The sequence below is a fragment of the Gordonia caeni genome (genome assembly GCF_039537105.1).
In the GTDB taxonomy this organism is placed as follows: domain Bacteria; phylum Actinomycetota; class Actinomycetes; order Mycobacteriales; family Mycobacteriaceae; genus Gordonia; species Gordonia caeni.
On the sequence record NZ_BAAAZW010000006.1, the window covers coordinates 1 to 56,454 of the forward strand.

The 56,454-nt window shown below is 71.0% G+C and carries 50 protein-coding genes and 2 riboswitches (1 of these 52 only partly in view); of the genes, 25 read left to right on the forward strand and 25 right to left on the reverse strand.

Going from position 1 to position 56,454, the window contains the following annotated elements; genetic code table 11:
• Window positions 1-11: 11 nt before the first annotated feature.
• Window positions 12-317, reverse strand: a complete 306-nt coding sequence (locus ABD732_RS10865) for a hemerythrin domain-containing protein (protein WP_344783532.1) — start codon at window positions 315-317, stop codon at window positions 12-14.
• A 103-nt stretch (window positions 318-420) separates the two neighbouring features.
• Here ABD732_RS10865 and ABD732_RS10870 point away from each other — a divergent pair, with 103 nt between their 5' ends.
• The 3 genes from ABD732_RS10870 to ABD732_RS10880 all read left to right on the forward strand — a co-directional run bounded on the left by ABD732_RS10870 (window position 421) and on the right by ABD732_RS10880 (window position 2,127).
• Window positions 421-882, forward strand: a complete 462-nt coding sequence (locus ABD732_RS10870; RefSeq protein ID WP_344783535.1) for a hypothetical protein — start codon at window positions 421-423, stop codon at window positions 880-882.
• 61 nt (window positions 883-943) lie between these two features.
• Window positions 944-1,807 (forward strand): bifunctional methylenetetrahydrofolate dehydrogenase/methenyltetrahydrofolate cyclohydrolase, encoded by an 864-nt coding sequence (locus tag ABD732_RS10875; RefSeq protein ID WP_344783537.1) that lies wholly within the window; start codon window positions 944-946, stop codon window positions 1,805-1,807.
• A complete protein-coding gene (locus tag ABD732_RS10880; protein WP_344783538.1) occupies window positions 1,804-2,127 on the forward strand; it encodes a DUF3017 domain-containing protein in 324 nt (107 codons plus the stop codon). Before ABD732_RS10875 ends, ABD732_RS10880 begins: the two co-directional genes overlap by 4 nt.
• Before the next feature lie 4 nt (window positions 2,128-2,131).
• On the opposite strand, the gene metX is transcribed toward ABD732_RS10880, so the two are convergent.
• Window positions 2,132-3,292 (reverse strand): homoserine O-acetyltransferase MetX, encoded by a 1,161-nt coding sequence (gene metX, locus ABD732_RS10885; RefSeq protein WP_344783539.1) that lies wholly within the window; start codon window positions 3,290-3,292, stop codon window positions 2,132-2,134.
• 36 nt (window positions 3,293-3,328) lie between these two features.
• Entirely contained in the window at window positions 3,329-4,630 is a 1,302-nt protein-coding gene (locus ABD732_RS10890) for a bifunctional o-acetylhomoserine/o-acetylserine sulfhydrylase (RefSeq protein WP_344783540.1), read from the reverse strand.
• A gap of 62 nt (window positions 4,631-4,692) precedes the next feature.
• Window positions 4,693-4,803: riboswitch (SAM riboswitch) on the reverse strand.
• Window positions 4,804-5,014: 211 nt separating this feature from the next.
• Between ABD732_RS10890 and ABD732_RS10895 the strand changes: the two genes are divergently transcribed.
• The 5 genes from ABD732_RS10895 to ABD732_RS10915 all read left to right on the forward strand — a co-directional run bounded on the left by ABD732_RS10895 (window position 5,015) and on the right by ABD732_RS10915 (window position 11,056).
• Window positions 5,015-6,646 (forward strand): cutinase family protein, encoded by a 1,632-nt coding sequence (locus tag ABD732_RS10895; RefSeq protein ID WP_344783541.1) that lies wholly within the window; start codon window positions 5,015-5,017, stop codon window positions 6,644-6,646.
• 118 nt (window positions 6,647-6,764) lie between these two features.
• Window positions 6,765-8,024, forward strand: coding sequence for an MFS transporter (locus ABD732_RS10900; protein WP_344783542.1), 1,260 nt, complete (start codon window positions 6,765-6,767; stop codon window positions 8,022-8,024).
• A 68-nt stretch (window positions 8,025-8,092) separates the two neighbouring features.
• Window positions 8,093-8,941, forward strand: coding sequence for an exodeoxyribonuclease III (locus ABD732_RS10905; protein WP_344783544.1), 849 nt, complete (start codon window positions 8,093-8,095; stop codon window positions 8,939-8,941).
• A 22-nt stretch (window positions 8,942-8,963) separates the two neighbouring features.
• Window positions 8,964-9,989, forward strand: a complete 1,026-nt coding sequence (gene trpS / locus ABD732_RS10910) for a tryptophan--tRNA ligase (protein ID WP_344783546.1) — start codon at window positions 8,964-8,966, stop codon at window positions 9,987-9,989.
• Between the two features lie 11 nt (window positions 9,990-10,000).
• Window positions 10,001-11,056: a YihY/virulence factor BrkB family protein gene (locus tag ABD732_RS10915; RefSeq protein ID WP_344783548.1), complete on the forward strand. Its 1,056-nt coding sequence runs from the start codon at window positions 10,001-10,003 to the stop codon at window positions 11,054-11,056.
• Between the two features lie 10 nt (window positions 11,057-11,066).
• Here the strand turns inward: ABD732_RS10915 and ABD732_RS10920 are convergent, their stop codons facing one another.
• The 5 genes from ABD732_RS10920 to sdhC form a co-directional block, all read right to left on the reverse strand.
• Entirely contained in the window at window positions 11,067-12,347 is a 1,281-nt protein-coding gene (locus tag ABD732_RS10920; protein ID WP_344783550.1) for a D-alanyl-D-alanine carboxypeptidase family protein, read from the reverse strand.
• 77 nt (window positions 12,348-12,424) lie between these two features.
• On the reverse strand, window positions 12,425-13,210 hold the full coding sequence (locus ABD732_RS10925) for a succinate dehydrogenase iron-sulfur subunit (RefSeq protein ID WP_344783552.1): 786 nt from the start codon (window positions 13,208-13,210) through the stop codon (window positions 12,425-12,427).
• On the reverse strand, window positions 13,210-14,964 hold the full coding sequence (sdhA, locus tag ABD732_RS10930) for a succinate dehydrogenase flavoprotein subunit (protein WP_344783554.1): 1,755 nt from the start codon (window positions 14,962-14,964) through the stop codon (window positions 13,210-13,212). The genes ABD732_RS10925 and sdhA overlap by 1 nt, the downstream gene beginning before the upstream one ends.
• 16 nt (window positions 14,965-14,980) lie before the next feature.
• Window positions 14,981-15,415: a succinate dehydrogenase hydrophobic membrane anchor subunit gene (locus ABD732_RS10935; protein ID WP_344783556.1), complete on the reverse strand. Its 435-nt coding sequence runs from the start codon at window positions 15,413-15,415 to the stop codon at window positions 14,981-14,983.
• A 15-nt stretch (window positions 15,416-15,430) separates the two neighbouring features.
• Window positions 15,431-15,838, reverse strand: coding sequence for a succinate dehydrogenase, cytochrome b556 subunit (sdhC, locus tag ABD732_RS10940; RefSeq protein ID WP_344783558.1), 408 nt, complete (start codon window positions 15,836-15,838; stop codon window positions 15,431-15,433).
• 196 nt (window positions 15,839-16,034) lie between these two features.
• Between sdhC and ABD732_RS10945 the strand changes: the two genes are divergently transcribed.
• Together ABD732_RS10945 and ABD732_RS10950 are read left to right on the forward strand one after the other, a co-directional pair.
• The gene (locus ABD732_RS10945) at window positions 16,035-16,445 is read left to right on the forward strand and encodes a cytidine deaminase (RefSeq protein WP_344783560.1); all 411 of its coding nucleotides are present in this window, start codon (window positions 16,035-16,037) and stop codon (window positions 16,443-16,445) included.
• Window positions 16,424-17,743, forward strand: a complete 1,320-nt coding sequence (locus tag ABD732_RS10950) for a thymidine phosphorylase (protein WP_344783562.1) — start codon at window positions 16,424-16,426, stop codon at window positions 17,741-17,743. The genes ABD732_RS10945 and ABD732_RS10950 overlap by 22 nt, the downstream gene beginning before the upstream one ends.
• Before the next feature lie 4 nt (window positions 17,744-17,747).
• Here the strand turns inward: ABD732_RS10950 and ABD732_RS10955 are convergent, their stop codons facing one another.
• Window positions 17,748-18,671: a hypothetical protein gene (locus tag ABD732_RS10955; protein ID WP_344783565.1), complete on the reverse strand. Its 924-nt coding sequence runs from the start codon at window positions 18,669-18,671 to the stop codon at window positions 17,748-17,750.
• 69 nt (window positions 18,672-18,740) lie between these two features.
• Here ABD732_RS10955 and ABD732_RS10960 point away from each other — a divergent pair, with 69 nt between their 5' ends.
• Entirely contained in the window at window positions 18,741-19,859 is a 1,119-nt protein-coding gene (locus ABD732_RS10960; RefSeq protein WP_344783567.1) for an adenosine deaminase, read from the forward strand.
• A 37-nt stretch (window positions 19,860-19,896) separates the two neighbouring features.
• Here ABD732_RS10960 and upp read toward each other — a convergent pair whose 3' ends face one another.
• Window positions 19,897-20,541 (reverse strand): uracil phosphoribosyltransferase, encoded by a 645-nt coding sequence (upp, locus tag ABD732_RS10965; protein WP_344783569.1) that lies wholly within the window; start codon window positions 20,539-20,541, stop codon window positions 19,897-19,899.
• Between the two features lie 76 nt (window positions 20,542-20,617).
• Between upp and ABD732_RS10970 the strand changes: the two genes are divergently transcribed.
• The 3 genes from ABD732_RS10970 to ABD732_RS10980 are packed head-to-tail and all read left to right on the forward strand — an operon-like array spanning window position 20,618 to window position 23,107.
• Complete coding sequence (locus ABD732_RS10970; RefSeq protein WP_344783571.1) at window positions 20,618-20,917, forward strand: type VII secretion target; 300 nt, start codon at window positions 20,618-20,620, stop codon at window positions 20,915-20,917.
• Window positions 20,914-21,819 carry a C40 family peptidase gene (locus ABD732_RS10975; RefSeq protein WP_344783573.1) on the forward strand — a complete coding sequence of 302 codons (906 nt, stop codon included), beginning with the start codon at window positions 20,914-20,916 and terminating at the stop codon, window positions 21,817-21,819. The genes ABD732_RS10970 and ABD732_RS10975 overlap by 4 nt, the downstream gene beginning before the upstream one ends.
• Window positions 21,820-21,829: 10 nt before the next feature.
• On the forward strand, window positions 21,830-23,107 hold the full coding sequence (locus tag ABD732_RS10980) for a primosomal protein (protein ID WP_344783575.1): 1,278 nt from the start codon (window positions 21,830-21,832) through the stop codon (window positions 23,105-23,107).
• A 33-nt stretch (window positions 23,108-23,140) separates the two neighbouring features.
• On the opposite strand, the gene ABD732_RS10985 is transcribed toward ABD732_RS10980, so the two are convergent.
• The 3 genes from ABD732_RS10985 to ABD732_RS10995 are packed head-to-tail and all read right to left on the reverse strand — an operon-like array spanning window position 23,141 to window position 26,176.
• On the reverse strand, window positions 23,141-23,833 hold the full coding sequence (locus tag ABD732_RS10985) for a hypothetical protein (protein WP_344783578.1): 693 nt from the start codon (window positions 23,831-23,833) through the stop codon (window positions 23,141-23,143).
• Window positions 23,833-25,353: a phospho-sugar mutase gene (locus tag ABD732_RS10990; RefSeq protein ID WP_344783580.1), complete on the reverse strand. Its 1,521-nt coding sequence runs from the start codon at window positions 25,351-25,353 to the stop codon at window positions 23,833-23,835. Before ABD732_RS10990 ends, ABD732_RS10985 begins: the two co-directional genes overlap by 1 nt.
• A gap of 10 nt (window positions 25,354-25,363) precedes the next feature.
• On the reverse strand, window positions 25,364-26,176 hold the full coding sequence (locus ABD732_RS10995; protein WP_344783582.1) for a purine-nucleoside phosphorylase: 813 nt from the start codon (window positions 26,174-26,176) through the stop codon (window positions 25,364-25,366).
• Between the two features lie 80 nt (window positions 26,177-26,256).
• Between ABD732_RS10995 and ABD732_RS11000 the strand changes: the two genes are divergently transcribed.
• Together ABD732_RS11000 and ABD732_RS11005 are read left to right on the forward strand one after the other, a co-directional pair.
• Window positions 26,257-26,952 carry an enoyl-CoA hydratase/isomerase family protein gene (locus ABD732_RS11000; protein ID WP_344783584.1) on the forward strand — a complete coding sequence of 232 codons (696 nt, stop codon included), beginning with the start codon at window positions 26,257-26,259 and terminating at the stop codon, window positions 26,950-26,952.
• Window positions 26,952-28,157 carry an amidohydrolase gene (locus tag ABD732_RS11005; protein ID WP_344783586.1) on the forward strand — a complete coding sequence of 402 codons (1,206 nt, stop codon included), beginning with the start codon at window positions 26,952-26,954 and terminating at the stop codon, window positions 28,155-28,157. The genes ABD732_RS11000 and ABD732_RS11005 overlap by 1 nt, the downstream gene beginning before the upstream one ends.
• 18 nt (window positions 28,158-28,175) lie before the next feature.
• On the opposite strand, the gene ABD732_RS11010 is transcribed toward ABD732_RS11005, so the two are convergent.
• On the reverse strand, window positions 28,176-28,667 hold the full coding sequence (locus ABD732_RS11010) for a gamma-glutamylcyclotransferase family protein (RefSeq protein WP_344783589.1): 492 nt from the start codon (window positions 28,665-28,667) through the stop codon (window positions 28,176-28,178).
• Between the two features lie 105 nt (window positions 28,668-28,772).
• On the opposite strand from ABD732_RS11010, the gene ABD732_RS11015 reads away from it, so the two are divergent.
• Both ABD732_RS11015 and ABD732_RS11020 read left to right on the forward strand, forming a co-directional pair.
• Window positions 28,773-30,176 (forward strand): NAD(P)H-quinone dehydrogenase, encoded by a 1,404-nt coding sequence (locus ABD732_RS11015; RefSeq protein WP_344783591.1) that lies wholly within the window; start codon window positions 28,773-28,775, stop codon window positions 30,174-30,176.
• 6 nt (window positions 30,177-30,182) lie between these two features.
• Window positions 30,183-31,607, forward strand: coding sequence for an MFS transporter (locus ABD732_RS11020; RefSeq protein WP_344783593.1), 1,425 nt, complete (start codon window positions 30,183-30,185; stop codon window positions 31,605-31,607).
• A gap of 17 nt (window positions 31,608-31,624) precedes the next feature.
• On the opposite strand, the gene ABD732_RS11025 is transcribed toward ABD732_RS11020, so the two are convergent.
• Genes ABD732_RS11025 through glpK form a run of 3 tightly spaced genes read right to left on the reverse strand, consistent with a single transcriptional unit; the run spans window position 31,625 to window position 34,036 of the window.
• A complete protein-coding gene (locus tag ABD732_RS11025; RefSeq protein ID WP_344783595.1) occupies window positions 31,625-32,113 on the reverse strand; it encodes an SRPBCC family protein in 489 nt (162 codons plus the stop codon).
• A 41-nt stretch (window positions 32,114-32,154) separates the two neighbouring features.
• Window positions 32,155-32,499: an ArsR/SmtB family transcription factor gene (locus ABD732_RS11030; RefSeq protein ID WP_344783597.1), complete on the reverse strand. Its 345-nt coding sequence runs from the start codon at window positions 32,497-32,499 to the stop codon at window positions 32,155-32,157.
• Window positions 32,500-32,548: 49 nt separating this feature from the next.
• On the reverse strand, window positions 32,549-34,036 hold the full coding sequence (gene glpK / locus ABD732_RS11035; protein ID WP_344784095.1) for a glycerol kinase GlpK: 1,488 nt from the start codon (window positions 34,034-34,036) through the stop codon (window positions 32,549-32,551).
• Window positions 34,037-34,122: 86 nt separating this feature from the next.
• On the opposite strand from glpK, the gene glpD reads away from it, so the two are divergent.
• The gene (gene glpD, locus ABD732_RS11040) at window positions 34,123-35,865 is read left to right on the forward strand and encodes a glycerol-3-phosphate dehydrogenase (protein ID WP_344783599.1); all 1,743 of its coding nucleotides are present in this window, start codon (window positions 34,123-34,125) and stop codon (window positions 35,863-35,865) included.
• Window positions 35,866-35,988: 123 nt separating this feature from the next.
• On the forward strand, window positions 35,989-36,405 hold the full coding sequence (locus ABD732_RS11045) for a pyridoxamine 5'-phosphate oxidase family protein (protein WP_344783601.1): 417 nt from the start codon (window positions 35,989-35,991) through the stop codon (window positions 36,403-36,405).
• On the opposite strand, the gene ABD732_RS11050 is transcribed toward ABD732_RS11045, so the two are convergent.
• A complete protein-coding gene (locus ABD732_RS11050; protein ID WP_344783603.1) occupies window positions 36,353-37,198 on the reverse strand; it encodes a DNA-formamidopyrimidine glycosylase family protein in 846 nt (281 codons plus the stop codon). The genes ABD732_RS11045 and ABD732_RS11050 overlap by 53 nt on opposite strands.
• Window positions 37,191-41,858 (reverse strand): ATP-dependent helicase, encoded by a 4,668-nt coding sequence (locus tag ABD732_RS11055; RefSeq protein WP_425553029.1) that lies wholly within the window; start codon window positions 41,856-41,858, stop codon window positions 37,191-37,193. The genes ABD732_RS11050 and ABD732_RS11055 overlap by 8 nt, the downstream gene beginning before the upstream one ends.
• 54 nt (window positions 41,859-41,912) lie before the next feature.
• Window positions 41,913-42,040, forward strand: a riboswitch (cobalamin riboswitch).
• 39 nt (window positions 42,041-42,079) lie between these two features.
• Between ABD732_RS11055 and ABD732_RS11060 the strand changes: the two genes are divergently transcribed.
• Genes ABD732_RS11060 through ABD732_RS11070 form a run of 3 tightly spaced genes read left to right on the forward strand, consistent with a single transcriptional unit; the run spans window position 42,080 to window position 43,688 of the window.
• Window positions 42,080-42,316 carry a CbtB domain-containing protein gene (locus ABD732_RS11060; protein WP_344783605.1) on the forward strand — a complete coding sequence of 79 codons (237 nt, stop codon included), beginning with the start codon at window positions 42,080-42,082 and terminating at the stop codon, window positions 42,314-42,316.
• A gap of 42 nt (window positions 42,317-42,358) precedes the next feature.
• Window positions 42,359-43,186, forward strand: a complete 828-nt coding sequence (locus ABD732_RS11065; protein ID WP_344783607.1) for a CbtA family protein — start codon at window positions 42,359-42,361, stop codon at window positions 43,184-43,186.
• Between the two features lie 7 nt (window positions 43,187-43,193).
• Window positions 43,194-43,688 carry a histidine phosphatase family protein gene (locus ABD732_RS11070; RefSeq protein ID WP_344783609.1) on the forward strand — a complete coding sequence of 165 codons (495 nt, stop codon included), beginning with the start codon at window positions 43,194-43,196 and terminating at the stop codon, window positions 43,686-43,688.
• Between the two features lie 40 nt (window positions 43,689-43,728).
• On the opposite strand, the gene ABD732_RS11075 is transcribed toward ABD732_RS11070, so the two are convergent.
• On the reverse strand, window positions 43,729-45,012 hold the full coding sequence (locus tag ABD732_RS11075) for a serine hydrolase domain-containing protein (RefSeq protein WP_425553030.1): 1,284 nt from the start codon (window positions 45,010-45,012) through the stop codon (window positions 43,729-43,731).
• A gap of 58 nt (window positions 45,013-45,070) precedes the next feature.
• Between ABD732_RS11075 and ABD732_RS11080 the strand changes: the two genes are divergently transcribed.
• Window positions 45,071-46,297, forward strand: coding sequence for an acyl-CoA dehydrogenase family protein (locus tag ABD732_RS11080; RefSeq protein WP_344783611.1), 1,227 nt, complete (start codon window positions 45,071-45,073; stop codon window positions 46,295-46,297).
• A gap of 35 nt (window positions 46,298-46,332) precedes the next feature.
• Here ABD732_RS11080 and putP read toward each other — a convergent pair whose 3' ends face one another.
• The 4 genes from putP to ABD732_RS11100 all read right to left on the reverse strand — a co-directional run bounded on the left by putP (window position 46,333) and on the right by ABD732_RS11100 (window position 54,844).
• The gene (gene putP, locus ABD732_RS11085; protein ID WP_344783613.1) at window positions 46,333-47,925 is read right to left on the reverse strand and encodes a sodium/proline symporter PutP; all 1,593 of its coding nucleotides are present in this window, start codon (window positions 47,923-47,925) and stop codon (window positions 46,333-46,335) included.
• Between the two features lie 134 nt (window positions 47,926-48,059).
• The gene (locus ABD732_RS11090; RefSeq protein WP_344783615.1) at window positions 48,060-51,614 is read right to left on the reverse strand and encodes a proline dehydrogenase family protein; all 3,555 of its coding nucleotides are present in this window, start codon (window positions 51,612-51,614) and stop codon (window positions 48,060-48,062) included.
• A gap of 58 nt (window positions 51,615-51,672) precedes the next feature.
• Window positions 51,673-53,187: an acyl-CoA synthetase gene (locus ABD732_RS11095; RefSeq protein WP_344783617.1), complete on the reverse strand. Its 1,515-nt coding sequence runs from the start codon at window positions 53,185-53,187 to the stop codon at window positions 51,673-51,675.
• Between the two features lie 127 nt (window positions 53,188-53,314).
• Window positions 53,315-54,844 (reverse strand): flavin-containing monooxygenase, encoded by a 1,530-nt coding sequence (locus tag ABD732_RS11100; protein WP_344783619.1) that lies wholly within the window; start codon window positions 54,842-54,844, stop codon window positions 53,315-53,317.
• Window positions 54,845-54,958: 114 nt separating this feature from the next.
• Here ABD732_RS11100 and ABD732_RS11105 point away from each other — a divergent pair, with 114 nt between their 5' ends.
• Entirely contained in the window at window positions 54,959-56,203 is a 1,245-nt protein-coding gene (locus tag ABD732_RS11105) for a PucR family transcriptional regulator (RefSeq protein WP_344783621.1), read from the forward strand.
• Window positions 56,204-56,398: 195 nt separating this feature from the next.
• On the opposite strand, the gene ABD732_RS11110 is transcribed toward ABD732_RS11105, so the two are convergent.
• Window positions 56,399-56,454, reverse strand: partial view of a short-chain fatty acyl-CoA regulator family protein gene (locus ABD732_RS11110; RefSeq protein ID WP_344783623.1) — the end only. It continues 1,402 nt past the right edge of the window; only the last 56 of its 1,458 coding nucleotides appear in the window; its start codon lies off the right edge, out of view; its stop codon occupies window positions 56,399-56,401.

The window sequence follows — 56,454 nt, forward strand, 5'->3', positions numbered from 1 at the left end:
CTGCACTCGGGTCAGCTCACCGAACGAGTCAACGCACTCTGAAATACGAAGAGCCGGTCTTCCATGCGGCGCCACATCTCGCCGTGCTCGGTCAGCATCACCATGATCGGCATCTGCAGCGCCCCCTGACGCAGGGGAGGGAAGACGATCTCCTCCTCGATGTAGATGTGCCGGCGCAGGGCGCGCAGACCGGCCGTCAGCGTCGGCACCCAGTCGGTGGCCGGAACGCCGGGCGGCGGCACCGAGAACTCGTCGAAGACGGCGTCGATCTCGTAGTGCTCCCTGGCCATCGTCGCAGCGAGAACCCCCCTCGTCATGTGGTGCCTCCCCGGTGACTCAACTGTGTCGCTCGCGCCGATGTTACAACCGGCGATGGCACCCTGGTAGAACAGGAACGACGAAACGCCAGGAAGGACCGATATGCGCCGCGTGCTGCTCGCCGCCGGGATGGCCGGAATGCTCGCCGTGACCGCGTGCGGCTCGTCCGGCGAGCCCGCCCCCACGGTCACCGTGACCGCCACCCCGAGCAGTTCCTCCGCGCCGCCGCAGGACACGGCCAAGGACTCCGGCGACGGCGCGAGCAGCACCCCGACGTCCTCGGCGCCGCCCGCCGACGACGCCGCCGCCGACACCGACGGCAAGAAGGGCGTCATGCCCGAGGTGATCTGCCTGGACCTGCAGGCGGCCCAGAACAAGATCCAGGACAACGGGGTCTTCTTCTCCCGCAGTGAGGACGCCACCGGCAAGGCGCGCCAGCAGGTGTGGGACCGGAACTGGATAGTCGTGGCGCAGCGGCCCGCCGCCGGCGAGCCGATCGGGGAGGGCGACGCGGTGCTCTCGGTGGTCAAGAAGGGCGAACCGAACGACTGTCCCGGACAGTGACGAGGCCGCCTCGGCAGGCCGTGATGGGGAACGCGGCGCGATAGTGGAACAATAGGGAGCCGTGACGGCGATTCGACTGGACGGCAAGACCACCCGCGACGAGATCTTCACCGACCTCGCTGAGCGCGTCGAGGCGCTGCGCGAGGCGGGCATCACCCCGGGCCTCGGCACGATCCTGGTGGGCGACGACCCCGGATCGCACTCGTATGTGAAGGGCAAGCACGCCGACTGCGCCCGCATCGGGGTGGCTTCGATCCGCCGGGACCTGCCGGCCGACGCCACCACCGAGCAGCTGAACGCGGCGATCGACGAGCTGAACGCCGACCCCGCATGCACCGGCTACATCGTGCAGCTGCCGCTGCCGGCGCACCTGGACGAGAACGCCGCCCTGGAGCGGATCGCCCCGGAGAAGGACGCCGACGGACTGCACCCGATCAACCTCGGACGCCTGGTCCTGGGCAAGGAGTCGACGCTGCCGTGCACCCCGCGCGGCGTGATTCACCTGCTGCGCCGCTACGACATCCCGATCAACGGTGCGCACGTGGTGGTCGTGGGACGCGGCGTCACCATCGGCCGCCCGATCGGCCTGCTGCTGACCCGCCGCAGCGAGAACGCCACGGTGACCCTGTGTCACACCGGAACCCGAGACCTGGCCGAGGAGGTGCGCCGCGCCGACATCGTGGTCGCGGCCGCCGGCGTGCCGCACCTGATCATGCCCGACATGGTGAAGTCCGGTGCGACCGTGATCGACGTCGGCGTGAGCCGCGGCGACGACGGCCTGCTCGGTGACGTGCACCCCGACGTCTGGGAGGTGGCCGGGGCCGTCTCGCCCAATCCCGGCGGGGTGGGACCGCTGACGCGGGCCTTCCTGCTGGTGAACGTCGTCGAGCGAGCAGAAGCGGATCTGGCGGCCCGCTCGACATGACCGTCCACGAGACCGAGTCGGAGCGCCGGGCTCGGCAGCGCCAGCGCTTCCTGCGGCAGATTCCGTTCTTCGCGGTGATGCTCGTGGTGCTGCTGGCCGCCGTCCTGGTGCTGTTCGATCGCTGGCGCCGCGGCAGCGTGGCCTTCGGTGGCGCGCTGCTGCTCGGCGCGGTGTTGCGCGCGGTGATCCCCACCGACCGGATCGGTCTGCTTCAGGTGCGCAGCCGCGCCTTCGACATCGGTGCGATGGCCTCGATGGGCGTGCTGGTGATCTGGCTGGCGACGTCGATCGACTCGCTGGGCACCGGCGACCAGTTGTAGCGGGTCAGCGGGCGGCGCGCTGCGCGCGGGCCAGTTCCACCATCCGCGTGAGCAGTTCCCCGATCGGCTCGCGCTCGGTGAGGAAGCCGTCGTGTCCGGCGCCCGAGTGCACCACCTGCAGACCGTCCGGAACGTTGCCGAGCTCGGCGGCGAGTTCGGTCTGTTGATACAGCGGATACAGGCGGTCGGAGTCGATGCCGCCGACCACCACCGGAACGTCACAGGCGTTGAGCGCGGCGGTCACCCCGCCGCGGCCGCGGCCGACGTCGTGGCTGTTGAGGACCTCGCTGAGCGCCACGTAGCTGCCCGGGTCGAAGCGGTGCGTCAACTTCTCCGCCTGGTATTCGAGGTAGCTCTGGATGGCGTAGCGGCCGTCGTCGAGCGGGTCCTCGTCGCCCTGCGGGAGATTCTCGAAACGCTCGTCGAGCTCGCCGTCGTAGCGGTACGACAGGTGCGCGATCCGGCGGGCGATGCCCATGCCGGCCATCGGCGCGCGGCCGGTGCCGTAGTAGTCGCCGCCCTGCCAGTCGGGGTCGGCGGTGATGGCGGCGATCTGTGTGGTCTGGGTGCCGATCTGGTCGGCCGATGCGCGCGCCCCCACGGCCAGCACCAGGCCGGTGTCGACCAGATCGGGGTGGGTCACCAGCCATTCCAGCGCCCGGGCGCCGCCCATCGAGCCGCCGGTGACCGCGGCGAAGCGCTCGATGCCGATCTTGTTGAAGGCGCGCAGTTCCGAGGCGACCAGGTCGCGCACGGTCAGGCGCGGGAACCGCGACCCCCACGGCTTCCCGTCGGGCGCCGGGTCACCGGGACCGGTGGAGCCGAAGCAGCCGCCGATCGCGTTCGGGGCGATCACGCACCATTCGTCGGTGTCGACGACGCCCCCGGGGCCGACCAGCCCGTCCCACCAGCCGACCATGGTGAACCGGCCCTCCGGCGGTCCGGTGACGTGGGAGTTTCCGGTCAGGGCGTGCAGCGCGAGGATGATGTTGTCGCGGGCGGCGTTGGGGGTGCCCCACCGCTGGAACGTGACCGTCACGTCGTCGAGCCGGCGCCCCGACTCCAGCGCCAGGTCGCCGATCGGGACGGCGACCAGCGCCCCGTCCGGACCTGAGGTCCAGTCGGGGTCGCTGGTCGTGGTGACCGCGTCGACGCTCAGCGACACGGTTCGGCTCCGTCCGACAGGTGATTCACGCCGCTGTTAGCCCTTCGCCGCCGCGAAGCCCTTGTCCAGGTCGGCGAGGATGTCGTCGATGTTCTCGATACCGACGGCCAGGCGGATCAGACCCGGCGTGACACCGGCGGCCGCCAGCTCCTCGTCGGACAGCTGGCTGTGCGTGGTGGTGGCCGGCTGGATCACCAGCGAGCGGACGTCGCCGATGTTGGCGACGTGGCTGTGCAGCTCCAGCGCATCCACGAACTTCCGGCCGGACTCCTTGCCGCCGGCGATCTCGAAGGCGAGCACCGCGCCCTGGCCCTTGGGCAACAGGCGCTGGCCGATCTCGTAGTACGGGGAGCTCTCCAGGCCGGCGTACGTGACGCCCTCGACCTGCGGATGCGCCTCGAGGTAGACGGCCACCTTCCGGGCGTTCTCCACGTGCCGCTCCACCCGCAGGCTGAGGGTCTCGATGCCCTGAACCAGCAGGAAGGCGTTGAACGGGGAGATGGCCGAGCCGGTGTCGCGGAGCAGCTGCACGCGCGCCTTGAGGGCGTACGCCGGGGCACCGAGGTCGGCGAAGACCGCACCGCCGTAGCTGGGGTCCGGAGTGGTGAACCCGGGGAACAGGGATTCGCCGTCCCGCTCGGAACGCCAGTCGAAGGTGCCGCCGTCGATGATCACGCCGCCGATGGAGGTGCCGTGGCCGCCGATGTACTTGGTAGCCGAATGCACGACGACGTCGGCGCCGTGCGCCAGCGGGTTGAGCAGGTACGGGGTGGCGACGGTGTTGTCGACGATGAACGGCAGCCCGGCGTCGTGGGCGACCTTCGCGATCGCCTCGATGTCGAGGATCTGGTTGTGCGGGTTGGCGATGGTCTCGCCGAAGACCGCGCGGGTGTTCGGCTTGATGGCCTTGCGCCACGACTCGGGGTCGTCGGGGTCCTCCACGAACGACACCTCGATGCCGAACTTGGGCAGGGTGTGCGCGAACAGGTTGTAGGTGCCGCCGTAGATCCGCGGGCTGGAGACCACGTGGCCGCCGGCCTCGACGATGTTCTGGATCGCGTAGGTGGTCGCAGCCTGACCCGAGGCCAGCAGCAGGGCGGCGACGCCACCCTCGAGCGCGGCCAGCCGCTGCTCGGCGGTGTCCTGCGTCGGGTTCATGATGCGGGTGTAGATGTTGCCCGGTTCGGCCAGCGCGAACAGGTTCGCGGCGTGCTCGGTGTCGTCGAAGACGTAGGACGTGGTCTGGTAGATCGGGAGAGCCCGGGCCTTGGTGTCACCGACGGTCTGGCCGGCGTGCACCTGCAGGGTCTCGAAACTCCAGTCGTTGGCGTCAGACATAGACGTCGAATCTCTTTCTCATCGGTCGGCCGGGCAGTTGCCCGGAAGGGGTCCGACCTTCGGACCCGCGCTTGTCGTCACAGGTGTCACGACCAGGTCATCACCCGGAGCACCCCACCGCGGTGGAGGGTTGCCGGCCAGCGAGCCGGGGCTTGGCGCTGACGCTCATGACCTGTGACTCAGGATATAGCACCACGGTGGGGCCCGAAAAACACCTCTGACCGCTGTGGGCTTAACTCTCCGCCGCCGGCGGCGCTGTGGTAGCCGTGCCGTTCTGCCAGTTCATGTCCCTATTTCGGGGACTAGACCAGCATCTCGCCGCACCCGAAAATCGACGTCAACGGTGATTGTCGGGGTCGCCGCTCGGGCGGGAGTGTGGTTTTCATGAAGCGGTCGGTTCTCGGTCGACGATTCCGGGGGGCCGGAATCCTTCTCGCTGCGGCCGCCGTCATCGGCGCACTGGTGCTGCCCGCCGGCGCGGGAATCGCCGCCGCAGACGACTACGACTGCAAGGCCGGCGCGGTGGTTGTGGTGCCCGGCACCTTCGACACCGGCGGCGGGGTCATGGTGGGCGTCGGGCAGCGGTATCGGGGCGAGAAGCCGATCCTGGTGGACGGCAAGGTGGTGATCGTCGACGACACGGCGAGCCCCTACTACGGTCCGGACAAGCAGTACAAGATCCTCTACGCCCACTACCCGACGATGCTGTGGCCGGCCGGAAGCCCCGGCTACGACGCCGATGTGGCGCTGGGGGTGGAGGCCACCGAGTACCAGGTGGCCGAGTACCAGAAGAACTGTCCCGGCAAAGAAGTCGTGATCGCCGGCTACTCGCAGGGCGCCCGGATCGCCGGCGACGTGCTGTCGGACATCGGCAACGGCCGGACCGAACCGGTGCTGGTCGACGGTGAGGAAGTGACCATCTCGGCGGCGAACGTGCGCGGCGAGCTGTACTCCGATCCGCGCCGGGACGGCCCGGAGAGCGGCCGCGGGATCGAACTGTCGCTGCTGGGACTGCTCCCGGGACTGACCATGAGCGGGCCCCGCCAGGGCGGCTTCGGCACGGTCCCGGTGACGCAGTACTGCCTGGAAGGCGACCTGGTCTGCGACCTGCCCGACCCGCTGCACGACCCGTTCGGGGTGATCGACGGCATCGTCGCGTACTTCAACAAGCACAACTACTATCCGACGCGGATGTTCGCCGACGTGTCCAACTCCAATGTGTGGAAGTGCGACACCACCGCGGTGAACGGCTATGTCGACTGCGTGGTGTCGGCGCCGTCGGCGATCAGCATGCTCGGCCAGGACGTGGCCGACCGGGTGCTCGGGGCGCTGGGCCTCGGCCCGGTCGAAGTGTTCGACTTCTGGAGCCTGCTGCCCGACGTCAACGGGATCTTCCCGCACGCGAATCTGTCGGATCTGCAGAAGTACCTCAACCCGATCCTGGCGCTGGCGCCGCAATGGCCGGATCTCCGGTACGGCGGCTATCTGCCCGACCTGTTCATGTTCCGGGACGTTCTGACGGCGCTCACGAGTCTGGACGGGCAGGCCCTGATCGACAGCCTCAAGGTGATCGGCGGCAGCGCGATGTCCATCGCCCTCATGCCGGTGCGGTTCGTCGAGCACTGGGGCAAGGAACTCGCGAAGGTGATCACGCCGCGGGAGACCGCCGAGCCGGCTGTAGTGCTCGCGAGCGTCGAGTCGCAGGACGACGATGCGCATGACCCGGACGAGGTGCCCAGCGTCTGGGCCGGGCAGGTGCCGGAGGCCGGGGCGGCGGATGAGCCGCTGCAGGCCGAGCTGGGTACGGCGGAGACGAGCTCGTCCGGGGAGAGCGCGCCGGAACTGGGCTCGTCCGAACAGGGGCTGCCGGAACAGGGTTCGCCGGAACTGGGGGCGCCGGAACAGGGCTCGCCGGAACTGGGTACGTCGGATTCGGGCTCGTCGGAATCGGGGTCGTCAGAACCGGACTCGCCGACGGACACGTCTGCCGACGAGGCGCCGGCCGAACTGGGCTGACCGGCCGGAATCCGCCGATCCCGGCATTCCCGGCGGCTCGCGCGGGCCTGTGAGTGGAGTCATAACCTCCGCTGGAATCAACCGGCCCCGCGAGGGTGTTGAGCCCGTCGTGCCCGACATGACTGCTGCCCCCGACCTGAGCCCCGCGACGGCGGCGGCTCACCCCCGACAGCGCCCGGAGCGGCGGGTCGGCTGGGTGATTGCGGCGCTCGCCCTCGGCGGCTTCGGGATCGGCACCACCGAGTTCGTCGCGATGGGCCTGCTGCCCAACATCGCCGCCTCCCTGGACGTCAGCGAACCCACCGCCGGTCACCTGATCTCGGCCTATGCGCTCGGCGTCGTCGTGGGTGCCCCGGTGATCACGGCGGTCGCCGCGCGGGTCGCGCGCAAGCAACTGCTGATCTGGCTGATGGTGGCCTTCACCGTCGGCAACGCCCTCAGTGTGCTGGCCCCGAACTACGAGACGCTGATGGCCGCCCGGTTCGTCGCCGGTCTGCCGCACGGCGCTTACTTCGGCGTCGCCGCCCTGGTGGCCGCGCACCTGGCCGGGCCCGGCAAACGCGCCCGCGCCGTCGGACGCGTGATGCTCGGCCTGTCGGTGGCCAACGTCCTGGGCGTCCCCGCCGCCACCTGGATCGGCCAGGCCCTCGGCTGGCGCGCGGCCCTGGGCCTGGTGGTGGTGCTCGGACTGGCGACGGTGGTCGCACTGGTGGCACTGGTGCCCGACCTGCGCGGCATGCCCGCCAGTGACATGCGGTCCGAGCTGGGTGCCCTGCGTAACAGCCAGGTGCTGCTGACCCTCGCGGTCGGGATGGTCGGCTTCGGCGGCCTGTTCGCCTTCTACAGCTACCTCAACACCGCACTCACCTCGGTGGGCGGCGTCAGCGAGGGCGTGGTGCCGGTGGCGCTCATGCTCTTCGGTCTCGGCATGGTTGTCGGCAACACCGTCGGCGGCCGCCTGGCCGACCGCCACGTGGACGTCGCCGTGGTGGTGGGCCTGCTGACGGTCGGGGTGTCGCTGGGACTGTTCTCGGTGCTGCTGGGCATCGGCTGGCTGGCGGTGCTGTTCGCCTTCATCGTCGGCGCCACCGGCACCATCGCGCTGCCCGCCCTGCAGACGCGGCTGATGGACGTGGCCGAGGACGGCCAGACCGTCGCCGCAGCGATGAACCACTCGGCACTGAACCTGGCCAATGCGCTCGGCGCGTGGGTCGGCGGTCTGGTGCTGGCACACGGCCTCGGCTACCGCGCACCCGCCGCGGTGGGCGCCGGCCTCGCCGCGGCCGGCCTAGTGGTCTTCGCGGTGACGATGCTGGCGGCCCGGCGCTCGGGCGTGATGACCACCGGCCCCCGCGAGCAGCCGGTGACCATCGGGTAGTGCACGTCCGGCTGCCGACGACAGGGCGGGGCCGGTGGCCGCCGCGCACACCGATAGGATTCGCGGCCGTGAGGAAGACATCGATCGCGATCGCCAGCGTCAACGTCAACGGGATCCGGGCGGCGGTGAAACACCGCCACGAACGCAACCTGGGCATGCTGCCGTGGCTGGAGAGCGCCGACGCCGATGTGGTGCTGCTCCAGGAGATCCGGGCCACCGAGAAGATCGCCCGCACCGCGCTGGCCCCCGCCCTGGACGCGGGCTGGCACCTGAGCATGGCCGAGTCGTCGGTGGCCGGGCGCTCCGGCGTCGGGGTGCTCTCGCGGACCGAACCGGCGCGGGTGCGCATCGGCTACGGCAGCGACGAGTTCGATTCCCTGGGCCGCTACGTGGAGGCCGAGCTGGGTGACGGCGACGACGCGGTGACCGTCGCCAGCGTCTACCTGCCCTCCGGGGCGGCGCTCACCGAGAACCCCAAGGACGTGGAGAAGTACCGGGAGAAGGAGCGCTTCCTGGAGTCCTTCGGGCCGTACCTGGACGCGCTGCTGGCCTCCGGGCGCGATGTGGTGGTGGCCGGCGACTGGAACATCGCCCCGGACGAGCGCGACATCAAGAACTGGAAGGGCAACCTGCGCAACGCAGGCTTCCTGCCGCACGAGCGCGAGTGGGTGGCCAAGCGGCTGGCCGCCGGCTGGGTGGACGTGGCCCGCGCCCACCACGGCGACGTGCCCGGACCGTACGCGTGGTGGTCGTGGCGCGGCAAGGCCTTCGACAACGACGCCGGCTGGCGCATCGACTACCACCTGGCCAGCCCGTCGCTGGCCCAGCGTGCGCAGCGGGTGCGGGTCGATCGTGCCGACGCCTACGACCTGCGCTGGTCCGATCACGCGCCGGTGACCGCCGTCTTTTCCCGCTGACCCCGTTTGACACAATGGGGCCATGACCGCCCCCTCCTCTCGACCGCGCCGGGTCCTGTCCGGAATCCAGCCGACCAGCGACTCCTTCCACCTCGGCAACTACCTGGGGGCGGTCCGGCAGTGGGTGGCCCTGCAGGACGACTTCGACGAGGCCTTCTACTTCATCCCGGACATGCACGCGATCACCGTGCAGCAGGATCCGGAGCAGCTGCGCGAGCGGACGCTGCGCAGCGTCGCCCAGCTGCTGGCGCTCGGGGTGGACCCGCAACGTTCGACGATCTACGTCCAGTCGCACATCCCGGAGATCGCGCAGCTGACCTGGGTGCTGCAGTGCCTCACCGGCTTCGGCGAGGCCGGCCGCATGACGCAGTTCAAGGACAAGTCCGCCAAGCGCGGCGTCGACTCGGCCGGCGTGGGCCTGTTCACCTACCCGATCCTGCAGGCCGCCGACATCCTGATCTTCGACGTCGACGAGGTCCCGGTCGGCGAGGATCAGCGTCAGCACCTGGAACTGACCCGCGACCTGGCCCAGCGTTTCAACAAGCGCTATGGCGAGACCTTCGTGGTGCCCAAGGCGCGGATCGTCAGCGAGTACGCCAAGATCTACGACCTGCAGAACCCGACCGCCAAGATGAGCAAGTCCGCCGACAGCGAGGCCGGGCTGATCAACCTGCTCGACGACCCCAAGCGCTCGGCCAAGAAGCTCCGGTCGGCCGTCACCGACAGCGGCAGCGAGATCGCCTTCGACCGGGAGAACCAGCCGGGGGTGGCCAACCTGCTGACCATCCAGGCGGCCCTGACCGGCCGGGCGATCGACGACCTGGTCGACTCCTACCGGGGCAAGCAGTACGGGCACCTGAAGGTGGACACCGCCGAGGCGCTCAGCGACTTCGTCACCCCCCTGCGCGGACGGGTGACCGAACTGCTCGACGACCGGGCCGCGCTCGACGAGATCCTGGCGCAGGGGGCGGCGACCGCGCGGGAGACCGCCGCCAAGACACTCACCGAGGTGTACGACAAGATCGGTTTTCTGCGCCCCGGCCGGTAGCGTCACCCCCGATGACCTCAAACGCCGAGAAGATCAAGCAACTCCCCGCCCGGGCCAAGGCGCTCTACGAGGACCTCACGGTTCGGTGGCGCTGGCTCGCCAGGGCGCTGGCCACCCTCCAACGCTACGGCGACCGCCGCGGGAGCACCTATGCGGCCGCGATCGCCTTCAGCGGCGTCCTGGCGCTGGTCCCGATCCTGATGGTCAGCTTCGCCGTCGCCGGTTTCGTGCTGGCCGGACGGCCCGAGCTGGTCGCCCAGATCATCGACGAGGTGGTCAAGGCGATGCCCGGCCAGCTCGGCGAGACGGTCGGCGACATCATCGAGTCGGCCATCGATTCGCGCGGCGCCGTGGGCACCATCGGTCTGGTGAGCGCGGCGCTGACCGGGATCGGCTGGATCACGCTGGTGCGCACCGGCATGACCGACATGTGGGGCGGGAGAATGACTACCAGCGCGGTGATGGGCAAGCTGCGCGATCTGGGAATGTTCGTCACGCTGGGTCTGGTCTTCGTCCTGACGATCGCGCTGAGCGTCCTCGCCAACGGGCCGGTGGCCAGCCAGCTGACCGAATGGGTCGGCCTGGAAGCCTTCAGCACCGTGCTGCGCTGGGCCGCCCAGCTGGTCGCCGTCGCCGGCACGTGGGGACTGTTCCTGGTGGTGCTGGCCAAGCTGCCGCGCCAGAAGCTGCCGTTCCGCACGGTGCTGTGGACGGCGCTGGGCACCGCGCTGGTGTTCACCGTCCTGAAGGAACTGGGCGGGCTGTACCTGCGCTCGGTGCTCAGCGGTCCGGCCGGCGTCGCCTTCGGCCCCATCATCGGCATCCTGGCCTTCTCGTACCTGGCCTCCCAGATCGTGCTGTACGCGACGGCGTGGATCTCGGCGAACCCGGCCAACGAGCAGTACCGCCTGGTCGACTACACCGTCGAGGAGACCGAGCCCGAGCCGGTCCTGCTGGCCCCGGTGTACGAGGAGTCGGCGGCCCCGCGGGCGCGGGCCCTGGTCACGGCGGCGGGTGTCGGTGCGGCGGCGGCCGGCCTCTACGGCTGGATCCGCCGGGACCGCTGACCCGTCCGGCTCAGCGCCGGCGGCGATGCTGGCGGATCGCCATCACCACCAGCGAGGCCGCCGTCAGAAGCAGCACCCCGACCAGGATCAGCGGCAGCGCCCCCATGGCGACCGAATCGGATCCGGACTCGGCGCTCGGGGCCCCGCTGTCCGTCTCGCGCTGGGCGGCCTCGTTGTTCAGGGTGCCCACCGAGATCGACGGGTCCGCGGCGAAGCCGTACTCCAGCAGGGCGACCGCCTGGTCGTGATAGCTGCTGTCCGGCTCGGACAGCCCGTACATCTGCACGATCACCAGCTGGCGGCCGTCCTTCTCGGCGGCGCCGACGAAGGTCTTCAGCGCATCGTCGGTGTAGCCGGTCTTGCCGCCGAGGACGGTCATGCCGGGCACGCCGTCGCGCAGCAGCGTGTTGGACGTGCCCATCAGGTACGCCGGTTTGTCCTCGTCGCCGGGGATGTCCTTGCGGGCCGGATAACCGGGGAACTCGTAGTTCTTCAGGGCCAGCATGTCCGCGAACTCCTGGTTCGCCATGCCGGCGCGGAAGATCACCGCGAGGTCGTACGGCGAGGACGACATGCCCGCCGAGTCCAGCCCCGACGGGGTGGCGGCGCGGGTGTCGAGCGCGCCGAGCGCCTCGGCCTTGGCGTTCATCTTCTCCAGGGTCTCGTCGTAGCCGCCGAGTTCGCGCGCCAGGGCGTTGGCGCAGTCGTTGCCGGAGACCACCAGGAGGCCGGTGACGATGTCGCGGGTGGTGTACTTCCCGCCCGGCCCGACGCCGCACGAGTCGCCCTCCATCGACCAGTCGTTGGCGTTCACCTCGAGCGGCGTGTCCAGGTCCAGTTCTTCCAGGGCGACCAGGGCCAGCAGGATCTTGATGGTCGACGCCGGGCGGAAGCGGCCGTGCGGGTCCTGTGCGGCGATCACGTCGCCGGTCTCGAGATCGGCGATCAGCCAGCCCTCGGAGGTGAGCCGCGGGGGGATGGCGCCGGCGGCCGGATCGGCCACCAGGCCGCACTCGCCCAGCCGGCCGCCGCCGATCGGCGGGTCGGGCACGGGCAGGGGAGTGGGGGTGGTCTGGCCGGGAGCCACCACCTCGGACTCGTCCACCGGCGGCGGGGTGCCGACCCGGTACGGACACTCCTGAGCGGTGGTGGTCGTCGGGATCGTCAGCCCGGACGTGGGCGCCGTGGTCGGATCGGCTCCGGCCGGCCCGGCGGCCAGCGGTGCGGCCACCGCGAGCGTGGCGGCGACGGCCAGCGCGGGGAGGGTCCGGAGTAGTCGTGAAGTGCGCATATGCCCGGTAAGTGTACCGGGACGACGAACGCCCCGCCGTCGAAGGCGGGGCGTTCGTCGGGGGCTGCAGATGTGGTTCAGCGGGAGAACATCAGGGCGCGCTTGACCTCTTGGATCGCCTGCGTCACCTGAATGCCGCGCGGGCAGGCATCGGTGCAGTTGAAGGTGGTGCGGCAGCGCCACACACCGTCGGCGTCGTTCAGGATGTCCAGACGCTCGATGGTGCCCTCGTCACGGCTGTCGAAGATGAAGCGGTGAGCGTTCACGATCGCGGCCGGGCCGTAGTAGCTGCCCTCGGTCCAGAACACCGGGCAGCTGGTGGTGCAGCAGGCGCACAGGATGCACTTGGTGGTGTCGTCGAACCGGGCACGGTCGGCCTGGGACTGGATGTACTCGCGGCTGGGCTCGGTGCCGCTGGTCATCAGGAACGGCTTGATCGCGCGGTAGGCGTCGAAGAAGGGCTCCATGTCGACCACGAGATCCTTCTCCACCGGGAGACCCTTGATGGGCTCGATGGTGATGGTGACCTCTTTGTTCGAGTCCTTGGGCAGCAGGTCCTTCATCAGCAGCTTGCAGGCCAGGCGGTTGACGCCGTTGATGCGCATCGCGTCCGAGCCGCACACGCCGTGCGCGCAGCTGCGCCGGAAGGTGAGGGTGCCGTCGAGGTAGCCCTTCACGTACAGCAGCAGGTTCAGCAGGCGGTCGGCGGGCAGCGCCGGAACGCGGAAGCTCTCGAAGCCCTGCGCGTCCGGGTCTTCCGGGTTGAACCGGTAGATCTTCAGCGTGACCATCGTCGCCTCGGCCGGGACCGGCGGCAGCGGCGGCTGGGTGGCGGCCGAATCGTTTTCGAGGGTGGCAGTCATCAGTACTTCCGCTCCATCGGCTCGTAACGGGTCTGGACGACGGGCTTGGTGTCGAGCTCGATCTCCGAGAGCAGTCCGTCGCCCTTCTTGTAGGCCATGGTGTGCACCATGAAGTTCTCGTCGTCGCGGTCGGGGTAGTCCTCGCGGGCGTGGCCGCCGCGGGTCTCCTTGCGATTGAGAGCGCCGACGACGGTCACCTCGGCCAGCTCCAGCAGGAAGCCCAGTTCGATGGCCTCCAGCAGGTCGCTGTTGAAGCGCTTGCCCTTGTCGGTGACCGAGACGTGGTTGTACCGCTCCTTGAGCGCGCGGACGTCGGCCAGCGCGTTCGACAGCGTCTCCTCGGTGCGGAACACCGCGGCGTTGTCGTTCATGGTCTGCTGCAGCTCGGTGCGGATGTCGGCGACCCGCTCGTTGCCGTGGTCGCTGAGCATCGCCGCGACCCACTCCTCGACCATCGCCGACGGGTTCTCCGGCAGCGGCGCGAAGCCGTGGGTGTTCGCGTATTCGGCGGCCGCCAGACCGCTGCGGCGGCCGAAGACGTTGATGTCCAGCAGCGAGTTGGTGCCCAGACGGTTGGCGCCGTGCACCGAGACGCAGGCGCACTCGCCGGCGGCGTACAGGCCGTGCACCACCTGGTCGTTGTTGGCGAGCACCTGACCGTTGATGTTGGTCGGGATGCCGCCCATGACGTAGTGGCAGGTCGGGTACACCGGCACCAGCTCGGTCACCGGGTCCACACCCAGGTAGGTGCGCGAGAACTCCATGATGTCCGGCAGCTTGGCCATCAGGGTCTCTTCCGGGATGTGCGTCACGTCCAGGAGCACGTAGTCCTTGTTCGGGCCGGCGCCGCGGCCCTCGAGCACCTCGAGCACCATCGAGCGGGCGACGATGTCGCGGGGCGCGAGGTCCTTGATGGTGGGGGCGTAGCGCTCCATGAAGCGTTCGCCGGAGGCGTTCCGGAGGATGCCGCCCTCGCCGCGAACGCCCTCGGTGATGAGGATGCCCAGGCCCGCCAGGCCGGTCGGGTGGAACTGGTGGAACTCCATGTCCTCCAGCGGCAGGCCCTTGCGGAAGATGATGCCCATGCCGTCACCGGTGAGGGTGTGCGCGTTGGAGGTCACCTTGTACATGCGGCCCGATCCGCCGGTGGCGAAGATGATGGCCTTGGCGTGGAAGACGTGGAGCTCGCCGGTGGCCAGCTCGTAGGCCACCACACCGCTGGCGACGGGCTCGCCGTTGTCGTCGGTGGTCAGGTTCACGTCGAGCGCGTAGAACTCGTTGAAGAACTCGACGTCGTGCTTGACGCAGTTCTGGTACAGGGTCTGCAGGATCATGTGACCGGTGCGGTCGGCGGCGTAACAGGCGCGGCGGACCGGGGCCTTGCCGTGATCGCGGGTGTGCCCGCCGAAGCGGCGCTGGTCGATGCGGCCCTCGGGCGTGCGGTTGAAGGGCAGGCCCATCTTCTCCAGATCGAGCACCGCGTCGATGGCCTCCTTGGCCATCAGCTCAGCGGCATCCTGGTCGACGATGTAGTCGCCGCCCTTGATCGTGTCGAAGGTGTGCCACTCCCAGTTGTCTTCCTCGACGTTGGCCAGCGCGGCGCACATGCCGCCCTGGGCCGCGCCGGTGTGGCTGCGAGTGGGGTAGAGCTTCGTCAGTACCGCGGTGCGGGCGCGCGGAGCGGCTTCGATGGCCGCGCGCATACCGGCTCCGCCGGCGCCCACGATGACGACGTCATACTGATGTTCCTGCATGGGTGTTCAGTTCTCCTTAGGAGCCGCTGCCGAAGGTGAGGATCGCGTAGGTGCCGAGGACCAGGACGAGGATCATCGAGATCGCCAGCAGGGTGTTGAGCCAGAAGCGGGTGCGGTCCTTGCGCGAGTAGTCCGCGATGACGGTGCGGAGCCCGTTGGCGCCGTGCAGCTCGGCGAGCCAGAGCATGCACAGGTCCCAGACCTGCCAGAACGGCTGCTGCCAGCGCGCGGCCACGAACGAGGCGTCGATCCGGTGCACGCCGTCGTCCCAGGCCAGCATGATGAACATGTGTCCGATGGCCAGAATCACCAGGAACATGCCGGAGAAGCGCATGAACAGCCATGCCCACTTCTCGAAGTTGCTGCGGCTGGCGGCGCGCGGGGCGCGGGGCGCGTCGAGGCTCGCCGGCCGGTCGTAGTCGGTGCCGATGGTCTTTGCTTCCAAGGTCATGGTTCCTCAAGCTCCCTAGAAGGCGTGGGTGAAGAGCAGCTGCAGCAGGCGGACGGCTGCGGCGATGAACAGGATGGAGAAGACGACGCCGACGACCCAGAGCATCTGGCGCTGGTACTTCGGTCCCTTGCCCCAGAAGTCGATCAGGATCACCCGGATGCCGTTGATCGCGTGGAAGAGCACGCAGAAGACCAGACCGATCTCCATCAGACCGATGAGCGGGGTCTTGTAGGTGTCGATGATCTCGGTGTACGTGTTCTCGTTGACCCGGATCACCGCGGTGTCGAGCACGTGCACGAAGAGGAAGAAGAAGATGGTGACGCCGGTGATGCGCTGCAGGACCCACGCCCACATGCCAGGATCTCCACGATAGAGAGAGCGTTTGCGCACCGGATCCGGTGCAACCTCGGTGGGGGTGCTCATCGTGTTCTACGCCTCCAAAGTGTCGACTCGTTCCACGGGCTCCCGGCGGCACGGCGGCACGGTCCTAGGACCCAATGACTCCTGACTTTAAACCCATGCTGAGGGTTGTCATAAATCCCCGTAACAATGTGACCTGGAACAGATCTGGGTATTAGGTATGCCTTACCTTTCGGTTTGATGGGAAATGAGAGAAGACGTGAGCACAGATATCGACTTCGGTGCATTGCGGGCCGCCGCCCGTGACGTGATGACCAGGGCTTACGCTCCCTACTCGGGTTTTCCGGTGGGAGCGGCCGCTATCAGTGAACAGGGCCACATCGTCACCGGATGCAATGTGGAGAATGTCTCATACGGACTCGGCGTGTGTGCCGAAGTCGCCCTCGTGGCGGGTGCCGTTTCCGCCGGTGTGCGGAGGCTGCGCGCGGTGAGTGTGTGCGACGCCGACGGCCGCATCCTGACGCCGTGCGGACGGTGCCGTCAGGTGCTCGCCGAGTTCGGCGGCGAGGGGCTGATCGTCGACTCCGAGCGGGGCCCCCGGGCGCTGGCCGAACTGCTGCCCGACGCCTTCGGCCCGAGCGACCTGGCATGCGCGGAGCGGGACCGGTGAGCGCGGGGCTGGACCCGGTCAGCATCATCGGCGTCAAGCGCGACGACGGCGAACTGACCACCGCGCAGATCGACGCCGCCGTGCACGGCTTCACCGCGGGATCGGTGGCTCCCGAGCAGATGTCCGCGCTGGCGATGGCGATTCTCTGGCGCGGGATGAGTCGGCGCGAGATCGCCGACTGGACCGCGGCGATGATCGACTCCGGGGTCCGGATGGACCTGACCGGCCTGCGCCGGGACGGGCGCGCACTGAGAACCGTCGACAAGCACTCCACCGGCGGCGTCGGCGACAAGATCACGCTGCCGCTGACCCCGTTGATCGCCTCCTACGGGCTGGCGGTGCCCCAGCTGTCCGGGCGGGGACTGGGCCACACCGGTGGCACGCTCGACAAACTCGAAGCGGTGCCGGGCTGGTCGGCGCAGGTGAGTCCGGACCGGCTGCGAGCGCAGCTGGCACAGGTCGGGGCGGTGATCTGCGCGGCCTCGGACGACCTGGCGCCCGCCGACCGCAAGCTCTACGCGCTCCGCGATGTCACCGGGACCGTCGCCTCCATCCCTCTGATCGCCGCATCCATCATGAGCAAGAAGATCGCCGAAGGCACCGGCGCCCTGGTGCTGGACGTCAAAGTGGGTTCGGGCGCCTTCATGACCGACTACGACGATGCCGCCGAACTGGCCCGCACCATGGTCTCGCTCGGCGCCGACGCGAACGTGGCGACCACGGCGCTGCTCACCGACATGTCCGCCCCGCTGGGCCGGTCGGCCGGCAACGCGCTGGAAGTGGCCGAGGCGGTGGACGTGCTGGCCGGCGGCGGACCGGACGACGTCGTCGAACTGACCCTGGCACTCGCACGCGAGATGCTCGCGGCCGGCGGCCTGCCCGACGTGGACCCCGCCGAACACCTGGCCGGCGGTCAGGCCATGGACACCTGGCGCGCGATGATCGCGGCGCAGGGCGGCGACCCCGCCGCCCCACTGCCCGTCGCGGCCCATCGGCACGTGGTGACCGCGCCGCAGGCGGGCTTCCTCAGCCGTCTCGACGCGTTGGCGGTGGGACTGGCCGCCTGGGAGCTGGGTGCCGGCCGCTCGGTGCCCGGGGCGGCGGTGTCGGCCGGGGCGGGCGTCACCTGGCACGCCGCCGTCGGCGACCGGATCGACGCCGGTGCGCCGGTGCTGACGCTGCACACCGACCGTCCCGACCGGATCGCAGCCGCGCTGGCGCGACTGGAAGGCGCCTACGACCTCGCCGGCACCCCGCCGGAGGTTCCGGAGAGCCGGGTGCTGAGCCGAATCGGCTGACGGTCTACGGGGCGATCGGCCGCGCGGTGAGGGAGCGGTAGTAGTAGATGGTCAGCAGACCGACCAGCGGCATGGTGACCAGCAGACCCACCACCAGTGCCAGAACGCCGACCAAGGTCAGCAGGATCGTCATCGCGAAGACCACGGCGGTCGGGCCCGCCCGACGCAGACTCAGGTCCAGTCCGTTGCGCAGGGCGCCGGCCGTCCCGGCGCGGCCGTCGGTGGCGACGTAGATCATCCAGAGGGTGCAGAAACCGATGGCCAGGGAGACGAAGGTGGACGCCCAGCCGAGGCGCAGGACGTCGCTGAGGACGATGTCGGCGACGGCGTTGACGAGGCTGGTGATCAGCGAGACCGCCAGCACCGTGCCGAACGCGACCGGCCGGAAGAAGTCGGCCAGCTCCGGTTTCCGGCCGTCGGCGATGCGGATGAGCCCGTGCAACCAGCACGACATCGCGAGGGCGATGATCACGCTCATGACGACGGCCATCAGGAGGAGGGCGATGATCGCCGGGCCCAGCGGCAGCTCCTCGGCTGCGGTCAGGTCCGTTCCCGAACCGAGCAGCGTCACGAGGCCGACGATCACCGAAGACATCAGGAGGAGCGCCACCACGATGATCCCCCAGAGTGCTGCAGCGCCGATGATGGTGCCCGGGGCGGCGGCGAGCCGGGACCACGCCCAGCGCAGGGCGGTCCCCAGGGCCGGCTGCGCCGGCGCGATGACCAGCTCCGGTCCGGGCGGCGGCGCGAAGCCCGGCTGGGCGAACCCCGGCTGGGCATAGGCCGCCTGCGGATAGCTCGGCTGAGCGGTCTCGTGCCGCGGGTAGCCGGGGTCCGCGTAGGGGTTGGCGATCTCGGGAATGTGGTCCGGATCGTTGGCGGAGCTGTCCGCGGGGGGAACGGATCGCCACTCGTCGGGGTCGGTCATGTGAACATCATGCCTGCCACCCGCTCCGGCCCGGCACCGGCGGGCGGCCGCGCGGCTACCGTCGTAGTCATGACGAACGGTCCCGACTTCACCCTGGCCGACTGCGTACTGGCGCCGAAGGTGCTGCTGCACGACCACCTCGACGGCGGGCTGCGCCCGGGCACCGTCCTGGACCTGGCGCGCGAGACCGGCTATGACAAGCTGCCCGCGGACACCCCGGACGCCCTGGCCGAGTGGTTCGCCACCGCCGCCGACTCCGGCTCCCTGGAGCGCTACCTGGAGACCTTCGCGCACACGGTCGCGGTGATGCAGACCAGTGCGGCGCTGAGCCGGGTGGCCCGCGAATGCGCCGAAGACCTCGCGACCGACGGGGTGGTGTACGCCGAGGTGCGCTTCGCCCCCGAACTGCACACCGAGCACGGCCTGACGCTGGACCAGGTGGTCGAGGCGGTGCTGGCCGGATTCGCCGAGGGGGAGGCGCGCGCCCGCGAGCTCGGCCGGCCGATCGTGGTGCGCTGCCTGCTGACCGCGATGCGGCACGCCGCGCGCTCGCGGGAGATCGCCGAGCTGGCCGTGCGCTTCGGCGACCGCGGCGTGGCCGGCTTCGACATCGCGGGCGCCGAGGCCGGCAATCCGCCGTCGAGGCACCTGGACGCCTTCGACTACCTACGCGGGCAGAACTCGCACTTCACCATCCACGCGGGGGAGGCCTTCGGACTGCCGTCGATCCATGAGGCGGTGTCCTTCTGCGGCACCGACCGGCTGGGGCACGGGGTGCGGATGATCGACGACATCACGCTGCCGCCCGGGGCCGGACCCGCCGATCACTCCTACCCGGGCGCGCAGCTCGGCGCGATCGCGAACTACGTGCGGGACAAGCGGATTCCACTGGAGCTGTGCCCCAGCAGCAACGTGCAGACCGGGGCGGTGGCGTCCATCGCCGAGCATCCGTTCAACGTGCTCGCGCAGCTGCGGTTCCGGGTCACCGTCAACACCGACAACCGGCTGATGAGCAATACGACGATGAGCCGGGAGTTCCTGCTACTGCACGAGGCCTTCGGCTACGGCTGGGCCGACTTCCAGCGCTTCACCGTGAACGCGATGAAGTCGGCGTTTCTGCACTTCGATCAGCGGCTGGAGATGATCGACGAGGTGATCAAACCCGGCTACGCGGTGCTGATGGGCTGAGTGCTTCGTCGTCGTTGCGACACGGTTCGGCACCCGGTCAGAAGTTGCGCGGCCCGTACAGGCGGTCGCCGGCGTCACCCAGGCCGGGGACGATGTAGGCGTCCTCGTTCAGGCCCTCGTCGAGGCCACCGAGCACCAAACGCAGCCGGTGCCCCGATTCCCGCAGCGCCGCAACACCTTCCGGCGCGCCGATGACGCAGACCGCGGTCACGTCGGTGGCGCCGTGCCGGGCCAGGACGTCGAGCGTGTGGATCATCGAGCCGGCCGTCGCCAGCATCGGGTCGAGCACGACCACCGGGCGGTCGCGCAGATCCGCCGGCAGTGACACCAGGTATTCCTGCGGGCGCGCCGTCTCCTCGTCGCGGGCGACGCCGACGAACCCGACCTGCGCCTCCGGCACGGCCGTCATCGCCGCGTCCAGCATGCCCAGTCCGGCGCGCAGGACCGGCACCAGCAGCGGCGGCTGCGTCATCTGCACCCCGTCGCACGGTCCCACCGGTGTCTGCACGGTCACCGCGGTGACGGCCTGGGAGGCCATCGCCTCGTACATCAGCATGCCGGTGAGCTGGGTCAGCAGATCGCGGAACTGCACCGAGGAGGTTCGCGCGTCGCGCAGGGCGGTCAGCCGCGTCCGCACCACCGGATGCGTCACGAGGGTGAGATCCAGGGAGCCGTCGTCCATGTGGTGAAGCTTAGCGGCGGGGCACGCCGAGCCGCCCGCGGTGGAACCGAACTCGGCGCCGCAGCGTCCAATCATCATGAAACCAGTCGCAGTCACCGAACCGTCTCTGTCCGCCCTCGCCGGCCGCCAGGGCGCCGCCGCCGGAATCGTGGCCGAACGGGCCGGCGCCGAGCGTTTCGACGCGGCCGCCCTCGCCCCGGCCTTCGGCCTCATCGGCGCGCCCTTCCTGTCCGCTCTCGCCGCCACCATGTCGGCGCGCGCGGGCCGCCTGGACCGGCTGTCGGGCGCCCACACCGGGCAGGCCGCCGCCACCACGGCCTCGGCCGCCGCCTACGGGGCCACCGAGGCCGGCAACGCCGCGGGGGTGTCGGCATGAGTCTGGACTTCCTGATCGCACCGCTGCGCATGCTGATCGCGGCGCTGGGCACCGGGGAACTGCCGGCGGGCGGTCCCGCCGCCACATTGGGCGCCTCCCGCGCTGCGCTGGGACAGGCCGCCGATCTGACCAACCGGGCGGCCGCCGAGGCCACGGCCTCGTGGCAGGGGGCCGGCGGCGACGCGGCCGTGACGCGCGCCGTGCACACCGCACGCGCCGACGCCACCGAGGCGCTCGACGGTGCCGACATCGGCACCGTCGTGCAGACGGCGGCCCAACGCGTGAAACAGGCCAACACCGAACTGAACACGCTCGCCGACTCCTTCGTCGCCGCCGCCTCGGCCGCCGCACCGACACTCACCCCGGCGTCGCTGGCGGTGCTGGTGCCCCTTGCCGCCGATTACGTCGGACGCGGCCTGGCGGTGGTCAACCGGACGCAGTCCGAGCTGGCCGGTGACGCGCAGGGCCTGGGCCGCCACCAGGCACCTGCCGCCGTGGCCACCGAGCCCGGCCGTATCCCGGTCACCCTGCCGGACGGGTCGGTGGCCTACGCGCCGAACGAGCGCGCGGCCACGGCGGTGCGTGCCGCCCTCGGGCAGCGGGGTGTGCCCTACGTCTGGGGCGGCACCACCCCGGACGGCTTCGACTGCAGCGGCCTGACGCAGTGGGCCTACCGTCAGGCCGGTCTGGAACTGCCGCGGCTGGCGCAGGATCAGGACACCGCGGGCTTCGCCGTCTCCCAGTCGCAGCTGCAGCCCGGGGACCTGGCCGTGTGGAGCGGCCACGTCGCGATGTACATCGGCAACGGCCAGATGGTGGAGGCCGGCGATCCGGTCCAGGTGAGCGCCGTGCGCACCACCAACTTGGACCAGACCTTCGAGGGGTTCTACCGGCCCCGGTAGGCTCTTGCCCATGGCTGGAGACATCGTCCCCATCGAGCTTGGTCTCACCGATGGCAATCTGTTCACCTTGTGGGCCCCTCGCTGGCGCGAAGGCGACGACGAGTGGGAAGCGTTCCTGGGTCTCGACGAGGACCTGTACGGCTTCGACTCGGTGGCCGCCCTGGCGGCGTTCGTCCGGACCGACGACGACAACGACCTCGCCGACCACCCGCAGTGGCCGACGATCCGTGAGCTGCAGGCCGAGGAACTGATCCCGGACGACAAGCACAGCTACGACCTGATCGGTGTGCCCGAACTGGCCGCCGAGGATCCCCGCGGGGAGGTGGTCGCCGAGCTGGAAGACGCGCTGGAGATCACCCGCATCATCGGTGAGGTCTGCGAGCTGACCCCGGTCACCAAATTCTTCACCGCCAACCCGATCCTGGGCGCGGTCGCCGTGGGCACCCAGAACTTCCACGGTCGCGAGGGCGTGGACCTGTGGGTGCGCATCGGCCGCCTGATCGCCAAGCACTGGGACGACGTCATCGACGCCCTCGACGACGTGGTGACCAGCCCGGACGTCGACGCCGAGGCACTGGGCATCGCCGTCGGCGAGCTCGACGCCGCCGCCTCCGCCGAGGACGAGGACGAGCCGGAGTTCGATCCGGTCGACCCGCTCAACGACGAGGACGACACCGAGGACGACGAAGACGACGACACCGACGAGGACGACACCGACGACGAGGACGACGTCGACGAGGGCTTCTGGGGCGAGGTCGGCATCGACCCGATCCGGATCTACACCGACGCCGGGGAGTTCTTGACCCTGCGCTGCTACCTCGGCGACAACCCGGTCTTCCTCGGCGACAAGGGCACCATCTACGGCTTCGCCTCCGAGCGTTCCCTGACCCGTTTCCTGGCCGGGCACAACGACCACGCGCTGGCCCGCGTCTCCACCTACGACCAGGTGCAGTCCATGGCCAACGCGGGGGAGCTGACCTACGACGTCCTGCCCGAGAACGTGTACGCGCTGCCGGGCCTCGACGAGGACATCCTCGACGGGCCGCGGCGCGTCGACCAGCGCCAGCTCGACCTGGCCGTCGAACTGCTCACCGACGCCGCCGACTTCGCCAAGATCGACTCGGTCGACGAGGCCCTGGGCACCACCACCCCGCTCGGCTGGTTCGTCGACTACGCGGTCAAGCCCGACCCGAACCGCCTCGCCCCGTCGGGGCCGTTCGACAACGAGTCCGAGGCCTGGCGTGCTCTGGTCAACGACTTCGAGGAGCGCCTGGTCCGTCGCGGCTGACATCGCACCGGCTCGCGGCGCGATGTCTGCAGGTCAGTCGACCCAGGACTGCAGCATCGGCTCGCGGGTGAGCACCGCGCCGTTCTCGGTGATGGTTAGCGACGACGGGGACACGACGTACGACACCGCCTTGTTGGTGGCGGTGAAGGTCGACCCCGAGCGCGTCGGATAGCCGACCTCGATGCTGTTCCCGTTGGCGTAACCCTTGTAGTAGTAGCGGCCGGTCTGGGCACCCACCTGGCAGACCACCACGCGGGAACGCTCGGTGCGGCCGATGAAGACGGCGGGGTCTTCGGCGGCGTTGCACCGGGGGCCGGAGGCGAAGCCCTGGCGGTCGGCGCCGGCCACACTCACCGGGCCGGGGGCCGGCGCGGGCGCCGCCGGAGTCGGTGGCGGCGCGGGCTGCTGCTGCTCCTCGGGGGCCGCCTGTTCGTTCTCGCCCGGCTGCGGGGCCTGCGGGTACTCGGTGACCACCGAGACGCCGGCGGCGGCCGGCTCGGGGGCGGAGTCGTCGTCGGAGCGCACGAACAGGAAGACCACGGCGACCACGGCGATCAGGGCCACCACCGCGGCGGCCGCGGCCAGGATCTGCGGGCCGCGGCTCGGCGGCGGAGGCGGCGGCTGCTGCTGATAGCCGGGCTGGGCACCGTAGTAGTAGCCGGGCGACGACGGGGTGCCGATCTGCGTCGGCTCGTAGTGGCCGTCGGGGCCGTAGGGTTGGGTCATCATGAGCTCCTGTCAGTGCGCCGCGGCGGCCCGGGGAGCTCCGCGAGCGCCCCGGCCAGCAGTGCGGTCAGGGCGGCGGGTGCCGCGGATCCCCCCGGTGGCGCCACCACCTGCCCGTAGTACTTCAGCTTCGGCTCGGTTCCGCTCGGGCGGGCGACGATCCGCAGTGCGACCCCGGCGGGGTCCTCGCCGGTCAACTCTACGGCGTCGGTGTGGGGTCCGGGGCCGTCCCGCCGCAGATCACGGGCAGTGACACCGATCCCGGCCAGCGCGGCGGGCGGATCGGCGCGCAACTGCGCCATCACCTCGCCGATGTCGGCGAGCCGGTCCACGCGCAGGCTGCGCTGGGCGGTCGCGTGCCGCCCGTACCGGGCCGACAGCTCCTCGAGCAGGGCGCCGAGGTTCCCGCGCTCCGCGGTCAGCCGGGCCAGCGCCACGGCGGCGCTGATGCCGTCCTTGTCCCGCACGGCCTCCGGGTCGACGCAGTGACCGAGCGCCTCCTCGTAGGCGTAGGCCAGGGGCTCGCCGGCCCGCACCAGCCATTTGAAGCCGGTCAGGGTGCGGACGGGGCGGGCTCCGCGCGCCGTCGCGATCGTGTCCATCAGGGTGCCCGAGACGATCGACGAGGCCAGGACGGGCCGCGGCTGCCCGAGCGGCTCGCACTCGTCGAGGATCGCCGTGCCCAGCAGCGCGCCGGTCTCGTCGCCGGTCAGCATCCGCCACGTCCCGTCGGGCCCGGGCACGCCGACGGCGCACCGGTCGGCGTCCGGATCGAGGGCGATCGCCAGGTCGGCGCCGCTGTCGGCGGCCAGCGCCAGCAGCAGGTCGGCGGCCCCGGGTTCTTCCGGGTTGGGGAAGGCGACGGTGGGGAAGTCCGGATCGGGGGCGAATTGCTCCTCGACGACGTGCACGTCGGGAAAGCCGTTGCGCCGCAGTGCTTCGACCGCCAGTGACCCGCCGACCCCGTGCAGCGGCGTGAGAGCGATGCGCACCGGCGCCGCGGCCGGTGGCCCGAACCGCTCGTCCAGCCGGGCCAGGTAGTCGTCGCGGACCCGCCGAGCACGTTCGTCCGGCCCGACCGCCGCGGTGGCGGGCGACGCCGGTGCGGCGGCGATCGCGGCTTCGATCTCCCGGTCGGCCGGGGAGATCAGCTGCGCACCACCGTCCAGGTACACCTTGTAGCCGTTGTCGGCGGGTGGGTTGTGCGAGGCGGTGATCATCACCCCGGCCGCAGCCCCGTGCGCGCGGGCGGCGAAGGCCACCAGCGGTGTGGGCCCCGGCTCGGGCAGCGCGATCACGTCGAAGCCGGCGCCGGCCAGCACCTGCGCGGTGGCGGCGGCGAACTCGTCGGAGCCGCGGCGGGCGTCGCGGCCCACTACGACCGTCGCGCCGGCGAGTCCGCGGTCGGTCAGCCAGTCCGCCAGCCCCGCCGTCGCGGCGATCACGTTCGGCACGTTCATCGCGGCCGGGCCGTCGCCCACCGGCCCGCGCAGTCCGGCGGTGCCGAAACGCAGGGTCATCGGACGTGGATCATCGCCCATCGATGGTCCCGATCGCTTCGGCGAGCAGCGCTCCCATCCGCGTCGCAGACGCCGCGCCCACCTCGAGGACCTCGGTGTGGCTCAGCGGCTCACCGGTGATGCCTGCGGCCAGATTGGTCACCAGCGACACCCCCAGCACGTCGATTCCGGCGGCCCGGGCGGCGATGGTCTCGTGCACGGTCGACATGCCGACCAGGTCGGCGCCCAGGGTGGCCAGCATGGCGATCTCGGCGGGGGTCTCGTACTGCGGGCCGGGCAGTCCGGCGTAGACGCCCTCGGCCAGGTCCGGCTCCGCGCCGCGCACCAGCTCGCGCAGCCGCGGCGAGTAGGCGTCCACCATGTCCACGAAGTCTGCGCCGGTCAGCGGGGAGCGGCCGGTCAGATTGAGCTGATCGCTGATCAGCACGGGCTCGCCGACGCGCAGCCCGGGCCGGATGCCGCCGGCGGCGTTGGTGAGCACCACCGTGTGCACCCCGGCGGCCGCAGCGGCACGGATCGGATGGACCACGCGCGCCAGGTCGTGCCCCTCGTAGGCGTGCACCCGGCCCAAGATCACCAGCACCCGGGCGGTGCCGATCCGCACCGACAGCACCCGGCCGCCGTGCCCGCGCGCCGACGGCGAGGTGAAGCCGGGTAACCCGGCCATCGGCAGGTCGGCCACCGGCGTACCGAGTTCCTGCGCGGCCGGCGCCCATCCCGAGCCCAGCACGATGGCGACGTCGTGCCTGCGGCAATCGGTTCCGGCGGCGATGGCGGCGGCTGCCGCGGCGGCCGCGGCCCGGGCATCGTTGGTGGGGTCCATGGGGCCAACCCTAGTGTGGCTGCCGGCCAGAGGTGCCCTCCGCACCCGGGCCCACCGGGGGCAGCGATAGAGTCTCTGCCATGCCTTATCTCTCACTGACCGACGATGCCGCCGAGGTCTTCCTGGGCGCCCCCGGCCGCGATCTCGACGAGAACAATCCGGAGAACCGCTTCTCCCTGGAGTGGCTCGACGAGATGAACCGGGTGCTCGAGGAGGCGGGGGACGCGGGTAAGCCCGTCATCCTGACGGCCACCGGCAAGTTCTTCAGCAACGGCTTGGACACCGATTACATCGCCGCCAACGTCGGCGACCTGCCCGCGTACCTGGACCGGGTGCACCAGCTGTACATCACGGTCCTCACCCTCGGCGCCCCGACGATCGCCGCGATCAACGGTCACGCCTTCGGTGCCGGCGCCATGCTGGCGCTGTGCGCCGACCACCGCGCGATGCGCAGCGAGCGGGGCTTCTGGTCGCTGCCCGAGGCCGCGCTGAACATGCCGTTCACCCGCGGGATGGCCGCTCTGGTGCGCACCCGCACCCCGGATGCCACCGCGACCGAGGCCATGCTGACCAGCCGCCGTTACGGCGGGGAGGATGCGGTGGCCGCCGGGATCGTCGAACAGGCCGTGCCCGGCGACGATCTGCTGGACGCCGCCCGCGAGACCGCCCGTGCCCGCGCCGGGCTGGTGAACGCGAATCAGACCACCATCAAGCGGGGACTGCGCCTGCCGCTCCTGGCGGACTTGCACACCCCGACGCCGCCGACGCTGCTCTGATGTCCCAGGCGATCAACCACTGGCTCGACGAGAACCTCGATCGGGTGATCGCCTGGCGCCGGGAGATCCACGCGGCCCCCGAGTTGTCGATGGCCGAGTTCGCGACCACCGCCAAAGTGGTGGACGTGCTGACCGGTGCCGGCCTGAATCCGGTGGTGCTGCCCAAGGGCACCGGAGTGGTGTGCGATCTGGGACCGACCGACCGGCCGCGGCTGGGCCTGCGCGCCGACCTCGACGCTCTGCCCATCCCGGAGCAGACCGGCCTGCCGTTCACCTCGCGGGTCGACGGCGTCTCGCACGTGTGCGGGCATGACGCGCACACCGCCATCCTGATGGGCGTGGGTCTCCTGCTCGCCGAACTCGACGCCTCCGCGGGCCCGGGCGAATCCGGCCTGCCCTTCGGCGTGCGCTTGATCTTCCAGGCCGCCGAGGAGGTGATGCCCGGCGGCGCGCTGGACGCGATCGACGCCGGCGTCACCGACGGCCTGACCCGGATCTTCGCCCTGCACTGCGACCCGCACCTGCAGGTCGGCACCGTCGGATTGCGATCGGGGGCGCTGACCTCGGCCGCCGACCGCCTGGAGGTGCACCTGCGCGGCCCGGGCGGGCACACCTCCCGGCCGCACCTGACCGCCGACCTGATCTACGCCATGGGCACGCTGATCACCGGGCTGCCCGGGGTGCTGGCGCGCCGCCTCGATCCGCGGTCGGGCACCGTGATGGGCTGGGGCGCAGTGCATTCCGGCGACGCCCCCAATGCCATCCCGCAGGAGGGCAGGTTGCGCGGCACCGTCCGGACCGGCGATCACCTGGTCTGGGACGAGCTGGAGCCGCTGGTACGCAGCATCGTCGGCGAACTGCTGGCCCCGCTCGGGGTGAGCTACGACCTGAGCTATGTCCGCGGCGTGCCGCCGGTGGTGAACGACGAAGACAGCGTGCAGATGCTGCGGCGCGCGGTGGGGGCGATCGATCCGGCCGCCGAGGTCGACACCCCGCAGTCGCCCGGCGGCGAGGACTTCGCCTGGTACCTCGAGCACGTGCCGGGCGCGATGGCACGGCTGGGCGTCTGGCCGGGAATCGGGCCGCAGTCCGATCTGCATCAGCCGAACTTCGACATCGACGAGCGCGCCCTCGCCGTCGGAATCGCGACCCTCGCGGGCGTGGTCCTGCAGGACGAACTGGAGCCCGAGCCCCCGCTCTTCTAGGGTGAGGGCCCCGCTGTTCTAGTGCTGGTTGTCCATGGGCTCGTCCGGCCCCGGACCCACGTTGCGGGACTCGTGCAGGCGCAGTCGCTGGATGTACTCGGCGGGCGCGCCGGCCACCTCGGCAGCGTCGGCGATCACGCCGATGTAGCGCGCTGACGGAAGCCCGCCCTCGTAGCCGTCGATCACGTACAGCCAGGCCAGGACCGGGCCGTCGGCGGTCTCCACCCGCGCCCGGATCTTACGGTGCACACCGAGTTCGGTGCCCTCCCAGCGATCCAGGTTCGCCTCGTCCTCGGTGGGGACGTCGTACAGCACCACGAAGACTTTCGAGTCCGGGTGTTCCCGGTCCTCGGTCACGGTGGCCAGCGAACCCTCCCAGCCGATGTCGTCCCCGGCGAAGGTCAGCCGCCAACCGTGAAGCCATCCGGTGGAGGCCATCGGCGAGTGCGGAGCCCGCCGGAGCATCTGAGCGGGGTCCATGTTCGACGCGTAGGCGGCATAGATGGGCACGGCGCACAGCCTATGCCCTCGCCGCGGCGGAGGGAACCGCACACCGGCTCCGGGCACCGACTAGGTTGGGGGAGGTAACAGACCTGTCGACGAGGAGATGGCTCAGTGGCGCGGATCGTGATCATCGGGGGAGGCCCCGCGGGGTATGAGGCGGCGCTGGCCGGTGCGGCCTACGGCGCCGACATCACGCTCCTGGACTCCGATGGGATCGGCGGCGCCTGCGTGCTGTGGGACTGCGTGCCCAGCAAGACGTTCATCGCCTCGACCGGCGTGCGCACCGAGGTGCGCAAGGCGGCCGACCTCGGCATCAACATCGACGAGGGCGCTGCGCTGGTCACCCTGCCGCAGATCCACCAGCGTGTGAAGGACCTCGCCTTCGCCCAGTCCGCCGATATCCGTGCGCGGCTGGTGAGCGAGGGCGTGCGGATCGTCAACGCCCGCGGCGCGCTGTCGCCGGCGGCTCCCGGTTTCGGGGCGCACAAGGTGATCGCCACCCACGCCGACGGGCGCACCGAGACCGTCGAGGCCGACGTGGTGCTGATCGCGACCGGGTCGTCCCCGCGGGAGCTGCCCGATGCGAAGCCGGACGGCGAGCGGATCTTGAACTGGCGCCAGCTCTACGACCTCGACGCGCTGCCCGAACACCTGGTGGTCGTCGGCTCCGGTGTGACCGGCGCCGAGTTCGTGCACGCCTACACCGAGCTGGGCGTGCAGGTGACGCTGGTCAGCAGCCGGGACCGGGTGCTGCCGCACGAGGACGAGGATGCGGCGCTGGTGCTGGAGGAGGCCTTCGCCGAGCGCGGCGTCACCCTGATCAAGCATGCGCGCGCCGAACGGGTGAGCCGGGTGGGCGACGAGGTGGTGGTGGAGCTGGCCGACGGCCAGACCGTCAGCGGCTCGCACGTGCTGATGACCGTCGGCTCCACCCCCAACACCGACGACCTCGGGCTCGACGGGGCCGGGATCACCGTCGACCGCGGCGGCTACATCACCGTCGACCGCGTCTCGCGCACCTCGGTGCCGGGGATCTACGCGGCCGGCGACTGCACCGGGGTGCTCCCGCTGGCCTCGGTGGCCGCCATGCAGGGACGCATCGCCATGTACCACTCGCTCGGCGAGGGGGTGAGCCCGATCCGGCTCAAGACCGTGGCCTCGGCCATCTTCACCCGCCCGGAGATCGCGGCCGTCGGCGTCTCGCAGAACTCGATCGACTCGGGGGAGTACCCCGCGCGCACCGTGATGCTGCCGCTGGCGACCAATCCGCGCGGCAAGATGAGCGGGCTGCGGCGCGGCTTCGTGAAGATCTTCTGCCGCCCGGCCACCGGCGTGGTGATCGGCGGCGTGGTGGTGGCGCCGAACGCCTCGGAGCTGATCCTGCCGATCGCGCTGGCCGTGGAGAACAAGCTGCAGGTCTCGGACCTGGCCAACACCTTCTCGGTGTACCCGTCGCTGTCCGGATCGATCACCGAGGCGGCCCGCCAGCTGGTGCGGCACGACGACCTCGATTGAGCTGACGTGCCGGAACCGAACGGGGTCCGGCAGCCCGACCGGGTCGGCACCTGGCGCGAACTCTTCGGCCCCGAGCACCGGGCGCCGGTGGCCGTGCTGGCCGGCGGCATCGGGCTGTTCGCGACCAACACCTATGTGACCGCCAGTCTGCTGCCGAGCGCGGTGGCCGACATCGGCGGCGATGAGCTCTACGCGTGGACGATGACCATCTTCGTGGTCGCCGCGGTGATCAGCTCCATGCTGGTGGCGCGCTCCCTGGCGGGGCTGGGGAGTCGGACGTCGTATCTGCTGGGCTTCGGGGTGTTCGCCGCGGGCACGCTGGTCGCGGCGCTGGCCCCCACCATGCCGGTGATGCTGATCGGCCGCGGCGTGCAGGGCCTGGCCGCCGGACTGCTGGCCGGGCTCGCCTTCGCGGTGCTGCGGCTGGTGGTTCCGGCGTTCCTCTGGCAGCGGGCGGTGGCGCTGCTGTCCGCGATGTGGGGAGTGGGCAACGTGCTGGGGCCGGTGATCGGCGGCTTCTTCGCTCAACTCGGGCTCTGGCGCGGCTCGCTGTTCCTGCTGGCCGCGATCTCGCTGGCGCTCGGCGGGCTGGCCGCCAAGGTGCTGCCCGCGCACACCCGCCCGCCGCGCAGCGACGACCCGCTGCCGTGGCGCCCGCTGGCCCTGCTGACCGTCGCGGTGCTCCTGATCAGCGTCGCCTCGATCGCGTCGCGGCCGCCGGTGGTCGCGACGCTGATCGCTGCCGCCGTGGTGGCCGCGGGTGCCTTCGTGCTGGCCGAACGCGCGGGACCGGCGCGGGTGCTTCCGGCGCCCACCTATCGCGGGGCGTCCCCGCTGCGCTGGATCTACGCGGCCATCCTGCTGCTGACCATGGCCTCGACCATCGAGACCTTCGTCCCGCTGTTCGGCCAGCGGCTCGGCGGGATGTCGCCCCTGGCCGCCGGTTTCCTGGGGGCGGCGATCTCGTGGGGCTGGACCGTCGGGTCCATCGCCAGTTCCAGCGTGGTCTCGGCCCGCGCCAAACGCGGCATCTGTATCGCCGGGCCGCTGCTGATCGCGGCGGGCTTCCTGGCCTACGGCGCGCTGCAAGTGCAGGCCCCGAACGCGGCGGTCCTGGCAGGGTGGTTCGCCGCGCTCTTCGTCGCCGGCTGCGGCATCGGCGTCGCGATGGCGCACTGGCTCACCGCGGGGCTGAGCATCTCCGACGAGCCCGCCGAAGCGGCGCAGGCCTCGGCGGGGATGAACACCACGCAGCTGATCGCGACGGCCTTCGGCTCGGCGCTCGCCGGGCTGCTGGTGGCCCTCGGCGGGCCGGGCCTGCTGGGCTCGGCCCGCACGCTGAGCTTCGGCTACGTGCTGGTCGGCGTCGTGGGCGTCGCCGTCGCGCTGCGCGAGTTCGCCGTCGCGCGCCGCTACCGCACCGGCGCCTGACTCGTCGGGCGCCTGACCTATCGGGCTAGGACGGCGTCGATCTGGTTGATGGCGCTGCTCGCGCCCTCGATCATCCCCATGTCGAGGACCTGCTGCAGGGCCTCGGGGCTGTCGTAGACGGAGGTGTAGACCGCCCGTGTGCCGCCCTCGGCGGCGGTGAAGCGGTACTCGTTCTTGCTCACCGGCATACCGGGGGCGGGGTTGAAGTCCTCGTCGCCGAAGCCGTCGTCGAAGGCGAGGTACGACGGCGCCTCCACCGCGGTGATCAGCCACCAGCCGCGGTACTTCTCGCCGGTGGTCGGGTCGGTCATGTAGTAGGTGCAGCGAACACCGGGGACCAGGTCGTGGTCGACGAAGGTAGCGGGTACCTCGGGCGGGCCCCACACCTGCTCCAGCTGGCGGGGGTCGGCGTACAGGTCCCAGACGCGCTGGACCGGCGCGTCGAAGTCGGCGGTGATGGTGAGGCGGCAGTTCTCGGTGTCGGTGGTGACGTCGGTGACGGGCATCGGGGGGCTCCTGGTGTGTCGGGGTGTTGCTGGGAGGGGTTCTACGGTTCGGATCGATCTCGATCGGCGGCGAGGAGTTCGTCGGCCCGGGCGATCCGGCCGCGCCAGATCTGCTCGATGCTCGCGAGCATCGACTGCACCGATCGCACAGCGGCGACGTCCCCGGAGGCCAGTTGTTTCCGGCCGCTGCGCCGTTTGGTCAACAGCCCGGCCTTCTCCAGCACGGCGACGTGCTTCTGTACCGCGGCGAAACTCATGTCGTAGTGCTCCGCCAGTGCGGTGACCGAGTGCTCGCCGGCCAAGACGCGCCGCAGGATGTCGCGGCGGGTCCGGTCGGAGAGGGCGTGGAACAGGGCGTCGGCCCTGTCCTCGTCATCCTCGGTCACCTCTTCAATATACAACCATGTGGTTGTACGTCAAGGGTTTCGAGAGATGTCAGGCCAGATCGAAGGAGTGGGTGACGGCGCGGTTCCAGCCGTCGTACAGCGTGTCGCGCTCGTCCTGTCCCATCGCCGGCGACCAGCGCTGGCCCTCGGCCCAGTTGCGGCGGATGTCCTCGGGACTGTCCCAGTAGCCGACGGCCAGGCCCGCGGCGTAGGCGGCGCCCAGCGCGGTGGTCTCGTTCACCACCGGGCGCACCACGGGCACGTCGAGGATGTCGGATTGGAACTGCATCAGCAGTTCGTTGACCACCATCCCGCCGTCCACCTTGAGGGTGGTCAGGGCGACGCCGGAGTCGGCCTGCATGGCCTCGATCACCTCGCGGGTCTGGTAGGCGCTGGCCTCCAGGACCGCCCGGGCCAGGTGGCGCTTGTCGGCGTACCGGGTGAGGCCGACGATCACGCCGCGGGCGTCCGGGCGCCAGCGCGGGGCGAAAAGCCCGGAGAAGGCGGGCACGAAGTAGACGCCGCCGTTGTCCTCGGCCCGGGCGGCGAGGTCTTCGACGTCGGCGGCGGTGGGGATCAGGCCGAGGTTGTCGCGCAGCCACTGCACCAGCGAGCCGGTCACCGCGATCGAACCCTCGAGCGCATAGCGGGCCGGTTCGTCGCCGAGGCGGTAGCAGACGGTGGTCAGCAGGCCGTGTTCGCTGAAGACCGGTTCGGTGCCGGTGTTCATCAGCAGGAAGTTCCCGGTGCCGTAGGTGTTCTTGGCCTCGCCGGGCTCCAGGCAGGCCTGCCCGAAGGTGGCGGCCTGCTGGTCGCCGAGGATGCCGCCGAGGGGCACGTCGGGGAAGGAGCCGCCGGTGCGCAGGGCGGCGATCACCCCGGAACTGGACACGATCGCCGGCAGCATCGAGACGGGGATACCCAGCTCCTCGCAGATCTGCAGGTCCCAGTCCAGGGTCCGCAGATCCATCAACATGGTGCGCGAGGCATTGGTGACGTCGGTGACGTGGACGCCGCCGTCGGGCCCGCCGGTCATGTTCCAGGTGAGCCAGCTGTCCATGGTGCCGAAGCACAGGTCACCGCGTTCGGCGCGCTCGCGCACCCCGTCGACGTTGTCCAGGATCCAGCGGACCTTGGGGCCGGCGAAGTATGTCGACAGCGGCAGCCCGGTGCGCTCGCGGTACCGGTCGGCGCCGACATCGCCGCCCAGCTCTTCGCAGAGCCGGTCGGTGCGGGTGTCCTGCCAGACGATGGCGTTGTACACCGGCTTGCCGGTGCTCCGGTCCCAGACGACGGTGGTCTCGCGCTGATTGGTGATGCCGCAGGCGGCGAGATGGTGAGGCTTGAGTTCGCCGGCGGCCAGCACGGCCGCGGCCACGCGACGGGTGTTGCGCCAGATCTCGATCGGGTCGTGTTCCACCCACCCCGCGCGGGGGAAGATCTGCCGGTGCTCCAACTGCTCGCTGGCGACCACCTGGCCGGCGTGATCGAAGATCATCGCGCGGGTGGAAGTGGTGCCCTGGTCGATGGCGGCGATGTAGCGCTGCGGGGCGCTGTCAGTGGCGTCGGTCACTCGTCACAGTCTGCCACGACCGCCGGTTACCCTCCGGTAGGCTGGGGGACGTGTCCACTGAGAACAACCAGGATCGACCTGCGGATTTGAGCCCCACCCAGCGTGAGGAGGCCTGGCGCCGACTCTCCGAGGAGCAGTTCGACATCGTCGTGATCGGCGGCGGCGTGGTCGGGGTCGGTACGGCCCTGGATGCCGCGACCCGCGGCCTGCGCGTCGCCCTGGTGGAGGCCCGCGACATCGCCTCGGGCACCTCGAGCCGGTCGTCGAAGATGTTCCACGGCGGCCTGCGCTATCTGGAGCAGCTGGAGTTCGGTCTGGTGCGCGAGGCCCTGCGTGAGCGGGAGCTCTCGCTGCGCCTGCTGGCCCCGCACCTGGTCAAGCCGCTGCCGTTCCTGTTCCCCCTGACCAAACGGTTCTGGGAGCGGCCCTACGTCGCGGCCGGACTGTTCCTCTACGACCGGATGGGCGGGGCCAAGTCGGTGCCCGGTCAGAAGCATGTCTCGCGGTCGCGGGCACTGCGTATCGCGCCGAGCCTCAAACGCAACGCCCTGGTCGGCGGCATCCGCTACCACGACACCGTGGTCGACGACGCCCGCCACAGTCTGACGCTGGCGCGCACCGCCGCCCAGTACGGCGCCGTGGTGCGGACCTCGACCCAGGCGGTCGGCTTCGCCAAGGACGGCGATCGAGTGATGGGCGTGCAGCTGCGCGACTCGGAGACCGGGGACACCACAATGGTGCGCGCCCACTGCGTCGTCAACGCCGCCGGGGTCTGGACCGACGAAGTGCAGAAGCTCTCCGGAGAGCGGGGCCGGTTCACCGTGCGCGCCTCCAAGGGCGTGCACATCGTCGTCCCGCGCGACCGGATCGTCAGCGAGACCGCGATCATCCTGCGTGCGGCGAACTCGGTGCTCTTCGTGATTCCGTGGGAGACGCACTGGATCATCGGCACCACCGACACCGACTGGAACCTGGATCTGGCGCACCCAGCTGCCACGCGCGCCGACATCGACTACATCCTGGAACGGGTCAACGCCGAACTGGTGACGCAGCTGACCCACGACGACATCGAAGGCGTCTACGCCGGGCTGCGGCCGCTGCTGGCCGGGGAGGACGAGTCCACCTCGGCGCTCTCGCGCGAGCACGCGGTGGCCGCCGTCGCCCCGGGCCTGATCTCCATCGCCGGCGGCAAGTACACCACCTACCGCGTGATGGGTGCCGACGCCGTCGACGCCGCGGCGCAGTTCCTCCCGGACCGGGTGGGCGGATCGGTGACCGAGCGGGTGCCGCTGCTGGGCGCGGACGGCTACTTCGCGCTGATCAACCAGTGCGAGCACCTCGGCCAGGAGTACGGGCTGCATCCCTACCGGGTGCGCCGCCTGCTCAACCGCTACGGCTCGCTGCTCGACGAGGTGATGGCGCTGGCCGCCGACGACCCGTCGCTGCTGCAGCCGCTGACCGCGGCACCGCAGTACCTGCGGGTCGAGGTGGTCTACGCGGCCCGGCACGAGGGCGCACTGCACCTGGAGGACGTGCTGGCCCGCCGCACGCGGATCGCGATCGAGTACGCCCACCGCGGCGCCGACTGCGCCGCAGAGACCGCCGACCTGATGGCGCCGGTGCTGGGGTGGACGCCGGCCGAGCGGGAGGCCGAACTCGAGGCCTACCGCGCCCGCGTCGAGGCCGAGGTCGCCTCGCAGCGCCAGCCCGACGACGAGGCCGCCGACGCCCTGCGCATGGCCGCCCCCAAGGCCCGTCGGGAGATCCTGGAACCGGTGCCCATTCCCGAATGATCCCCGCCGCGTGATCCTTCCCACCGCGGGACGAAGGGCCCTGGTCCTGGTACCCCTGCAGGGCCAGGATGGTGGGCATAGGCTGGGGACAGCGGCGTGACCGCGGCGTGAGAGAGGGAGACGATGGAAGAAGTCAGCATCCTCGACGAGGACCAGTGCTGGAACCTGTTGTCCGAGAGTGTGATGGGCCGGCTGGCGCTCGCCGTCAACGGTGAGCCGGAGATCTTCCCGATCAACGCCTACGCCCACGACGGCAAGATCCTGTTCCGCACCGGCGAGGGCACCAAACTCTCCGAGATCGCGGTGAACGGGCGCTGCGCCTTCGAGACCGACGGTTTCACCAGCAAGATCGGCTGGAGCGTGGTCGCCAAGGGCACCGCGCGCATCCTGACCGGCACCCAGGAGATCATGGCCGCCGACCAACTGCCGCTGAAGCCGTGGATCCCCACGCTCAAGCTGAACTACGTGGAGATCGACGTCGAGCAGATCACCGGCCGGCGCTTCCGGTTCGGCGACGAACCGGACCGCTACCCGGTGTGACCGGCTGGCAGGCGGGACAGAAGTAGACCACCCGCTCAGCGGCCGGACCGGAGCCGGTGCCGAGTGAGCCGCGGACGATCGCGGTGCCGCAGCGGCGGCACGGACGGCGGTCGCGGCCGTACACCCACAGTTCCCGGCCGCGCCGGCGATCACCGGTGGTGCAGCGCACCGGGGTGAGCGCGTTCGCGGTCAGGAGCCGGTGCGCCGAGTCGGCGAGCGCCGCCGGATCGGGCACCGCGGACACCGGAGCAGCCGGGTGCAGGCCCGCCAGAAAGCACAGTTCGTTGCGGTAGATGTTGCCGATCCCGGCCATCACCCGCTGATCCAGCAGCGCCAGGCCCAGTGCACGGTCGGCGTCGGCGGCCAGATTCTCCGCGGCGCGCACGCGATCCCAGTCCTCGCCGAGCAGGTCGGGGCCCAGATGAGCCACGGCAGCCTCCGGGGCGGCGGTCAGCTCCAGGACGCCGAGGTCGAAACCGACCGCCTCGGTGTCGCCGGCACGCAGCACCACCCGCGCTGTGAAACCCGGCCGCCGCCACTTCTCGCCGCGCGCGTAGACGTGCCACGCGCCCTCCATCATCAGGTGCGAGTGGATCGACAGCCGCCGGTCCGCAGCACCCGACAAATCGATGAACAGGTGCTTTCCGACCGGCCGCACCCGGTCGACGGCAGCGCCGGACAGATCCTTGGTCGCCAGCGCCGGAACGCGGAAGTCGCTGCGCGTCAGCGTCTTTCCGGCCAGCGCCGCGTGCAGGCGCGCGGCGGTGCGGTACACGGTGTCGCCCTCAGGCATGGCGGTCGGAACTCATGCGGGGGTCGTAGTTCATGCGCAGGCCGCGCGGGGTGGACGCGAAGCCCTGCCCGGTCAGGATGGTGCCCAGTTCGGTCCGCAGCACCGGATCGCCGTCCACCAGATCGACGTGCATGCGCGCTACCGCGCCGCGTCGCACCGCCGACACCAGGGCGGCGCCTGCCGCTTCGAGCCGGTCGGTCTCGGTGGTGAAGGTCAGGATCCGTTTGCCCCCGCGTTCGACGAACAGGGCCGGGGCGCCGTCCACCAGCACCACCAGCGCACCGGGTTTGCGGCCCGGACGGTGACCGGAGGCCGACTCCTCGTCGCCCGGCCGCGGCGGCCAGGCCAGCGCCGCGCCGTACGGGTTCGCCGGGTCGGTGGCCGCCAGGACGTGGGCGCTCAGCTCCTGCTCGCGGGGCACCACGGCCGATTCGCGCAGGGTGTCCACGGTGTGCCCGGCGGCGAACTGGGCGCCGCCCAGGCCGTCGATGAAGTAGCCGCGGCGGGCCTGGCCGGAATCCTCGAAGACGCTGAGCGCCTTGTAGATCCGGGCGAAACCGCCGGGCACCTCCTCGGTGGTCACCGCTCCCTTGGTGACCACCCCGTAGCGGTCCAGCAGGATCTCGCAGGTCGCCGCTGCCGCCGCGGTCGGCTCGATCGCGGCGCGCTCGAGCAGGGCCCAGCGGCCGCCGACCAGTGGCGGCACCGGCGCCGCGTCGGTCCCCGCCAGATATCGGCTGGACAGGCGGGCGGCCCGCAGGCGCGGCGCCCGGGAGCCGCCGCGCACCCGGTGCGCCGGTGTGCCCGTGGCGGTCCGCGACCGGCCCGGTGCCAGCAGCGCGCGCACGGGGGCGAAGGAGTCGTTGGTGACGCGCGTGGACCACACCAGATCCCACAGCGCGGTGTGCCGGTGGGCGTCGTCGATCGGGCCGTCGCCGGCCAGGCGCGAATAGCGGACGGCGCCGCCCTCGAGTTCGCCGAGCAGTTCCCGATGCACGTCGGTCAGGTCGATCTGGTCGGGCGGGCGCAGGGTCAGCGGCGCCGACTCGGCCGGGTGCAGACTGATCCAGCCGTCCGAGCCGCCGATCCGGCCGTGCCCGGACCACACCACCTCGCCGGCCGACAACAGTTCGTCGAGCATCGCCGGGCGGTAGTCGGCGACGCGCGCCGGAAGCACCAGCGACTCCCATGCCGACGCCGGGACGGGTTGTCCGGCGAGCTGTTCGATCACCGACAGCAGACCGTGCGGGCCGCGCAGACGCTGGTGGCCGGCGACGTGCTGCCAGCCGAGCAGGAACCGCGCATAAGTGTCCGGGGTGACCGGTTCCACCTCGGCGCGCCCGGCCGCGAGGGAACCGCGCCGCAGCTGGCCGAGGACGTCGCTGTGACACCACTGCGAGCGCTGCGCGTCGTCGCGGGTGAGGAACTCGCCCTCGATCACCGCTCGGCGCCCCGCCAGCTGCTGCAGGGTGGTGCGGACCACGGCCACCCCCATGCCGAGGTCCTGTGCGGCCTCGTCGGCGGTGAACGGCCCGTGCGTGCGGGCGTAGCGATGGACCAGGTCGCCCACCGGATCGTCGGGGGCGGTGAGATGGGCCGCGGGCACCCCGAGCGGCGGCGGCACGCCGAGACCGTCGCGCAGCCTGGCGACGTCGTCGATGGCGGCGTACCGCTGCGCGCCGCCCATCACCACGGTGACCACCCGTCCGGCCGCGCGCTCCTCGTCCAGCACGGCGTCCAGCGCGTCGTCGCCGGCGTAGCGTTCGGCGATCTGGTCGCCGGTGAGCGGTCCCAGCCAGCGCAGCAGATCGGTCACGTCCTGGCCGTCGCGGGCCCGGCGTTCGGGTGCCGTGCGCTGCAGCCGCGCCACCGTCTCGGCGATCACCACCGGGTCCAGCAGCTCGCGCAGGTCCACGCGGCCGAGCAGCTGCGCCAGCAGCGAGGTGTCCAGCGCCAGGGCGGTGGCACGCCGCTCGGCGAGCGGGGCGTCGTCGTCGTAGATGAACGAGCCGGTGTAGCCCAGCAGCATCGCGGCCGCGAACGGCGACGGACTGTCCGTCTCCACCTCCACCATCCGGATCCGGCGTCCCTTGAGCCGGGTGAGGACGGCGGTGAGCGCGGGCAGGTCGTAGACGTCCTCCAGGCACTCGCGCGCGGTCTCCAGGATGATCGGGAAGTCCGGGAACTTGGCGGCCACCGCCAGCAACTGTGCGGCCCGCTGGCGCTGCTGCCACAGCGGTGCCCGTTTGCCGGGGTCGCGGCGCGGCAGCAGCAACGCCCGGGCGGCGCACTCGCGGAACCGCGCGGCGAACAGCGACGAATCGGCCAGGGTGGCGGTGGCGATCGCCTCGATCTGGTCGGGGTCCAGATCGAAGACCTCCGCGCCCGGCGGGGCGTCGTCGGTGTCCGGGAGGCGGACGATGATCCCGTCGTCGGTCGCCGTGGTGGCCCCGTCCAGACCGAGCCGCTCGGCCAGCTGGGCGGCGATCGCGGCGGCCCACGGGGCGTGCACGCGCAGGCCGTACGGGGAGTGCAGGATCAGCCGCCAGTCGCCGAGCTCGTCGCGGAAACGCTCCACCACCAGGGTGCGGTCGGTGGGCAGGGTGCCGGTGGCCGCGCGCTGCTCGGCGATCAGAGACGCGAGGTTGGCGCGCGCGAACTCGCTGAGCCCGATCTTCTCGGCCTGCGCCGCCAGCGCGTCCGGCTCGGCGACGGCGCCGACGAACCGGCCCATCGCCTCACCCAGCTCGGCCGGGCGGCCCACCGCATCGCCGATCCAGAACGGGAGCCGGCCGGGCTGCCCGGCGGCGGGCACCACCAGGACGCGGTCGTGCGTGATCTCCACGATCCGCCAGCTGCTGGCGCCGAGCGCGAAGACGTCGCCCACCCGGGACTCGTAGACCATCTCCTCGTCCAGCTCGCCGACGCGTCGCGGACCTCGCGCCGAGCCCGGGGCGCCGGAGGAGTCGTCGCCGGCCAGGAACACCCCGAACAGGCCGCGGTCGGGGATGGTGCCGCCGGAGGTCACCGCGATCCGCAGGGTGCCGCGGCGGGCGGTCAGGGTGCCGGTGGCGCGGTCGTAGTCCACGCGCGCGGCCAGGCCGGCGAACTCGTCGGACGGGTAGCGGCCCGAGATCAGGTCCAGCACGGCGTCGTAGACGTCGCGGGTGAGGTCGGCGTACGGGGCGGCCCGGCGCACGGTCGCGTACCAGTCGTCGACGTTCACGTCGGCCACCGCCGTCGCGGCGACCGTCTGCTGGGCCAGGATGTCCAGCGGATTGCGCGGCACGGTGAGCTCTTCGATCCGGCCGTCGAGCATGCGGGAGACGGTCACCGCGCAGCCGATCAGATCGGTGCGATGCTTGGGGAAGACGACGCCGGAGCTGATCTCGCCGACCTGGTGGCCCGCGCGGCCGATGCGCTGCAGCCCCGAGGCCACCGACGGCGGCGTCTCCACCTGGATCACCAGATCCACCGCACCCATGTCGATCCCCAGCTCCAGCGAGCTGGTGGCCACAACGCAGCGCAGCGCACCGGTCTTGAGCGCGTCCTCGATCTCGGCGCGCTGCTCCTTGCTCACCGAACCGTGGTGGGCGCGGGCGAGTATCGGCTCGGCGCCGCCGGTGACGACCGCCCCGTTGATCGTCGCGGGCATGCCGCCGGGGACCGCGGTGTTCCGGACCGCGGGAGCGGCGGGGCCGGGGGACTCGCGTTCGGCCGCGATCTCGTTCAGCCGCGCGGTCAGGCGTTCGGCCAGGCGGCGGGAGTTGGCGAAGACGATGGTCGAGCGGTTCTGCTGGATCAGGTCGACGATGGCCGACTCGACGAACGGCCACAGCGAGCCGGCCGTGGGGGAGAAGGCATCGTCGAGTTCGCCGTCGCCCGGCGGCACCGGCAGATCGGTCATGTCCTCGACGGGGACGTCGACGCGCAGGTCGAAGGTCTTGGCCGCCGGTGGGGCGACCACGGTGCACGGCGCCTGACCGGCGAGGAACTGCGCGACGGTCTCCGGCGGCCGCACCGTCGCCGACAGGCCGATCCGCTGGGCGGGGGACTCGGTGAGCTCGTCGAGGCGCTCCAGCGACAGCGCCAGATGGCTGCCGCGTTTGGTCGGGGCGAGGGCGTGGATTTCGTCGACGATCACCGTCTCGACGTCGCGCAGCGTCTCGCGGGCCGACGAGGTGAGCATCAGATACAGAGATTCGGGGGTGGTGATCAGGATGTCGGGCGGATCGGCGACCAGGGCGCGCCGGGCCGCGGCCGGGGTGTCGCCGGAGCGGACGCCGACGGTCACCTCGGGGGCGGGCAGGCCGAGGGCGGCCGCGGCGTGCCCGATACCGACCAGCGGCGCCGACAGGTTGCGTTCGACGTCCACCGCGAGCGCCTTGAGCGGGGAGATGTACAGCACGCGGACCCCGCTGGGCTGCGGGCGCGGTGCCGAGGTCATCGCGTCGATCGCCCACAGGAAGGCGGCCAGCGTCTTGCCCGATCCGGTGGGGGCGATCACCAGGGTGTTCTCGCCGGCCGCGATCGACCGCCAGGCCCCGGCCTGCGCCGGCGTCGGACCGCCGAAGGTGCCGGTGAACCATCGCCGGGTCGCCGGACCGAAGCCGGCCGGCATGTCCCCGCCCGGCTGGGGATCCTCGCCGTCGCCCGCCATCAGTCCATTGAACCGCAGGGGTACGACACCGTGCTCGTGCCGACGGGCGGCGTTCGCGTTAAGCTGATCCTCAGCCTGACGCGGGGAACCCGGTGAGAGTCCGGGACGGTCGCGCCACTGTGAGGCCGTTCGCCCCCGTGCGAGAGGCCGAGTCAGAGCACCGCTTCGGGCCCGCTGTTCACCACGACGGGACGCAGGATCCCCGGAAGCAGGTTCCACGCATGACCGTATCCGCTCATTCGGCCGGCGCCGGCGCACAGAAGGCGCGCAGCCTGGCCGTCCCGCACCTGGACACCGCCTCGGCGGCCCTCTTTCTGACCGCGACGGTGCTCGTCGCCGCGCTGGCCTTCTACTTCCTCGGATACGACCAGGGCGCCGTCTCGGTGTTCGGGTCCGACACCCACGTCCACGAGTTCATTCACGACTCGCGGCACTTCCTCGGCTTCCCCTGCCACTAGACCCCTGCCACTAGACGCTGCGAAGACGAGGACTCTCACCACATGGAACGCAAACTCGTCGGCGCCGGCCTGCTCTCGGGTCTGGTCGCCGGAATCATCGCCTTCATCTACGCCCGCATCTTCATCGAGCCGCAGGTGGCCGACGCCATCGATTACGAGGAGTACCGCAGCCACGCCGAGGAGGACCTGAACGTCGCCCTCGGCGGCGCCGCCGAGCACGGCCACGAGCACGAGCTGTTCAGCCGGTCGGTGCAGGAGAACATCGGCGCCGGCGTCGGCACCGTGATCTTCGCCCTGTGCATCGGCGCCTTCTTCGCCGTCGCCTTCACCTTCCTGTGGGCCTACGTCGGCCGCCGCTGGGCGGCCGCGGACCCGCGGCTGGTGGCCGGTGCACTCGGGGTGATCGGCTTCGTCGCCGTCGTCGGCGTGCCGTACTTCGTCTACCCGCCGAACCCGCCCGCGGTGGGCGAGGAGGACACCATCGGCTCGCGGTCGGCGTCGTACCTCACCATCACGATCGTCTCGGTGGTGGTCGCGATCCTGGCGGTCTGGCTCACCATGGCGCTGTGGGAGCGCCTCGGCGGCCTGCTCGCGGGGATCGTCTCCACCGTCGGCTACCTGGTGGTCATGACCATCACCGCGATGCTGCTGCCGACCTTCCACGAGGTCCCCGGCCCGGTGGAGCACGACGGCACCATCTACGGCGCCGGCTTCCCCGGTCAGGTGGTCGCCGACTTCCGGGTCTACGCGATCGCCAACCAGGTGATCCTGTGGGCGGTGCTGGTGACGGTGTTCTGCCTGATCCTGGGCGTCCTGATGCGCCGCAGCGTGCCGCGCGCCGAGCAGGCGGCGGAGACCGCCGACGCCTGAGCCGACGGTGACGCTGCTGATCGTCGCCGGGCGCACCGCACCGAACCGGGCGGTGGTCTTCGGCGGCGAGCACCACCACCTCGACGCGCGCGGTCGTGCCGACGTGGCCGCCCTCGCACCGCATCTGACATCGCCTCTGGGCCGATCCGTACGGGTCGGCCCGGAGGCGTCGGTGCGTCAGAGCGCCGCCGTCCTGGGGCTGACCGGCGCCGTCGATCCGGCGCTGGCCTCGCTCGATCTCGGCTCGTGGCGGGGACTGACCCCCGAACAGATCCCTGGAGCGGACCTGGCCCGGTGGTTCACCGATCCCGCTGTGGTGCCGCACGGCGGGGAGTCGGTGGCCGGTTTCGTCGCGCGGATCCGGGCGACGGTCACCGGGGACGGGGTCCTGGTGGTCGCCAAACCGGTCGCGCAGGCGCTGCTGTGCGCCGCGGCCGACCAATTCTTCGCCACCGAACTGCGGCCGGCCAGCCTGCACCGCCTGACCGTGTCCCTACCCTGACGTATGGCTGACGCCCCCTCCTGACACGGGAGGGTGCGCCCTATACGGCAGGGTAGGGACAGGTGCGGGGGATCACCAGGTTGATGGTGTCCAGGAGAGCGCCGTAACGGTTCGCCTCGGGGTGTGGGCCCGGCTTGCCGGTGGAGACCACCGCTGCGGCCAGTTCGCGCTGCGGATCGGCCCACATCGCGATCTGGGTGAGGCCGGTGTGGCCGAAGGCGGCGGGGGCGTCGCGGCCGAACGGGCCGAAACGGGCCGAGCCCAGCATGTAGCCGGTGCCCCAACGCAGGGGGACGCCGCCGGTCGCGACGTCGGGACGCAGCCGCCGCCGCTGCCGGGTGGCCGCCCGCAGGGTGGCCGGCCAGAGCACGCGCACCCCGTCGAGCTCGCCGCCCCGGCGCAGCAGTTCGGCGAACCGGGACAGCTCGTGCGCCGTGGACACCCCGTTCGACGACGGCACCACCCCGGTGAGGAACGGGGCCTTGTTGGCCATCGGGACGATCTGCGCCATGCTGCCGCCGACCACCTTGGTGAACGCGGCATCGATCGCACCGGAGTTGGGCGGGCCCGTCACGTAGCTGGTGGCGACCCGGTCGACGTCGTCGGGGCGCACGCCGAAGTTGGTCCAGGCGAAGCCGAGCGGATCGCCGATCTCGTCGGCGAGGATGTCGCGGATGCTGCGGCCGGTGGCCGCGGCGACGATCTCGCGCACCAGCGGACCCCAGGTGAGCGCGTGGTACATGTGCAGCGTCCCGGGCGGGTAGACCGGTCGCAGCCCCGCCAGCATCTCGCGGGTGTAGGCGCTGTCCTCGCTGCGCCGCAGGTCCGGCCGCGGTCCGGTCGGGATCGGCACGCCGGCGCGGTGGGTGAGGACGTGGTCGATCGTCGTGCGGCCCTTGCCGTGGGCGCGGTAGCCGGGCAGCAGGTCGTCGACGCGGTCGGACAGGGCCAGGTCGCCGCGCTCGATCAGCAGATGCACCACCGTCGAGGCCATCGCCTTGGCGGCGGAGAAGACGCAGACCGGGGTATCGGTGCGCAGCGGCACCTTCTCGATCTCGGGGCCGTCGCCGGGGCCGTTGCCGCGGGCGTGCCCGATCGCCCGGTCGACGATCGGCTCGCCGCGGTGGCGCACGCACACCGCGATGCCGGGCTGCGTTCCCGCCTGATACCAGTGCCGGGCCGCCGCCCAGATCCGGTCGGCGGCGCCGGGATCGGCTCGCAGCGGCACCTCGTCGCCGCGGTCGGTGATCTCGTCGAGGAGTGCCGGGTCCAGGCTGTCGGGTGCGTGGATGCGCCCGGGCCAGGCCTGTGCTGTCGCGTTCACGTGGTTCACGTTACTGTCATGGGCATTAGTAGAACGTGTTCTAGCGTGGAGGTCTGAGTTGTTCGAGTGGTCAGAAGAAGACCTGATGGTCCGAGATGCCGTGCGCGGCTTCATCGACAAGGAGGTGCGTCCGCACGTCGATCAGCTGGAGACCGGTGAGCTGCCGCCCTACGACATCACCCGCAAGATGCTCGCCGCGTTCGGCATGGACACCATGGCCATCGAGAACCTGGAGGCCGAACTCGCGGCCGAGGAGGCCGGCGAGGAGAAGAAGTCCGCCGGCGGGTCCACGTCGCTGGCCAACACCATGTTCCTGATCCTCAACATGGAGATGGCCGGGGTCAGCCTGGGCCTGATCGCGTCGATGGGCGTCTCGATGGGCCTCACCGTATCGACCATCCGCAGCCGCGGCACGCTGGCGCAGAAGCGCCGCTGGCTGCCCGGCCTGGTCACCATGGAGAAGGTCGGCGCCTGGGCGATCACCGAACCCGACAGCGGCTCGGACGCGCTGGGCGGCATGAAGACCACGGTGCGCCGCGACGGCGAGGACTACATCCTCAAGGGCAACAAGACCTTCATCACCAACGGTCCGTACGCGGACACCATCGTCGTCTTCGCCAAGCTCGACGAGGGCGACGGCACCCCGATGCGCGACCGCAAGGTACTGACCTTCGTGTTGGACACCGGTATGGAGGGGCTGACGCAGGGGTCGTCGTTCAAGAAGATGGGCATGATGAGCTCGCCGACCGGCGAGCTGTTCTTCGACGACGTCCGCGTCTCCAAGGACCGGCTGCTCGGCGAAACCGAGGACACCGGTGCGGACAAGCGCGGCGGAGGCAACGCCAAGGCCGGCTTCACCGCCGAGCGCATCGGCATCGCGGCGCTGAGCCTGGGCATCATCAACGAGTGCCTGCGGCTGAGCCTGGACTACGCGAAGAACCGCACGCTGTGGGGCACCGAGATCGCGCAGTTCCAGCTGATCCAGCTGAAGCTGGCTGAGATGGAGATCGCCCGGATGAACGTGCAGAACATGCTGTTCACGGCAATCGAGGCCTCCCAGGCCGGCAAGCCGCCGAGCCTGGCCGAGGCGTCGGCCATGAAGCTGTACTCCTCGCGTGCGGCCACCGAGGTGGCGATGGAGGCGGTGCAGCTCTTCGGCGGCAACGGCTACATGGCCGAGTATCGCGTCGAGCAGCTCGCCCGCGACGCCAAGTCGCTGATGATCTACGCCGGCTCCAACGAGATCCAGGTGACCCACGTCGCCAAGGGGCTGCTCCGCGGCTGAGACCGGCCGGTGCGCCGCCGCTGATCGGTAGGCACTCAGTCGGCGGCGGGCGCGGCGACGGGACGCTCCACGCTGCGCTTGGTGCGCGAGAGCGCCACGGCGTCGGTGAACTCTGCGTCGATGGAGTCGGCGTCGTGCCGCTGCGTGAGCAGGGTGACGACGATGATCGCCAGGAAGCCGGCGATGAATCCGGGAATGATCTCGTAGGTGCCGGACACGAAGTCGGACACCGAGTCCGGGACCCGGCCGACCAGGAAGTTCTGGAACCGGTCCTGGCCCCAGACGAACGAGACGACGGCGCCCGTGACGATGCCCGCCAGCGCCCCCGCGGTGGTGAGTCGGCGCCAGTACAGCGACATGATGACCACGGGGCCGAAGGCCGAGCCGAACCCTGCCCACGCGAAGGCCACCAGGGCCAGAATGCTGTTGGACGGCGACAGGGCCAGGATCACCGCGATCACCGCGATGATCAGCACCCCGAGCCGCCCGAGGCGCACATAGGTCGCCGGTGCCAGCACCGGCCAGCCCGACTTGTCGGCGATCAGTTTGTAGAGGTCCTCCACCAGGGCCGATGAGCAGACGATCAGCTGCGAGGAGATGGTCGACATGATCGCGGCGAGGACGGCCGCCAGCACCAGACCCGCGATGAACGGGTGGAACAGGACCTGCGACAGGGCCAGGAAGACGGTCTCGGCATCGTCGAGGCCGTCGGCGGTGTGTGCGCCGAAGTAGGCGATGCCCACCAGCGCGGTGCCGACCGCGCCGAGCCCGCACAGCGCCATCCATCCGATGCCGATCCGGCGAGCGGTGGGCGCGTCGCCGGGCGACCGCAGCGCCATGAACCGGACGATGATGTGCGGCTGACCGAAGTAGCCGAGCCCCCATGCGGCGGCGGAGACGATAGCCAGCGCGCTGCCGCCGGCGAACATGCTCAGCCGGTCCGGGTCGACGGCGCGCACCCCGTCGACGGCGGCCCCGATCCCGCCGAGCTCGATCACCCCGATGATCGGCACCGCGAGCAGTGCGACCACCACCAGAATGCCCTGGGCGACGTCGGTGAGCGAGGCACCCAGGAAGCCGCCGAAGAGCGTGTACAGCATGGTGATCGCGGCGACGATCAGCATGCCCGCGGTGTAGTCGATCCCGAACGAGGTGTCGAAGAACTTGCCGGAGGCGACCATGCCGCTGGAGACGTAGAAGGTGAAGAACACCAGGATGATGACGCCGCAGGTGATGCGGAGGATGTGGGAGTTGTCGTGCAGGCGCTTGCCGAGGAAGCTCGGGATGGTGATCGCGTCGCCGGCCACTTCGGTGTAGGCGCGCAGCCGCGGGGCCACCAGCTTCCAGTTCAGCCAGGCTCCGATGATCAACCCGATGAAGATCCATGACTCGACCAGTCCGTGCAGGTAGATCGCACCAGGCAGCCCCATCAGCAGCCAGCCCGACATGTCCGAGGCGCCGGCCGACAGGGCCGCGACCCACGGTTTGAGGCCGCGGTCGGCCAGCATGTAACTGTCCAGGTCGTTCTGGTTCTTGCGGTAGGCGTAGTAGCCGATGGCCAGCATGGCGGCGAAATACAGGATGACGGCGGCCAGCTGCCAGCCTTCCCCGTGGGACGCTACAGACATCTTCGGGTCTCCTCGACGATCGAGACGCCCGGACCGGCGGGGGCCGGACGGGAGGGTGAGCGGTGGCGAACCCGAAGCCGATCGCCCTGCGGGGAGCGTATCGGCCGCCGGGGTCGCCGGGGCGGTAGTTGGTGCTAGTCCTTCAGGTCGGCGGCGAGGCGATGGAAGGCCGGGGCCGGATTGCCGAACCGGTGCAGGGTGATCGACACCGCCTGCTCGGCCAGCCAGTAGCGCAGTTCGACGCGGCCGGAGCGGGTGACGGGGTCGTCGAGCAGGGCCGTCCGCGGACGCGCGGCGACGGCGGCACGGACCCGGTCGGAGACGCCGCCGACGACGCGGATCCGGCTTTCCGGCAACCCCGGCACAGCCGCGGCGAAGGATTGCTCGTCCTGCTGCCCGGCCGGGCCGATGCCCAGGTGCGTGCGGGCTGCGGCGAGGACGCCGGCCACGTCGCGTCCCAGGCCGGGGTCCGCCGAGATGCGCGGGACGATCCCGGCCCGGGCGGCGGCTGCCAGCACCCGGGCCGCCTGCCACGCGGGTGCGCCGGCGCCGATGCGGACCAGCACGGCCGCGGGGCGGTAGCGGAAGATGTTCGCCTCGCACCGCAGCCCCGCCGGGTCGGTGCCGCGGGCGAACTCGGCCTCCCAGGCGGCGTCGTCGTCGGCGGCCGCAGCGCTGAGGCGGTGCGCGGAGTCGGCGTCGAGCGCGGTGGCGAGTTCGGCGACGAAACCGGCGACGGCCGGCAGGGTGGGCGCGGACGGGGACGCGGCGGCGGGCGCGTCGGACCAGGTGCCCATCAGCATCAGGTAGTTGGGGCCGCCGGCCTTGGAGCCCAGTCCCGCCGACGAGCCCTTCCAGCCGCCGAAGGGCTGCCGCCCGACGATGGCGCCGGTGATGCCGCGGTTGACGTACAGGTTGCCCGCCTGCGCGCCGTCGAGCCAGGTGCGCACCTCGCGCAGGTCGCGCGAGTGCAGGCCGGCGGTGAGGCCGAAGTCGGTGCCGTTCTGCAGGGCGAGGGCCTCGTCGAGGTCGTGGGCGCGCATCAGGCCCAGGACCGGGCCGAAGACCTCGGTGCGGTGAAACAGCGAGCCCGGTGCCACGCCGTCCTTGATCCCCGGCGACCAGAGACGCCCGGTGTCATCGAGTCGCTGCGGGCGCAGGAGCCAGCGCTCGCCGGGCTCGAGGGTGGTCAGCGCCCGGAACAGCTTGTCGGTCGGCTCCTCGGTGAGCGGCCCGACCGCGGCCGCCGCGTCGACCGGCCAGTCCACCACCAGCGACGACGCGGCGTCGACCAGTTGCCGGCGGAACCGAGCCGAGTCGTGGACCGAGCCGACCAGGATGCCCAGCGACGCCGCCGAACACTTCTGGCCGGCGTGCCCGAAGGCGCTGTGGACCAGATCGGCGATCGCCAGATCTCGGTCCGCCGACGGGGTGACGATCAGGGCGTTCTTCCCGGAGGTCTCGGCGTTCACCGGCCGCCCGGGCCGCCAGGCCGCGAACAGCGCCGCGGTCTCCGACGCGCCGGTCAGCAGCACGCGGTCCACGCCCGGGTGGCGCAGCAGCTGTTCGCCGGCCGGCCCCTCGTCCGGATACACGCCGACGCAGACCGCGCGCGGCACCCCCGCCTCCCACAGCGCCTCCAGGATCACCTGGGCGCAGCGCGGGACCGGCCCGGCCGGCTTCAGAATGACGGCGGCGCCGGCGGCGAGGGCGGCGACGGTGCCGCCAGTGGGGATCGCGATGGGGAAGTTCCACGGCGGGGTGACGACGATGAGCCGGTCGGGCGTGAAGTCCGCCCCTCGCACGCGCTCCAGTTCCAGGGCCCGGTGGGCGTAGTAGCGGGCGAAGTCGACGGCCTCGGAGACCTCCGGGTCGCTCTCCGCGATCGACTTTCCGGCCTCGGCGGCGGCCACGGCGATCAGGTGACCGCGGCGGCGGGACAGCAGGTCGGCGGCCCGGTAGAGGATCGCCGCGCGCTCGGCGGCCGGCCGCGCCGCCCACTGTGCTGCCGCGGCCCGGGCGGTGGCCACGGTGCGGTCGAGGGAGGATCTCGACTGCGCTCGATCACCGGGTGGGGAGGCTCGATCGCCGGGTGGGGAGGCTCGATCACCGGGTGGGGGGACGGGCAGCGCGTCGAGCCAGCCGGGCTCGGCGCTTTGGGCCAGGGCCGCGCGCGCCCACTCCTGATTGGCGGGCAACGCCGGGTTGGTGTCCGGCTCCGAGGCGAAGGGCGGCAGCGAGGCGGGATCGACCGGGACGGCCGGGGCGCTCTGCTCCGCGGTGCGGTCCTGCCGGTCGCGCGGGCCCGGCACCCGTGGATCGGTCACGACCGCGGCGAGGGCGGCGACGGCGTCGCTGAAACGCTGCTCCTCGCGTCGGTGCGTGGCGCTCCCGGGCGCCAGGTCGAAGATCCCGGACATGAAGTTCTCCGGGGCGGCGTTCTCCTCCAGGCGGCGTACCAGGTACGAGATCGCGACGTCGAACTCGCGCGGTGCCACCGTCGGCACGTAGAGCAGCAGCGGGCCCACGTCGGCGCTGACCGTCTCGGCCTGCTCGGGCACCATGCCGGCCAGCATCTCGAACTCGACGTGGTCGGTGACGCCCCGGCGTTCGGCGAGCAGGTGGGCGAAGGCGATGTCGAACAGGTTGTGGCCGGCGACGCCCAGCCGCAGGCCGGTCATCGTCTCGGGGTTCAGGACCCGGCACAGGATGCGTTTGTAGTTCACGTCGGTGTCGAGCTTGGTGGCACAGGTGGCGGCCGGACGGCCGGCGAGTTCGGCGTGCACCCGCTCCATCGCGAGGTTGGCGCCCTTCACCAGCCGCACCTTGAGACCGGCCCCGCCGCCGCGGACCCGGTCGGCGGCGAAGTCGGCCAGCTGATCGAACGCGCCCACGGCGTCGGGCAGATACGCCTGCACGACGATCCCGGCCTCATAGTGCGCCAGTTCGGGAAGCCTCAGCAGCCGGGTGAAGACCTCGACGGTCAACCGCAGGTCCCGGTACTCCTCCATGTCGAGGTTGAGGAACGCGGTCCCCGGCGGAGCAGCGGCGGCCTCCCGGTACAGCGGGGCCAAGCGGTCGACGACGTAGCGCACCGTGCCCTCGAAATCCCACATCGACAGCTGTGAGGCCACCGAGGAGATCTTGATGGACACGTAGTCCACGTCGTCGCGGCGCAGCAGTCGGCGCACCTGCTCCAGATGGCGGTCGGCCTCGGCCTCACCGAGGACGGCCTCGCCCAGTGGATTGAGGTTGAGGCGGTGCCCGCCGCGGCGGAGCGCGGCGATGGACTCGGTGAGCGGCCGGTCCCGGGCGTCGACGATCAGGTGCCCGACCATCGCCCGCATGCGGGCGCGGGCGATCGGGACCACCACGCGCGGCACGAGGCGACCCAGCGCGCCGCCCACCCGCAGTTGCAGCCGGTCGATCCGGGGGAGGGAGGCGGGAAGCTCACCGGCGAGCTCGGCCAGGGCGGCGGCCGCGGCGCGGGGGTCCTCGGTGCCGATCACGCGGTCGACGAAGCCGACGGTGAAGCCCAGGCCGTGCGGGTCGGCCAGGACGGCCGCCAGCCGGGCCGCCGCCTTCTGTCGCCGGTGGCCCGTCGCGGCGGCGGTGGCCAGCCAGGTGCCGACCAGGTCTCGGGTGCACTGGTCCAGATCGGCGAGCTCGGTCGGCGCGAAGCGGCTCATGCCTCCAGTAGACAACCGCGGCGGGCCGAGCGCTCGCCGAACGACCGGCCGCGCGCACTCAGCGGGTGACGGCCGAGCCGCTTGACCCGAACTGTTCGCGCAGATTCCGCTTGAGCAGTTTGCCGGTGGCGTTGCGCGGGAGGACGTCGACGAACTCCACCCGGCGCGGACTCTTGAAGTGCGCGATCTGCTCGCGGCAATGGGCGATCAGCTCGTCGGCGGTCGCGCTCGCGCCGTCGCGCAGAGCCACCACGGCAGTGACCCCTTCGCCCCACTTCTCGTCGGGCAGGCCGATCACCGCGGCGTCCTCGACGGCCGGGTGGGTGAACAGGATCTGCTCCACCTCGATCGGGTAGACGTTCTCGCCGCCGGTGACGATCATGTCCTTCTTGCGGTCGACCAGCGTGAGGAAGCCGTCGGCGTCCTGGCGGGCCAGGTCGCCGGTGTGGAACCAGCCCCCGCGCTTGTCCTGGGCGGTCACCGCGGGCAGGCCCCAGTAGCCGGCGAAGACGTTGGGTCCGGCGATCAGCAGCTCACCGACCTCGCCGATCGGGACGTCGCGATCCTCGCCGTCGACGATGCGCACGTCGTCGTGCAGCACCGGGCGGCCGACGGAGCCGGCGTGGCTGCGCACGTACTGGGCCTCCAGGATCGCCGCGGCCGGGGCCAGCTCGGTCATGCCGAAGCCCTCCATGAAGGTGAGGCCCTTGCCCTGGTAGAAGTCGATCACCGGCAGCGGACAGGGGGCGCCGCCGCACAGCAGGCAGCGCAGCGCCGACAGGTCGTGATCGTCGAAGTCGGGGACCTTGGACATCGCGTCCCACATCGCGGGCACCATGAACAGGACGCTGACCCGATACCGGGCCAGCAGTTTCAGGGCGGCCGCCGGATCGAAGGCGGGGGCCACGACGACGGTGCCGCCGGTGTAGAGCATCGGCAGCACGTACAGGCCCAGGCCGCCGATGTGGAACAGCGGGGCCACCGCGAGCGTGCTGTCGGTGGGCGTGATGCCCTCGCCGGCGGCGAGCATGTTGATCGCGTTCCACTCGAAGTTGCCGTGCGTGAGCATGGCGCCCTTCGGTTTTCCGGTGGTGCCCGAGGTGTACATCAGCATGGCGATGTCGTCGTCGGCGACCGGTTCCTCGTCGGCGATCACGGCCTCGGGCTGATCGGTCGAATCCAGGTGCGCGACGTCGACGGGGCGTGGCGCCTGGGCGGCGGCTGCGGCGGCCAGTTCGGCGAACATGTCGTCGTGCAGCAGCACGGCGGGGGCGGAGTCGTCGATCAGGTAGGCGATCTCGGCGGGCGAGAGCCGGAAGTTGACCGGCACGCTGATCGCACCGAGCCGGGCGACGGCGAAGATCGTCTCCAGTTGCGTCGTCGAGTTGAGGCCGATCAGCATCACGCGATCGCCGCGGCGGATCCCGCGTGAGCGCAGCGCGGCGGCGCGGCGGGCGCTGTTCGCGGCGAACTGCGCGTAGGTGGTCTGCGTGCCCGTCGTGGCGTCGACGAGGGCGACGGCGTCCGGGGTGCGAGCGGCGCGCCGGGTGATCCAGGTGCTGAGTGCGGCCATGGCGGGAGTTCTCCTCCTGAGGTGCGGGGTCGTCACAGCGAATGTAGAACGAACCCCGCACGGGTGTGCGGGGTTCGTCTAAATGAACGCTCACTTATTTTATGAGCACCGATTTCGCGAGGTGTCGTCAGACGGCGGCGGCCTGTTCGGAGGCCACCCGCTCGTAGACCAGGAACTCGTCGTCCACCGGCCCGCGGCGGATCAGTCGGACGTCGGAGTACACGCTCATCGACATCTTCCAGGGGTTCACCGTGCCCTGCTTGGGTAGCGAGTCCAGGGCCCGCTGGACGTAGCCGGCGCCGAAGTCGAGCAGTGGACGCAGTTCCATCGCCGGATCCGGCACCGCGCGCACGCTGGTGTAGCCGCGGGAGTCCATGTGGGCCAGCAGGCGGCAGAAGTACTGGCAGAGCATGTCCACCTTCAGCGTCCACGAGGAGTTGGTGTAGCCGATCGCCATGGCGAAGTTCGGCAGCCCCGACAGCATCATGCCGCGGTAGGCGACGGTCTTCGCCAGGTCCACCGGCTCGCCGTCGAGGGCGAACTCCATGCCGCCGAACATCTGCAGGTTCAGGCCGGTGGCGGTGACGATGACGTCCGCCTCCAGTTCCCGGCCGCTCTCGAGCAGAATGCCCTTCTCGGTGAACGTCTCGATGCGGTCGGTGACGATCGAGGCCTCGCCGCGCCGCAGGACCGAGAACATGTCGCCGTCGGGCACCACGCACAGGCGCTGGTCCCACGGGTTGTACGGCGGATTGAAGTGCGGGTCCACCGGGAAGTCCTTGCCCAGCATCGCCTGGTTGGTGCGGCGGATCACCGCGCGCGCGGGCCGCGGGAACCGCTGACAGAGCTCGTAGACCACGCGCTGCTGGAGGATGTTCTTCTCGCGGCTCAAGCGGTAGCCGAGCGTGGGGCCGAGCACCTTCTTCATGGCGTTGGCGATGACGTCCTCGCGGGGGAGGGGGATCACGTAGGTGGGGGTGCGCTGCAGCATGGTGACGTGCCCGGCCTGCGCGGCCAGTGCCGGCACCAGCGTCACCGCGGTGGCGCCGGAGCCGATCACCACCACCTTCTTGCCGGCGAAGTCCAGATCCTCGGGCCAGTGCTGCGGGTGCACGACGGTGCCGGTGAAGCGGTTCCGGCCGGCGAACTCGGGGGTGAAGCCCTCGTCGTAGTTGTAGTAGCCGGTACCGGCGAAGATCCAGTGAGCCTTGACGATCTCCGGCTCGGCAGAGGAGTCGTCGGTGGCGGCCACGGTGACGTGCCAGGCCTGATCTGCGGTGGACCAGTCGGCGGCGACCGCGCGCCGGTGGAACCGGATCCGGTCGGTCAGGTGGTCGTCGGTGATCGCCTCGTTCAGGTAGTCGAGGATGCGCGGGGCATCGGCGATCGCCTGGTTGTCGGTCCAGGGCTTGAATCCGAAACCGAAGGTGTGCAGATCCGAGTCCGAGCGGATGCCCGGGTACTTGAACAGGTCCCAGGTGCCGCCGGCGGTGTGCCGCGATTCCAGGATCGCGAAGGTCTTGCCGGGATGTTCGGCCGTCAGATAGTGCGCGGCACCGATGCCGGAGATGCCGGCCCCGATGATCAGCACGTCCAGGACGTCGGTGGAGGGCGGCACGTCGGTGGGGGCCGGCACGTCGGCGGAGTCGGGGGCCATGAGGCGATTCCATTCGGTCGGATCGGGATGTGTATCCATGATCGATCGGCCGGCGACCGAGGGCAAGGGCATTTGGTACCGAGGTACCTCGTATTGAGGTGCATAATGCACAGCATGGCGATCGACGGCGCGGACACGGCAGCGGGCGCACCGGTCAGTCCGGCGGTGGCGGCACTGATCCGGACCGGTGTGCAGCGCATTCTGGAGGCGCCTCCGGAGTGGACGCAGGAGCTCGAGGACAGCGTGCTGCGGGGCGCCGGCATGTCGGCGATCGCCGACGACCCGGTGCTGCTGGACATGGCGATGCAGACCAATGCGGCCAACCTCACCCGGTGGGCGGCCAGCAATCTGGAGGCCCCCGGCGAGCGGGTGGCGGTGGTCGACACCGCCGAGGCCTCGGTCTTCGTCCGCGACCTGGTGCGCCGCGGCCTGGACACCGGCGCCCTGGACTCCTTCCGCACCGCGCAGAACGTGGCCTGGCGACTGTGGCTCGGCGTCTGCTTCGACCTGACCGACGACCCGCGGCTGCTTCGGGAACTGCTGGAGGTCACCTCCGCGTCCATCACCACCTTCATCGACGACACCGTCGCGGTGCTCGCCGAGCAGATCGACGCCGCCCGCGCCGGCCTCGCCGGCGACACCCACGCCGAACGGCGCGCCGCCGTCGCACTGATCCTGGAAGGCGCCCCGCTCTCGGAGACGCGGGCGCGGCTGGGCTACCGGCTCGACGGTCCGCAGCTGGCCGCGGTGATCTCCGGCGGCCCGCACGTGAGCGCCGAGCGCCTGGAGGCGGTGTGCGAGGCGATCATGACCGCCTCGCAGATCCCCGAGCGCCTCACCGTGCTGGCGGGGCCCTCGCAACTGTGGGTGTGGTTCCCCGCCCACGCCGTCGACGTGGAGTCCGCACCGACGATCGACGACGAGGTGGCCGTTGCTCTCGGAGCTCCGGGATCGGGCCGGGAAGGCTTCCGCCGCAGTCATTTCCAGGCGCTGGTGGCCCACCGCATGCTGATCCGGGGCGGTGGCCGGCGGCGCCTGGCGCGGTACGACGATCTGCGTCTGCTCGACGCGATGACCGACGACGAGGACCGGATCGAGGACTTCCTCAGTGCGACCCTCGGCCGGCTGCGGACCGCCGATCCGGACCTGGCCGAATGCCTGCGGGTGTGGTTCGCCGAACGCTGCAACGCCAGCGCCGTCGCCGCGCGCCTGTACACGCACCGCAACACCGTCGTCCGCCGGATCTCCCGGGCGCAGGAACTGCTGCCGGTCCCGCTGGAGACCAACGCGATCGCGGTGGCCGCGGCGCTGGAGCTGCATCACTGGCGAGTCGCGAACACCCCGGGCGGCGGACCGTAGACTCTTCGCGGGCAGTCAATCGCCCCGGACACCCATTCACCCGGACACTCAGGAGAACCATGAGTAACAAGAACGAGCCCGAAGAAGCGATCGAGCACGAGGAGAAGGCCCGTCAGGCCGAGCGCGACCGGCTCGAGCGCGAAGAGCAGGAACGCCTCAAGTAGGCCCGGTCCCGACGTCCCCGTCCCGCCGGGGTCACTCGGCGCGGGCGGGGGAGTACGGCGTCGGAGCGCTGACCGTCTCGTCGTGCT

Bases quoted from the DNA above. Each gene is read 5' to 3' on its own strand.
- ABD732_RS10865 (WP_344783532.1), bottom strand. From the start codon at position 317: ATGACGAGGGGGGTTCTCGCTGCGACGATGGCCAGGGAGCACTACGAG.
- ABD732_RS10870 (WP_344783535.1), top strand. From the start codon at position 421: ATGCGCCGCGTGCTGCTCGCCGCCGGGATGGCCGGAATGCTCGCCGTG.
- ABD732_RS10880 (WP_344783538.1), top strand. From the start codon at position 1,804: ATGACCGTCCACGAGACCGAGTCGGAGCGCCGGGCTCGGCAGCGCCAG.
- ABD732_RS10890 (WP_344783540.1), bottom strand. From the start codon at position 4,630: ATGTCTGACGCCAACGACTGGAGTTTCGAGACCCTGCAGGTGCACGCC.
- ABD732_RS10895 (WP_344783541.1), top strand. From the start codon at position 5,015: ATGAAGCGGTCGGTTCTCGGTCGACGATTCCGGGGGGCCGGAATCCTT.
- ABD732_RS10900 (WP_344783542.1), top strand. From the start codon at position 6,765: ATGACTGCTGCCCCCGACCTGAGCCCCGCGACGGCGGCGGCTCACCCC.
- trpS (WP_344783546.1), top strand. From the start codon at position 8,964: ATGACCGCCCCCTCCTCTCGACCGCGCCGGGTCCTGTCCGGAATCCAG.
- ABD732_RS10915 (WP_344783548.1), top strand. From the start codon at position 10,001: ATGACCTCAAACGCCGAGAAGATCAAGCAACTCCCCGCCCGGGCCAAG.
- ABD732_RS10920 (WP_344783550.1), bottom strand. From the start codon at position 12,347: ATGCGCACTTCACGACTACTCCGGACCCTCCCCGCGCTGGCCGTCGCC.
- ABD732_RS10925 (WP_344783552.1), bottom strand. From the start codon at position 13,210: ATGACTGCCACCCTCGAAAACGATTCGGCCGCCACCCAGCCGCCGCTG.
- sdhA (WP_344783554.1), bottom strand. From the start codon at position 14,964: ATGCAGGAACATCAGTATGACGTCGTCATCGTGGGCGCCGGCGGAGCC.
- ABD732_RS10935 (WP_344783556.1), bottom strand. From the start codon at position 15,415: ATGACCTTGGAAGCAAAGACCATCGGCACCGACTACGACCGGCCGGCG.
- sdhC (WP_344783558.1), bottom strand. From the start codon at position 15,838: ATGAGCACCCCCACCGAGGTTGCACCGGATCCGGTGCGCAAACGCTCT.
- ABD732_RS10950 (WP_344783562.1), top strand. From the start codon at position 16,424: ATGCGCGGAGCGGGACCGGTGAGCGCGGGGCTGGACCCGGTCAGCATC.
- ABD732_RS10955 (WP_344783565.1), bottom strand. From the start codon at position 18,671: ATGACCGACCCCGACGAGTGGCGATCCGTTCCCCCCGCGGACAGCTCC.
- ABD732_RS10960 (WP_344783567.1), top strand. From the start codon at position 18,741: ATGACGAACGGTCCCGACTTCACCCTGGCCGACTGCGTACTGGCGCCG.
- upp (WP_344783569.1), bottom strand. From the start codon at position 20,541: ATGGACGACGGCTCCCTGGATCTCACCCTCGTGACGCATCCGGTGGTG.
- ABD732_RS10970 (WP_344783571.1), top strand. From the start codon at position 20,618: ATGAAACCAGTCGCAGTCACCGAACCGTCTCTGTCCGCCCTCGCCGGC.
- ABD732_RS10975 (WP_344783573.1), top strand. From the start codon at position 20,914: ATGAGTCTGGACTTCCTGATCGCACCGCTGCGCATGCTGATCGCGGCG.
- ABD732_RS10980 (WP_344783575.1), top strand. From the start codon at position 21,830: ATGGCTGGAGACATCGTCCCCATCGAGCTTGGTCTCACCGATGGCAAT.
- ABD732_RS10985 (WP_344783578.1), bottom strand. From the start codon at position 23,833: ATGACCCAACCCTACGGCCCCGACGGCCACTACGAGCCGACGCAGATC.
- ABD732_RS10990 (WP_344783580.1), bottom strand. From the start codon at position 25,353: ATGACCCTGCGTTTCGGCACCGCCGGACTGCGCGGGCCGGTGGGCGAC.
- ABD732_RS10995 (WP_344783582.1), bottom strand. From the start codon at position 26,176: ATGGACCCCACCAACGATGCCCGGGCCGCGGCCGCCGCGGCAGCCGCC.
- ABD732_RS11000 (WP_344783584.1), top strand. From the start codon at position 26,257: ATGCCTTATCTCTCACTGACCGACGATGCCGCCGAGGTCTTCCTGGGC.
- ABD732_RS11005 (WP_344783586.1), top strand. From the start codon at position 26,952: ATGTCCCAGGCGATCAACCACTGGCTCGACGAGAACCTCGATCGGGTG.
- ABD732_RS11025 (WP_344783595.1), bottom strand. From the start codon at position 32,113: ATGCCCGTCACCGACGTCACCACCGACACCGAGAACTGCCGCCTCACC.
- ABD732_RS11045 (WP_344783601.1), top strand. From the start codon at position 35,989: ATGGAAGAAGTCAGCATCCTCGACGAGGACCAGTGCTGGAACCTGTTG.
- ABD732_RS11050 (WP_344783603.1), bottom strand. From the start codon at position 37,198: ATGCCTGAGGGCGACACCGTGTACCGCACCGCCGCGCGCCTGCACGCG.
- ABD732_RS11055 (WP_425553029.1), bottom strand. From the start codon at position 41,858: ATGGCGGGCGACGGCGAGGATCCCCAGCCGGGCGGGGACATGCCGGCC.
- ABD732_RS11060 (WP_344783605.1), top strand. From the start codon at position 42,080: ATGACCGTATCCGCTCATTCGGCCGGCGCCGGCGCACAGAAGGCGCGC.
- ABD732_RS11065 (WP_344783607.1), top strand. From the start codon at position 42,359: ATGGAACGCAAACTCGTCGGCGCCGGCCTGCTCTCGGGTCTGGTCGCC.
- putP (WP_344783613.1), bottom strand. From the start codon at position 47,925: ATGTCTGTAGCGTCCCACGGGGAAGGCTGGCAGCTGGCCGCCGTCATC.
- ABD732_RS11090 (WP_344783615.1), bottom strand. From the start codon at position 51,614: ATGAGCCGCTTCGCGCCGACCGAGCTCGCCGATCTGGACCAGTGCACC.
- ABD732_RS11095 (WP_344783617.1), bottom strand. From the start codon at position 53,187: ATGGCCGCACTCAGCACCTGGATCACCCGGCGCGCCGCTCGCACCCCG.
- ABD732_RS11100 (WP_344783619.1), bottom strand. From the start codon at position 54,844: ATGGCCCCCGACTCCGCCGACGTGCCGGCCCCCACCGACGTGCCGCCC.
- ABD732_RS11105 (WP_344783621.1), top strand. From the start codon at position 54,959: ATGGCGATCGACGGCGCGGACACGGCAGCGGGCGCACCGGTCAGTCCG.